Source organism: Serratia sp. CY76391, from assembly GCF_052166695.1.
Lineage (GTDB): Bacteria > Pseudomonadota > Gammaproteobacteria > Enterobacterales > Enterobacteriaceae > Serratia > Serratia nematodiphila.
The window spans coordinates 223553-279059 of record NZ_JBJNOJ010000006.1; the positions used below are offsets into that span (position 1 = coordinate 223553).

Annotated in this window: 56 protein-coding genes (2 of these 56 cut by a window edge); 41 read left to right on the forward strand and 15 right to left on the reverse strand. The window is 62.4% G+C overall.

The genetic code is table 11. The features are described 5' to 3' along the window. The 3 genes from ACJ8PN_RS11890 to ACJ8PN_RS11900 all read left to right on the forward strand — a co-directional run. Positions 1–277: the final stretch of a GntP family permease gene (locus tag ACJ8PN_RS11890; protein WP_085058506.1), read on the forward strand. Its footprint begins 1115 nt before the window's first position; 277 of the gene's 1392 nt are visible here — the last part of the coding sequence; its start codon lies beyond the left edge, outside the window; the stop codon is at positions 275–277. A 12-nt stretch (positions 278–289) separates the two neighbouring features. Next, positions 290–1060, forward strand: coding sequence for a 3-hydroxybutyrate dehydrogenase (locus ACJ8PN_RS11895; RefSeq protein ID WP_442534967.1), 771 nt, complete (start codon positions 290–292; stop codon positions 1058–1060). A 369-nt stretch (positions 1061–1429) separates the two neighbouring features. Next, positions 1430–2566 (forward strand): porin, encoded by a 1137-nt coding sequence (locus tag ACJ8PN_RS11900; RefSeq protein WP_033638822.1) that lies wholly within the window; start codon positions 1430–1432, stop codon positions 2564–2566. A 38-nt stretch (positions 2567–2604) separates the two neighbouring features. Here ACJ8PN_RS11900 and ACJ8PN_RS11905 read toward each other — a convergent pair whose 3' ends face one another. After that, positions 2605–3426, reverse strand: coding sequence for an AraC family transcriptional regulator (locus ACJ8PN_RS11905; protein ID WP_171453258.1), 822 nt, complete (start codon positions 3424–3426; stop codon positions 2605–2607). A 120-nt stretch (positions 3427–3546) separates the two neighbouring features. Here ACJ8PN_RS11905 and ACJ8PN_RS11910 point away from each other — a divergent pair, with 120 nt between their 5' ends. The 3 genes from ACJ8PN_RS11910 to ACJ8PN_RS11920 all read left to right on the forward strand — a co-directional run bounded on the left by ACJ8PN_RS11910 (position 3547) and on the right by ACJ8PN_RS11920 (position 5961). Beyond that, complete coding sequence (locus ACJ8PN_RS11910) at positions 3547–3924, forward strand: hypothetical protein (protein WP_171453259.1); 378 nt, start codon at positions 3547–3549, stop codon at positions 3922–3924. Between the two features lie 10 nt (positions 3925–3934). Beyond that, positions 3935–4810 (forward strand): helix-turn-helix domain-containing protein, encoded by an 876-nt coding sequence (locus ACJ8PN_RS11915; protein ID WP_033631697.1) that lies wholly within the window; start codon positions 3935–3937, stop codon positions 4808–4810. Between the two features lie 230 nt (positions 4811–5040). Next, entirely contained in the window at positions 5041–5961 is a 921-nt protein-coding gene (locus tag ACJ8PN_RS11920) for a L,D-transpeptidase family protein (RefSeq protein WP_033638819.1), read from the forward strand. 88 nt (positions 5962–6049) lie between these two features. On the opposite strand, the gene ACJ8PN_RS11925 is transcribed toward ACJ8PN_RS11920, so the two are convergent. Then, positions 6050–6466 (reverse strand): MarR family winged helix-turn-helix transcriptional regulator, encoded by a 417-nt coding sequence (locus ACJ8PN_RS11925; protein WP_004933256.1) that lies wholly within the window; start codon positions 6464–6466, stop codon positions 6050–6052. A 181-nt stretch (positions 6467–6647) separates the two neighbouring features. On the opposite strand from ACJ8PN_RS11925, the gene ACJ8PN_RS11930 reads away from it, so the two are divergent. The 4 genes from ACJ8PN_RS11930 to idi are packed head-to-tail and all read left to right on the forward strand — an operon-like array spanning position 6648 to position 9556. Continuing rightward, positions 6648–7247, forward strand: a complete 600-nt coding sequence (locus ACJ8PN_RS11930) for a non-oxidative hydroxyarylic acid decarboxylases subunit B (RefSeq protein WP_171453260.1) — start codon at positions 6648–6650, stop codon at positions 7245–7247. Positions 7248–7249: 2 nt separating this feature from the next. Further along, positions 7250–8677, forward strand: coding sequence for a non-oxidative hydroxyarylic acid decarboxylases subunit C (locus ACJ8PN_RS11935; protein ID WP_121976689.1), 1428 nt, complete (start codon positions 7250–7252; stop codon positions 8675–8677). Between the two features lie 9 nt (positions 8678–8686). Further along, positions 8687–8914 (forward strand): non-oxidative hydroxyarylic acid decarboxylases subunit D, encoded by a 228-nt coding sequence (locus ACJ8PN_RS11940; RefSeq protein WP_004933250.1) that lies wholly within the window; start codon positions 8687–8689, stop codon positions 8912–8914. A gap of 42 nt (positions 8915–8956) precedes the next feature. Then, complete coding sequence (idi, locus tag ACJ8PN_RS11945; RefSeq protein ID WP_004933248.1) at positions 8957–9556, forward strand: isopentenyl-diphosphate Delta-isomerase; 600 nt, start codon at positions 8957–8959, stop codon at positions 9554–9556. 37 nt (positions 9557–9593) lie between these two features. Here the strand turns inward: idi and ACJ8PN_RS11950 are convergent, their stop codons facing one another. Then, positions 9594–9896, reverse strand: coding sequence for a DUF5862 family protein (locus tag ACJ8PN_RS11950; RefSeq protein ID WP_171453261.1), 303 nt, complete (start codon positions 9894–9896; stop codon positions 9594–9596). A gap of 491 nt (positions 9897–10387) precedes the next feature. On the opposite strand from ACJ8PN_RS11950, the gene ACJ8PN_RS11955 reads away from it, so the two are divergent. From ACJ8PN_RS11955 to ACJ8PN_RS11975, 5 genes are read left to right on the forward strand one after another with little or no spacing between them, the layout of a single operon-like run. Beyond that, positions 10388–10795, forward strand: coding sequence for an ExbD/TolR family protein (locus tag ACJ8PN_RS11955; protein ID WP_021504179.1), 408 nt, complete (start codon positions 10388–10390; stop codon positions 10793–10795). 1 nt (position 10796) lies between these two features. Continuing rightward, positions 10797–11543 carry an energy transducer TonB family protein gene (locus ACJ8PN_RS11960; protein WP_033636946.1) on the forward strand — a complete coding sequence of 249 codons (747 nt, stop codon included), beginning with the start codon at positions 10797–10799 and terminating at the stop codon, positions 11541–11543. Positions 11544–11582: 39 nt separating this feature from the next. Then, entirely contained in the window at positions 11583–13826 is a 2244-nt protein-coding gene (locus ACJ8PN_RS11965) for a TonB-dependent receptor family protein (protein ID WP_131165174.1), read from the forward strand. Between the two features lie 46 nt (positions 13827–13872). Continuing rightward, positions 13873–14523, forward strand: a complete 651-nt coding sequence (locus ACJ8PN_RS11970; RefSeq protein WP_016929215.1) for a MotA/TolQ/ExbB proton channel family protein — start codon at positions 13873–13875, stop codon at positions 14521–14523. Beyond that, positions 14516–15766, forward strand: coding sequence for a phospholipase D-like domain-containing protein (locus ACJ8PN_RS11975; protein WP_442534968.1), 1251 nt, complete (start codon positions 14516–14518; stop codon positions 15764–15766). The genes ACJ8PN_RS11970 and ACJ8PN_RS11975 overlap by 8 nt, the downstream gene beginning before the upstream one ends. A 34-nt stretch (positions 15767–15800) precedes the next feature. On the opposite strand, the gene ACJ8PN_RS11980 is transcribed toward ACJ8PN_RS11975, so the two are convergent. The 4 genes from ACJ8PN_RS11980 to ACJ8PN_RS11995 form a co-directional block, all read right to left on the reverse strand. Further along, the gene (locus tag ACJ8PN_RS11980) at positions 15801–16910 is read right to left on the reverse strand and encodes a DmpA family aminopeptidase (protein WP_085337486.1); all 1110 of its coding nucleotides are present in this window, start codon (positions 16908–16910) and stop codon (positions 15801–15803) included. A 2-nt stretch (positions 16911–16912) separates the two neighbouring features. Continuing rightward, entirely contained in the window at positions 16913–18289 is a 1377-nt protein-coding gene (locus tag ACJ8PN_RS11985; protein WP_171453264.1) for an APC family permease, read from the reverse strand. A 125-nt stretch (positions 18290–18414) separates the two neighbouring features. After that, the gene (locus ACJ8PN_RS11990; RefSeq protein ID WP_442534969.1) at positions 18415–19923 is read right to left on the reverse strand and encodes a CoA-acylating methylmalonate-semialdehyde dehydrogenase; all 1509 of its coding nucleotides are present in this window, start codon (positions 19921–19923) and stop codon (positions 18415–18417) included. A 10-nt stretch (positions 19924–19933) separates the two neighbouring features. Beyond that, positions 19934–21274: an aspartate aminotransferase family protein gene (locus ACJ8PN_RS11995; RefSeq protein WP_033645668.1), complete on the reverse strand. Its 1341-nt coding sequence runs from the start codon at positions 21272–21274 to the stop codon at positions 19934–19936. A gap of 135 nt (positions 21275–21409) precedes the next feature. Between ACJ8PN_RS11995 and ACJ8PN_RS12000 the strand changes: the two genes are divergently transcribed. After that, positions 21410–22339: a LysR family transcriptional regulator gene (locus ACJ8PN_RS12000; RefSeq protein WP_004933224.1), complete on the forward strand. Its 930-nt coding sequence runs from the start codon at positions 21410–21412 to the stop codon at positions 22337–22339. Positions 22340–22597: 258 nt separating this feature from the next. Here ACJ8PN_RS12000 and ACJ8PN_RS12005 read toward each other — a convergent pair whose 3' ends face one another. After that, on the reverse strand, positions 22598–23725 hold the full coding sequence (locus ACJ8PN_RS12005) for an iron-containing alcohol dehydrogenase (RefSeq protein ID WP_129993823.1): 1128 nt from the start codon (positions 23723–23725) through the stop codon (positions 22598–22600). 229 nt (positions 23726–23954) lie between these two features. Here ACJ8PN_RS12005 and ACJ8PN_RS12010 point away from each other — a divergent pair, with 229 nt between their 5' ends. From ACJ8PN_RS12010 to ACJ8PN_RS12020, 3 genes are all read left to right on the forward strand, one after another. Continuing rightward, entirely contained in the window at positions 23955–24713 is a 759-nt protein-coding gene (locus ACJ8PN_RS12010; protein ID WP_171453267.1) for a helix-turn-helix transcriptional regulator, read from the forward strand. Between the two features lie 101 nt (positions 24714–24814). Next, on the forward strand, positions 24815–26116 hold the full coding sequence (locus ACJ8PN_RS12015) for an NAD(P)/FAD-dependent oxidoreductase (RefSeq protein WP_015376516.1): 1302 nt from the start codon (positions 24815–24817) through the stop codon (positions 26114–26116). Positions 26117–26134: 18 nt separating this feature from the next. Beyond that, positions 26135–26500 (forward strand): cupin domain-containing protein, encoded by a 366-nt coding sequence (locus tag ACJ8PN_RS12020; RefSeq protein ID WP_004933207.1) that lies wholly within the window; start codon positions 26135–26137, stop codon positions 26498–26500. 46 nt (positions 26501–26546) lie between these two features. Here the strand turns inward: ACJ8PN_RS12020 and ACJ8PN_RS12025 are convergent, their stop codons facing one another. The 4 genes from ACJ8PN_RS12025 to ACJ8PN_RS12040 all read right to left on the reverse strand — a co-directional run bounded on the left by ACJ8PN_RS12025 (position 26547) and on the right by ACJ8PN_RS12040 (position 30532). Beyond that, the gene (locus ACJ8PN_RS12025; RefSeq protein ID WP_351107482.1) at positions 26547–27353 is read right to left on the reverse strand and encodes an alpha/beta hydrolase; all 807 of its coding nucleotides are present in this window, start codon (positions 27351–27353) and stop codon (positions 26547–26549) included. 95 nt (positions 27354–27448) lie between these two features. Next, positions 27449–28561, reverse strand: a complete 1113-nt coding sequence (locus tag ACJ8PN_RS12030; protein ID WP_088381217.1) for a class II histone deacetylase — start codon at positions 28559–28561, stop codon at positions 27449–27451. After that, positions 28558–29745, reverse strand: coding sequence for an MFS transporter (locus tag ACJ8PN_RS12035; RefSeq protein ID WP_351107479.1), 1188 nt, complete (start codon positions 29743–29745; stop codon positions 28558–28560). Before ACJ8PN_RS12035 ends, ACJ8PN_RS12030 begins: the two co-directional genes overlap by 4 nt. Positions 29746–29884: 139 nt before the next feature. Continuing rightward, positions 29885–30532, reverse strand: a complete 648-nt coding sequence (locus ACJ8PN_RS12040) for a helix-turn-helix transcriptional regulator (protein ID WP_004933198.1) — start codon at positions 30530–30532, stop codon at positions 29885–29887. Positions 30533–31014: 482 nt separating this feature from the next. Between ACJ8PN_RS12040 and ACJ8PN_RS12045 the strand changes: the two genes are divergently transcribed. From ACJ8PN_RS12045 to ACJ8PN_RS12075, 7 genes are all read left to right on the forward strand, one after another. Then, entirely contained in the window at positions 31015–32727 is a 1713-nt protein-coding gene (locus ACJ8PN_RS12045; RefSeq protein ID WP_351107476.1) for an arylsulfatase, read from the forward strand. Continuing rightward, a complete protein-coding gene (locus ACJ8PN_RS12050; protein WP_351107473.1) occupies positions 32724–33908 on the forward strand; it encodes an anaerobic sulfatase maturase in 1185 nt (394 codons plus the stop codon). The genes ACJ8PN_RS12045 and ACJ8PN_RS12050 overlap by 4 nt, the downstream gene beginning before the upstream one ends. A gap of 129 nt (positions 33909–34037) precedes the next feature. Beyond that, entirely contained in the window at positions 34038–35531 is a 1494-nt protein-coding gene (locus ACJ8PN_RS12055; protein ID WP_004933191.1) for an APC family permease, read from the forward strand. Then, entirely contained in the window at positions 35506–36096 is a 591-nt protein-coding gene (locus ACJ8PN_RS12060; protein WP_021505405.1) for a DUF3156 family protein, read from the forward strand. The genes ACJ8PN_RS12055 and ACJ8PN_RS12060 overlap by 26 nt, the downstream gene beginning before the upstream one ends. Then, complete coding sequence (locus ACJ8PN_RS12065; RefSeq protein ID WP_015376525.1) at positions 36089–36871, forward strand: SDR family NAD(P)-dependent oxidoreductase; 783 nt, start codon at positions 36089–36091, stop codon at positions 36869–36871. The genes ACJ8PN_RS12060 and ACJ8PN_RS12065 overlap by 8 nt, the downstream gene beginning before the upstream one ends. 11 nt (positions 36872–36882) lie before the next feature. Next, positions 36883–37680: a MoaF C-terminal domain-containing protein gene (locus tag ACJ8PN_RS12070; protein ID WP_351107468.1), complete on the forward strand. Its 798-nt coding sequence runs from the start codon at positions 36883–36885 to the stop codon at positions 37678–37680. A gap of 4 nt (positions 37681–37684) precedes the next feature. Next, complete coding sequence (locus ACJ8PN_RS12075; RefSeq protein WP_351107465.1) at positions 37685–38476, forward strand: SDR family oxidoreductase; 792 nt, start codon at positions 37685–37687, stop codon at positions 38474–38476. 104 nt (positions 38477–38580) lie between these two features. Here ACJ8PN_RS12075 and hpaR read toward each other — a convergent pair whose 3' ends face one another. Further along, positions 38581–39033 carry a homoprotocatechuate degradation operon regulator HpaR gene (gene hpaR / locus ACJ8PN_RS12080; RefSeq protein WP_004933183.1) on the reverse strand — a complete coding sequence of 151 codons (453 nt, stop codon included), beginning with the start codon at positions 39031–39033 and terminating at the stop codon, positions 38581–38583. Between the two features lie 326 nt (positions 39034–39359). Here hpaR and ACJ8PN_RS12085 point away from each other — a divergent pair, with 326 nt between their 5' ends. The 11 genes from ACJ8PN_RS12085 to hpaC all read left to right on the forward strand — a co-directional run bounded on the left by ACJ8PN_RS12085 (position 39360) and on the right by hpaC (position 50018). Next, positions 39360–39992 carry a fumarylacetoacetate hydrolase family protein gene (locus ACJ8PN_RS12085; RefSeq protein ID WP_351107462.1) on the forward strand — a complete coding sequence of 211 codons (633 nt, stop codon included), beginning with the start codon at positions 39360–39362 and terminating at the stop codon, positions 39990–39992. Further along, positions 39989–40753: a fumarylacetoacetate hydrolase family protein gene (locus ACJ8PN_RS12090; RefSeq protein WP_160125723.1), complete on the forward strand. Its 765-nt coding sequence runs from the start codon at positions 39989–39991 to the stop codon at positions 40751–40753. The genes ACJ8PN_RS12085 and ACJ8PN_RS12090 overlap by 4 nt, the downstream gene beginning before the upstream one ends. After that, the gene (hpaE, locus tag ACJ8PN_RS12095; RefSeq protein WP_033631722.1) at positions 40750–42204 is read left to right on the forward strand and encodes a 5-carboxymethyl-2-hydroxymuconate semialdehyde dehydrogenase; all 1455 of its coding nucleotides are present in this window, start codon (positions 40750–40752) and stop codon (positions 42202–42204) included. The genes ACJ8PN_RS12090 and hpaE overlap by 4 nt, the downstream gene beginning before the upstream one ends. 37 nt (positions 42205–42241) lie before the next feature. Next, positions 42242–43315, forward strand: a complete 1074-nt coding sequence (gene hpaD, locus ACJ8PN_RS12100; RefSeq protein WP_004933173.1) for a 3,4-dihydroxyphenylacetate 2,3-dioxygenase — start codon at positions 42242–42244, stop codon at positions 43313–43315. Between the two features lie 50 nt (positions 43316–43365). Continuing rightward, entirely contained in the window at positions 43366–43752 is a 387-nt protein-coding gene (locus tag ACJ8PN_RS12105; RefSeq protein ID WP_004933172.1) for a 5-carboxymethyl-2-hydroxymuconate Delta-isomerase, read from the forward strand. A 14-nt stretch (positions 43753–43766) separates the two neighbouring features. Then, positions 43767–44570, forward strand: a complete 804-nt coding sequence (hpaH, locus tag ACJ8PN_RS12110; RefSeq protein WP_004933170.1) for a 2-oxo-hept-4-ene-1,7-dioate hydratase — start codon at positions 43767–43769, stop codon at positions 44568–44570. Between the two features lie 75 nt (positions 44571–44645). Beyond that, positions 44646–45440 carry a 4-hydroxy-2-oxoheptanedioate aldolase gene (gene hpaI, locus ACJ8PN_RS12115; protein ID WP_033631724.1) on the forward strand — a complete coding sequence of 265 codons (795 nt, stop codon included), beginning with the start codon at positions 44646–44648 and terminating at the stop codon, positions 45438–45440. 3 nt (positions 45441–45443) lie between these two features. After that, positions 45444–46814: a 4-hydroxyphenylacetate permease gene (gene hpaX / locus ACJ8PN_RS12120; RefSeq protein WP_043136113.1), complete on the forward strand. Its 1371-nt coding sequence runs from the start codon at positions 45444–45446 to the stop codon at positions 46812–46814. 34 nt (positions 46815–46848) lie between these two features. Beyond that, entirely contained in the window at positions 46849–47745 is an 897-nt protein-coding gene (gene hpaA / locus ACJ8PN_RS12125; RefSeq protein WP_038878427.1) for a 4-hydroxyphenylacetate catabolism regulatory protein HpaA, read from the forward strand. A 178-nt stretch (positions 47746–47923) separates the two neighbouring features. After that, on the forward strand, positions 47924–49486 hold the full coding sequence (hpaB, locus tag ACJ8PN_RS12130) for a 4-hydroxyphenylacetate 3-monooxygenase, oxygenase component (RefSeq protein WP_004933158.1): 1563 nt from the start codon (positions 47924–47926) through the stop codon (positions 49484–49486). Between the two features lie 16 nt (positions 49487–49502). Then, entirely contained in the window at positions 49503–50018 is a 516-nt protein-coding gene (gene hpaC / locus ACJ8PN_RS12135; protein ID WP_004933156.1) for a 4-hydroxyphenylacetate 3-monooxygenase, reductase component, read from the forward strand. A gap of 33 nt (positions 50019–50051) precedes the next feature. Here hpaC and ampH read toward each other — a convergent pair whose 3' ends face one another. Together ampH and ACJ8PN_RS12145 are read right to left on the reverse strand one after the other, a co-directional pair. Further along, complete coding sequence (gene ampH / locus ACJ8PN_RS12140) at positions 50052–51194, reverse strand: D-alanyl-D-alanine-carboxypeptidase/endopeptidase AmpH (RefSeq protein WP_015376541.1); 1143 nt, start codon at positions 51192–51194, stop codon at positions 50052–50054. A 126-nt stretch (positions 51195–51320) separates the two neighbouring features. Then, positions 51321–52079: a FadR/GntR family transcriptional regulator gene (locus ACJ8PN_RS12145; RefSeq protein ID WP_131165188.1), complete on the reverse strand. Its 759-nt coding sequence runs from the start codon at positions 52077–52079 to the stop codon at positions 51321–51323. 235 nt (positions 52080–52314) lie between these two features. Here ACJ8PN_RS12145 and ACJ8PN_RS12150 point away from each other — a divergent pair, with 235 nt between their 5' ends. The 4 genes in view from ACJ8PN_RS12150 to ACJ8PN_RS12165 are tightly spaced (at most 25 nt apart) and all read left to right on the forward strand, a layout consistent with a single transcriptional unit that may run on beyond the window. Further along, positions 52315–53055 (forward strand): SDR family oxidoreductase, encoded by a 741-nt coding sequence (locus ACJ8PN_RS12150; protein WP_442534970.1) that lies wholly within the window; start codon positions 52315–52317, stop codon positions 53053–53055. 25 nt (positions 53056–53080) lie between these two features. Next, positions 53081–53926 (forward strand): fumarylacetoacetate hydrolase family protein, encoded by an 846-nt coding sequence (locus ACJ8PN_RS12155; protein WP_171453278.1) that lies wholly within the window; start codon positions 53081–53083, stop codon positions 53924–53926. Between the two features lie 14 nt (positions 53927–53940). Next, a complete protein-coding gene (locus tag ACJ8PN_RS12160; RefSeq protein WP_442534971.1) occupies positions 53941–55218 on the forward strand; it encodes an L-fuconate dehydratase in 1278 nt (425 codons plus the stop codon). A gap of 14 nt (positions 55219–55232) precedes the next feature. Beyond that, a protein-coding gene (locus ACJ8PN_RS12165) for an amidohydrolase family protein (RefSeq protein WP_171453280.1) crosses the window boundary here: on the forward strand, positions 55233–55507 show its start. Its footprint extends 589 nt past the window's final position; the window shows 275 of its 864 coding nt (coding positions 1–275); the start codon lies at positions 55233–55235; its stop codon lies off the right edge, out of view.

A 55507-nucleotide genomic window follows, 5' to 3' on the forward strand; every position in this document is an offset into this window, starting at 1 on the left:
CTCCGGCGGCATGAGCATCGCGCTGGCGGCGATGGCCGATAACTTCGTGGCCGCCGCCCACGCCGCGCATATCCCGCTGGAAGTGCTGCACCGGGTGGCCTCGATGGCCAGCGGCGGCATGGACACCTTGCCGCACAACGGCGCGGTGATCACCCTGCTGGCGATCACCGGCCTCAGCCACCGGCAGGCCTATGGCGGCATCTTCGCCATCACCCTGATCAAGAGCGCCGCGGTGCTGTTCGTGATCGGCGTGTTCTACCTGACCGGCATTGTTTAAAGGAGCGATACCATGAGTGTACAAGGCAAAACCGCGCTGGTGACCGGCTCGACCAGCGGCATCGGCCTCGGAATAGCGTCCGTGCTGGCCGCCGCCGGTGCGCGCGTGATCCTCAACGGCTTCGGCGAGGTGGAACAGGCGCAAGCGCAGGTCGCCCGGCTGGGTGCCGCGCCGGGGTATCACGGCGCCGATCTCGGCGATGCGGCCCAGATAGCGGACATGATGCACTATGCAGAGTGCGAGTTCGGCGGCGTGGACATTCTGGTGAACAACGCCGGCATTCAGCACGTGGCGCCGCTGGATCAGTTCCCGGTGGAGAAATGGAACGCCATCCTCGCCATCAACCTGTCGGCGGTGTTCCACACCTGCCGGTTGGCGCTGCCGGGCATGCGCGAGCGCCACTGGGGGCGCATCATCAACGTGGCGTCGGTGCACGGGCTGGTGGCGTCGAAAGACAAGTCGGCCTATGTGGCGGCCAAGCACGGCGTGGTGGGGCTGACCAAGACGCTGGCGCTGGAAACCGCCCGCACGCCCGTCACCTGCAACGCCATCTGCCCCGGCTGGGTGCTGACGCCGCTGGTGCAGCAGCAGATCGACAAGCGCATCGCCGCCGGTACCGATCCGCAGCGGGCGCGCGATGAGCTGTTGGCGGAGAAGCAGCCTTCGCAAGAGTTCGTCACGCCGGAGCAACTCGGTGAGCTGGCGCTGTTCCTGTGCAGCGATGCGGCGGCGCAGGTGCGTGGCGCCGCCTGGAACATGGACGGCGGCTGGCTGGCGCAGTAGTGAGATCTTCCCCGGAGCGCGCAACGCGCTCCGTCGTTATTTCCCGCCTTTAATTAATTCCCTCGCGTGACGGTTTACCTGCGGCAATAATATTTATTTGTTATTTGCTATCTTTATTCCCAGATAATCACGAAGGGTTATTTTGGGTGAAACGTGCGGATTGGTTTATTTCGTGCTGCGGTTATTACATTGTTTTGCTCCGTGTTACAGGTGAACACGTTTTTGCTGAAATTAAATCCAACCTGAAATAATGGCAGGTTATGGCGTGAATTTTTATATCTTGCGTGCGCTGTTCACATCGGTTAATTATTTCTGTGTGGCTTAAGACCACCGCGTTTATAACAATAATTTTTTCGGGCAGGGGTAATAATGAGAAAAAATACAACGCCAATATTCATTGGCGGCGTCTTGCTATCGGCGTTATCCGCCGGCGCACAGGCCGAGATCACCATTCTGGATAAAAACCCGCAGAGCAATGTGTTGCTGGCGCCGCTGAGTTTAAAGGTGGGCGGCAGCATTCGCCCCGAGTGGATCTTCAATAACGGCCCGGAGCCGGGCTATGACAAAAACGGCCACGACGGCGGCACGCGTTTTCGCTTCAGCGGCGATTATGCGCTGACGCAGGACACTTCGATCATCGGCTATTACGAGTGGGGCGTCGATTTGGCGCACGCGCTCAGCTGGGACGGGCACTATAATGAAGACGGCAAACGCGACTATCAGCGCCAGCTGTACGCCGGTTTTAAAGACGATCGTTACGGCACCCTGACCTATGGCCATCAATACGGCATCTATTATTCGGTGGTCGGCATTAAAAGCGACGTCTGGGATAACGATGGCCATGCGGGCGGCACCGGCATCGGTATTTCCGGCGACTATGACGGCGGCAATAAACCGAAAAACAGCATCAAATACACCAATGATTTCGGGCCGGTCACGCTGTACGCCAACTATTTATTGCCGGAAGACGATCTGCACACCGCGGATAACCTGATTTACCGCCGCAAGGGCGGGGGCGGCCTGGGCTTCGATTACAAGGTGACGAAAGACTTCACCTTCAGCGCCGCCTACAGTTATACCGATGCGAAGATCAAAGACAATCTGTACCACGAACAGGATTATCACCAGCAGTTGTCCGGCACCGCGTTAACCTGGCAGCCGAACAACTGGTACATCGTCGGCACCGCCAGCTATTACAAAGACTATGTGCCGAGCACCCGCCAGCGCACGCTGTCGCACTTCTTCGCCGGCGACGGCTACGGGCTGGAAGGCTTCGTCGGTTACACCTTCAATATCGACAAGCCGTTCCTCAAATCCGTCCAGCCTTATGTGGCGGCGGACTCGCTGCGGCTGAAGGGAGACGAGGCGTATCACGCCAACCACGTCTATCTTGGCGCGGGCACCACCATCGGTTACGGTCTGTCGGTGTATGTGGAGCGCACGCTGGCCAACAGCAGCGACAACGAGCCGGACTCCACCTGGATTACGGTGTTCTACGACTTCTGATTTTCACCTGCTCCAAGCCGGCGCTTGCGCCGGCTTTTTCACATGGTAATTGCGCCGCCCAGGGTCTCGCCAGAGGCGTTGCGCTCCGCCAGGTAGCGCGCCGGCGGTTTGCCCACCGCCTTTCTGAACATGGTGACGAAGCCGCTGGCGCTCTCGTAGCCCAGATCCAGCGCCACCGTCTGTACGCTCTCGCCCTGCGTCAAGCGCTGCAGCGCCAGCATCACGTGCAGCTGGCGCCGCCAGTGGCCGAAGCTCATGCCCATCTGCTGTTGCAGCGTGCGGCTGAGGGAGCGCTCGCTCATGCCGATGCGCTGCGCCCACTGCCCGAGGGTGGATTTATCCGCCGGGCTGCTCAGCATGCCTTCGGTCAGCTGCCGGATGCGCGCGTCGTCGGACACCGGCAGATGCAGATTCTCGATCGGCGCGGCCGCCAACTGATCCAGCAATACCGCCGTCAGACGCCCTTCGGCGCCCTGTTCGTCGTAAAGCGGCTCGAAGGTGCTGGCCTGCAGCAGCAGCTCGCGCAGCAGCGGCGAGACCGACAGCGTGCAGCAGCTTTGCGGCAGGCCGGCGGCGGCATGTTGATCGACGAACAGGCAGTAGGCCTCGGTGGAGCCGGCGCCCTGGGCGTTGTGCAACACGTTGCCCGGCATCCACAGCGCGCACTGCGGCGGCACCAGCCACAGCCCGTTTTCCACTTCGCAGCGGATCATGCCGCGCACGGTGTAGATCAGTTGCGCCTTCCGGTGGCGGTGCGGCTCGACTTCCCAATCCTGCTCGAGGGTCGAACCTTGCAGGGCAAACAGCGGGCGCGGCACTTGATCGATATCCAGACAGCGGCGGGGGATCTGTACTTTCATGAGAATAGTTCTCAATTTGGCGGAATTGAAAAGTATTATGTCCTGATTGCGCAATGTGGTCTAGCGCCGGTGCCGATAAAGTAAGCGCCAGTCCTAAACCCTTTCGCGAGGAAACTGATTATGTCATTGGATACCGCCGATTTTCCGCTGGTGTGGATGCGCCGAAACGGGCGCGATACCCAGGCCGAGCTGGCAGAATTCAGCGCGCTGCTGGCGCGCGCCGAACCTTTTGTTCTGATCACCGACCGCAGCGTCGGCGATGAAGAACAAGAACATGACCGCGATGCTCGCACCCAGGTGGCGCTGTGGAAACGTGATAACCGCGAGGCGCTGAAGCGGTGGGTGAAAGGCATGATCATGCTGGAGCCGGACGACGCCAAACGCGCGGCGGCGGAAGAATTCGCCGAATACGGCGCCAAATTCTGGGGCTATCCGGTGCTGGTGGCCGCCGATGAAGCCGCAGGGCGGGTATTGGCGCAGACGTTATTGATCAAATAAGGGGGACACCATGCACCAGCAACAGGTGATTGAACAGCTGCTGGCCTGGATCGAGCAGAGCCTGGATCAGCCGCTGACGCTGGACGACATCGCCGCCAAGTCCGGCTACTCCAAATGGCATTTGCAGCGGATGTTCAAGCAGCATACCGGCCATATTCTCGGCACCTACGCGCGCCGCAGAAGGCTGACCGCCGCCGCGCGTGAACTGCGCCTGACCGGCACCAGCGTGGCCTGCATCGCCGATACTTACCAGTTCGATTCGCAGCAGACCTTCACCCGTTGCTTCCGCAAGCAGTTCGGTCTGCCGCCGGCCAGCTATCGTCGCAGCCAGGATTGGTCGAGCTATGGCCTGCAGCCGCCGCTGCGCCTGACCGAAGCGCCATTGCCGCAGGCCGATATCGTGACGCTGCCCGCCATGCAGTTGGTGGGCCATACCCAGCGCCGTAGTTTTACGCTGGGGCAATTGGCGGCCTCCAAGTGTGAGCTGCGCCGCCACGCCTGGCGGCAGTTGCTGCAGCCGCAGGCGCTGCCGGAGGTGGTATACGGCCTCACCAGCCTGGAAGTTGACCGGCGCCGCCGGGGCAGCCCGCGCATGGCCTACACCGCCGCTCTGCCGGACGAAGGGGCGCCGGGAGAGCGGGTGACTATCGAGCAGGGCGAGTATGCCCGTTTCACCTACCAGGGACAGGCGGAAGGGTTACAAAACTTTATTGTCCGGCTGTATGACACCGCCATGCCGCAGATGAACGCCATTCGCCGGCCAGGGCAGGATATCGAGCGTTTCTACCCGGCGCAGGAGGGCAGTTGCCCGCTCGGCGGCGCGGCGATCCGCTGTGAATATCTGATTCCGATACGGCGGGAGGAAGCGTTGGCCGCCGCCAGCTAGGCGGCGGTTCTCGCAAAAAATCGCCTTCGTGGCGCGTCAGGTTACAAAAAATTGCGATATTACATCGGTAATGGTTCACACTTTGATTGATGTGCACATATAATGCGCATCCGGTCCAATCCCCCCTGTTTTTCAGGCCGCAGCGCTTGGCTGCCGGCTGAAACTCATCGGGGTGAAGAGGCCGTAGAAACCGATATCCCTAATCGCCAGTGGCCTTGACCAACACGAAGATGAAAATGAGCATTCGCGCGTTATTAACCCTGTTTACGGCACTGGTTGCATTCAGCCAGGCTGCCTTCGCCGTCGTTTACCCGCTGCCGCCAAAAGACAGTCGTTTGGTGGGCGAGAATATCCAAATCACCGTACCGGAAGACAGCAAACTGCCGCTGGAGAGCTTCGCCGCCCAGTATCAGATGGGGCTGAGCAACATGCTGGAGGCCAACCCGGGCGTGGATCCGTTCCTGCCGAAGGCCGGCAGCACCCTGACTATCCCGCAGCAGCTGATCCTGCCGGACGCGCCGCGTGAAGGCATCATCATCAACAGCGCCGAAATGCGTCTGTACTATTACCCGAAAGGCTCCAACACCGTGGTAGTGCTGCCGATCGGCATCGGCCAGCTGGGTAAAGACACCCCGCTGAACTGGACCACCACCGTGCAGCGCAAGAAAGACGGCCCAACCTGGACGCCGACCGCCAAAATGCGCGCCGAATACGCGGCTGACGGCGAGATCCTGCCTGCGGTGTTCCCGGCCGGCCCGGACAACCCGATGGGGCTGTATGCGCTGTATGTCGGCCGCCTGTACGCTATCCACGGCACCAACGCCAACTTCGGCATCGGCCTGCGCGTGAGCCACGGCTGCGTGCGTCTGCGCGCCGACGACATCAAGTATCTGTTCGAAAACGTGCCGGTCGGCACCCGCGTGCAGTTCATCAACGAACCGATGAAAGCCTCCGTCGAACCGGACGGCTCGCGCTACGTGGAAGTGCACAACCCGCTGTCGGCCAACGAAGAGCAGCTGCAATCCAAGGATCCGGTGCCGTTGACCATTTCTGCGCCGGTCGGCAAAGTGCTGATGGACGCCGGCGTCAACCAGAGCGAAGTGGACGCGGCGATCAAGGCCCGTTCCGGCATGCCGGTGAAAGTGAACTGATTGCCCAGAGCTTCAGTGAACGCGATAAAAAAGACGCCTGCAGGCGTCTTTTTTTATGCTTTCAGCTTCCGCTGTTGGCGCAGTGAATTTATTGCTTCCCTATCATCGTCTTTAAAACGAAAAGCGCCGACTCATGTTGGTCTTTATTGACTCGTTCGAGATACATATTATCAATCGCGTCGGCGATGGGGCGGCTGGCTTCGAACAGCGCTTGCCCAGCAGGTGTCAGGTAAATAAATCGGCGGCGCTTATCATGCTCGCCGGCTTCCCGTTTTAATAAACCTTTTCCTTCCATGCGGCCTAGCAATTCGGCCAGCGCGGCTTTACTGCTGATCGCCGCTTCCATTAATTCGATTTGTTCAATGCCCGGCGTTTCTGAAACGGTGGCCAGAATGGAATATTGTTGTTTGCTGAGTTCAGGAAGCGATTTTTGCCATTGAGCACTATGATCCTGAAGCAGTTCGCGAATGAGGTGGAAAAAAGTATTGGCCAGCGTTCTGTTCATACATTATTCCCTGAAAGGAAAAAAGCTAACAATAATATCAATATAACAAAATAAGCCGATAAGGGATACCTGCCCGGAAAGTTGTTCGTTTACGAACGGTTACATATTGCCCACTTGTTTTATCGCTATCTCGGGACTAGATTTGACAAATCGTTCGTATGCGAACTTTGTGAGGTGTTGCATGAGATTAGTGATCGCGATGACGGGCGCGACCGGGGCGCCGCTGGGTACGGCGCTGCTTCAGGCGCTAAAAGACATGGAGGGCATAGAGACGCATTTGATCTTGAGTAAGTGGGCCAAAACGACCATTGAACTCGAAACAAATTTCACCGTGCATGACGTGATGGCGATGGCCGACGTGACGCACGGTTCTGCCGATCAGGCCGCCACGATCTCTTCAGGTTCTTTTCATACGGACGGCATGATCATTATTCCCTGCAGTATGAAAACGTTGGCGGGTATTCGAGCCGGTTATGCAGAAGGGCTTATTGGCAGAGCGGCGGATGTGATTATCAAAGAAGGGCGGAAGTTGGTGTTGGTTCCCAGAGAAACGCCGTTGAGCACTATTCACTTGGAAAATATGCTCGCGCTCTCGAAATTGGGGGTGTCATTGGTTCCCCCCATGCCCGCTTATTATAACCACCCCACTCATATTGATGACGTTACCGATCATATTGTCGCACGCGTGCTGGATCAATTTGGTCTTGATCATCGCCGGGCAAAGCGCTGGGCAGGACTAAAAGAAAATAGCAAAAGAACCACTGACACCGAGGAAGGTTAAATATGGCTTATGACGATCTGCGAAGTTATTTAGCGGCGCTGGATGAGGCCGGACAATTACTCGATATTACCGAGGAGGTTCAGGCGGAACCGGATATCGCCGCGGCAGCCAACGCCACAGGCAGAATTGGTGAGGGCGCCCCCGCCATTGCATTCAGGAACATTAAAGGCTTTGAACACGCGCATGTGGTCATGAACACCATCGGGTCATGGCAGAATCACGCCATAGCCCTGGGGCTCCCGCCGGCCACGCCGGTGAAGCAGCAAATCGATGAGTATATTCGCCGCTGGGATCATTTTCCCGTCTCTGTGGAACGTCGCGATAATCCGCCCTGGGCCGAGAACGAGGTCAACGGTGAGGAGATTAATCTGTTTGAGATCCTGCCGCTGTTTCGCTTAAACGATGGCGACGGTGGATTCTACCTGGATAAGGCCTGCGTGGTTTCCCGCGATCCTGAAGATCCGACCCACTTCGGCAAGCAAAACGTCGGCATTTATCGCATGGAGGTGAAGGGCAAGCGTAAGCTGGGCCTGCAGCCCGTGCCGATGCACGACATCGCGCTGCATCTGCATAAAGCGGAAGAGCGCGGCGAGGATCTGCCTATCGCCATTACGCTGGGCAATGACCCGATCATTACGCTGATGGGGGCGACGCCGCTCAAATACGATCAGTCGGAGTATGAAATGGCCGGCGCCCTGCGTGAAAGCCCGTACCCGATAGCGACAGCCCCCTTGACCGGCTTTGATGTGCCCTGGGGTTCCGAAGTCATCATTGAAGGGGTGATTGAAGGCCGCAAGCGCGAGATTGAAGGCCCGTTCGGCGAATTTACGGGGCACTATTCCGGCGGCCGTAACATGACGGTGGTGCGCATCGATAAGGTTTCTTACCGCTCGCGGCCGATTTTCGAATCCCTGTATCTGGGCATGCCCTGGACAGAAATCGACTACCTGATGGGGCCGGCCACCTGTGTGCCGCTGTATCAGCAGTTGAAAGCCGAGTTTCCGGAAGTGCAGGCGGTTAATGCGATGTATACCCACGGGTTGCTCGTCATCATTTCCACTAAAAAGCGTTACGGCGGTTTCGCGCGCGCGGTGGGGATGCGGGCGATGACCACGCCGCATGGGCTGGGCTATGTGAAAATGGTGATCATGGTCGATGAGGATGTCGATCCCTTCAACCTGCCGCAGGTTATGTGGGCGCTGTCCGCCAAGGTCAATCCGGCCGGCGATTTGGTGCAATTGCCGAATATGTCGGTGCTGGAGTTGGATCCCGGCTCCAGCCCGGCGGGGATCACGGACAAACTCATCATTGACGCGACCACGCCGGTGGCTCCGGATACGCGCGGCCACTACAGCCAGCCGGTCAAGGATTTACCCGAAACTGCCCTGTGGGTGGATAAATTAACCGCCATGCTGGCTAACCGTCATTAAGGAGTTCCTATGATTTGTCCTCGTTGTGCCGATAAACAGATAGACGTCATGGCGCATTCACCGGTCAAGGGCGTGTGGACGGTATACCAGTGTCAACACTGCCTTTATACCTGGCGTAATACCGAGCCTGCTCGCAGAACGGAACGGGAGCATTATCCGCCCGAGTTTCGCATGACTCAGCAGGATATCGATAATGCGCCGGAAGTGCCGACCATTCCTCCTCTTCTGAGGAAATGAAACCGCAGGCGGGGAAAGGCCCGCCTTTTCATGGAAATAACAATGATGAAAAATGAAGACGTCGTTCTGCTTGACGCCGCCTGGCAGCCCTGCGGGACGACGCCCAAAGATCAGGTTCACACGCGGCATACGCCGCTGCATCTGGCTTTTTCATGCTACCTGTTTACTGTCGAGGGTGCAGTGTTGGTCACCCGGCGCGCGTTGAGCAAAACCGCCTGGCCGGGGGTCTGGACCAATTCTTTTTGTGGGCATCCCCTGCCGCAAGAGGCGCTGGCGCAGGCCGTTATACGTCGCGCTCAGGTTGAATTGGGCACGGAAGTCGAGCAGATAACGCTGCTGAGCGACGCCTTCAGTTATCAGGCGACCGACGTGTCCGGCATCATGGAGAATGAGGTTTGCCCGGTATTTGCCGCGTATTGTAAAGGCGCTCTCTGCGCTAATCCGGATGAAGTGGCGGATTATGCGTGGGTCGATCTCAATAACTTAATGGCGGCGGTAAAATTAACGCCATTCGCTTTCAGCCCGTGGATGGTTTCTCAATTGAATACCGGTGCGATAACATCAGGTTTGAAAAAATACAGGGATGCCATAACCATAAAGAGCGCAGCGCGCGACATTAGGGACGGTGCTGTAATAAAATAAATAGCCACCGCAAGGGTGACTATTTATTCATTCATGTTTACAGGTTGCCGCCGACCGAGGTCGAGGTGGAGCCGATAGTCTCGCGGAAATGTTTCGCGTAGTCGGCCACTTCCTGCTGCGTATGCGTCAGGCCATAAAGACCCAGCCCCACACCGCCTGCAACGCCGCCGATGAGGGTGCCGACCAATTGGCCGACCGCACCGGCAATAAAGCCGCCTGCGCCTGCGGATTTACCTGCAATCAGCGCGCCGGTCATGGCGCCGTCCAACAGCCCATCCCAGGCCGCGTTCAGATCGCCACCGCTAACGTACTGTTCTTCATATTGACTAAGTACTTTCATATACAATCCTTATAAATAAAAGGGTGACTTAGTGGGTTTAATTAAATTCTAAAATAACGCCGTAGCGCCATTTCACTTTAAAAATATAACGACTGCCATTTGATTGGCAATATTCAATTCAATGAAGGGTGTTTTTTGGTTAAATATAGTCGCATTTATTTTTGGCGAGTGTTTTAAAGAGGGGGATTGGGAATTTTCTTGGGAAAAATAGCAGGTATCGCTGGGAGGTGAGAAGCAAAGCCGCCACCGGTTGGCGCAGCTTGTCACTATTTTCACATTTATTGTCTCGTCATTCGCATGGTGTTAGGCCCACATTGCAATTATTCCATTAAAAACTATCGCTAATTAATGAGTTATATCTCCGCATTTATTGCCCGCCATTGAAAAAATTCTCGCAAAAAATCTCCGCTGTGAAAATAAGATCACACAAGCGTAACAAAAGGTAAACAAACCCCTCCTATATTGGCTGCTTCGCTTTTGGAGGGAGTGTCATGCGTAACTGGAACGAACCGAAAAAGAACAAAGCGCACATCGAACTGATCCCGATGATCGACGTGATGATGTTTTTATTGGTGTTTTTCGTCTTGATCAGCCTGAACGTCATTCCGGCGCTCGGGCTGAAAACGCAGTTGCCGTCCGCCGGCAGCGCGCAACAGCTGAAACCGCAGAAGAAAGCGATCATCACGCTGGGGGCCGACGAACAGCTGCAGCTGGATGGCCAGCCGATCGCGCTCGACGCGTTGGTCACGACGCTCAAGCAACAGCAGCAGGCCAACCAGACCACCACCATCATCGTCAACAGCGATAAAGGCGTGGCGGTCGAGCGGCTGGTGGCGGTCATGGACAACCTGCGCCAGGGCGGTTTCTTCTCCGTCTCCATCGCGACACGGAAGCTGTGACATGTATCTGCTCTATCGCTCACGTCATCTTTTCAGCTGGTTGCCGGCGCTGATTGTCGCCGGTTGCCTGCTGTTCGCCAGCCAACAGGCGGCGCTGAAGATCCAGCCGCGCTACGACGAAACCGCCATTGAACTGGCGCTGGTGGAACCTGAACCGGCGCCGGAACCCCAACCGGAAACGCCGCCGGAGCCTCAGCCCGAACCGCCGCCGCCCGAGCCGGAGCCGATCCCCGAACCGGTGGTGCCGGCGCCGGAACCGATCGTGGAAGCCAAGCCGGTGCCGAAGCCACAGCCAAAGCCCAAACCCAAACCGGTGAAAGAGAAAGCCAAACCGGTAGAGAAACCTAAACCGACGCCGGCGCCCGCCGCACCGCGCGCGCTGGTCAGCAAACCGGCGGCGCAGCCCGCACCGGCCGCCCCCGCAGCGCCGAAGGTGAACGCGCAGGCGATAGAAAACGGCTATCTGCTGGCCTTGCGCCGTGAGCTGGAACAGCGCAAGCGCTACCCGAGCGGGCGGCAGGCCTCGCTCGAACGCCCGCAGGGCAACGTCGAGGTGTGGCTGGAGGTCGATCGCAGCGGGCGGGTGCTCTCTTCCGGCATCGCCAACAAGGCCGCCAGCATGCTGCTGAACCGCGCGGCGATGAGCAGCCTGCAAAGCATCAGTTCAGTAAAGCCGTTCCCGAGCGAGGCGTTCGCCGGGCAAACAACCAAAAGATTTACCGCGACGTTCAATTATCAGGCGCCTTAGCGCAAGGGTTAATCGTTTGATTTTTAAGGGATGCACACCATGAAATCGTTTAATCGTTCTGGGATCTATCTGGCGGTGATGTCGGCGATGCTGCCGGGCGCCGCGCTGGCGGCCGACGCCACCGATGTCGGCACCATCAGCGTCAAGGGGCAGTCGCTCGGCGGCGGCATGATGGTGCAGGACGACAGCGCCAAGGCGCGCTCCACCGTCACCAAAGAGGCGATGGACAAAATGCCGTCGGCGGCCAACGCCATCGATAAACTGAAATACACGCCGGGCCTGAACGTCAACAGCAACGACGCCAGCGGCCTGAGCGGCGTGGACTACACCATGCGCGGCATGAACTCGGATCAGATCGGCCTGTCGATGGACGGCATCCCGATCAACGACTCCGGCAACTACGCGGTCTACCCGAACCTGCTGGGCGACGCGGAAAACCTGGAGGAGGTGTTCGTCACCCAGGGGTCTTCCGAAGCGGACGGCCCGCACATCGGCTCCAGCGGCGGCAACATCGGCCTGGTGACGCGCCGCCCGGCGAAAGACTTCGGCGGTTTCGTCAAGCAGACGCTGGGCAGCAACAGCCTGAGCAAAACCTTCGCCCGCCTGGAGACCGGCGAGTACAACGGCTTCAGCAACTGGCTCTCCTATTCGCACACCGAGGCGAAGAAATGGCGCGGCGAGGGGCGGCTGTACTCCGACAAGTTCGAGATGAACTCGCTGTATGAAGACGGCAACGGCAACAGCAGCAATCTGGTGATGAAGTACAACCGCCAGAACAACACCAACTACAACACCCTGAGCAAGGCGCAGTTCCAAAACGACGGCCGTGACACCGATTATGTCACCTCGCCGGAGTACAACAGCAAAGGGCAGTTGAACAAGTATTACAAGATTGAACGCAACCCGTTCGAGAACTTTACGCTGTCGTTCACCCAGAAACTGCAGCTGCGCGACAACCTGTCGCTGACCCTGCAGCCGTATTACTACTGGGGCAACGGCGGCAGCTTCAACGGCCAGACGGCGTCGGTATTGTCCAGCACGTCGGACAGAGCCGGGCAGTATGACCTCAGCAACCTGCAGTCCAACACCTATTACCGCCCGTCGTGGACCCAAACCTGGCGGCCGGGCATCACCACCAAGCTGAAGTGGGACATTAACGATCAGCACAGCCTGGACGTCGGTTATTGGTACGAGCGCGCGCGCCAACTGCAGACTCAGCCGTTCATCAGCATCAAGGGCGACGGCAACCCGTCACAGATTTGGGGGAAACCCGGCGGTTCCGATCAGGTGAAGGACGCCAACGGCAACACCGTGCAGGGGCGCAACCAGTACACCATCACCCCGGCACAGAAAGTGTGGCTGCAGGACACCTGGTTTGCCACGCCGGACTGGACCTTCGTCGGCGGCCTGGCCTATCAGTACGTGGAGCGCAAAGGGGACAACCGCGGCAGCCTGTACAACGTGCCGGAGAAGCGCAAAGCCACCTATCACGAATTCCTGCCGAACTTCAGCGCCAGCTATAAGGTGAACCAGGAAAACCAGGTGTTCTACAACCTGACGCGCAACATGCGCACGCCGCCCAACTACGTGCTGTACAACGTCGGCGACTCGCTCAGCACCAAGCCGGAGCTGAGCTGGAACCACGAACTGGGCTGGCGTTTCCAGCAAGAGGACATGCTGCTGAGCGCCACGCTGTTCTACATGCGCTACAGCGATCGCCAAATCTCCACCACCAACGCGGCCGGCGACTACGAGATGATGAACATCGGCAACGTGGAGAACAAAGGGCTGGAGCTGGAGTGGAGCGGCCAACTGCCGCATAACTTCAATTACTACACCTCTTATACCTATACCCAATCGAAGCAGAAGAACGACATCGTCAGCAACGGCGGGCAGCCGCTGCCGACCTCCGGCAAAGAGGTGCCGAACGTGCCGAAAAACCTGCTGAACATGACGTTGGGTTATGACGATGGGCTGTATTACGGCAGCGTCAGCGGCAAGTACGTCAGCGCATTCTACGGCGATTTGACCAACGACGAGAAGATCGGCGGCCGCACGGTGTTCGATCTGGCGGCGGGGGTGCATCTGCCGGTGGACAAGAAAATCGTCAAAAGCGCCGCGCTGCGCTTTGGCATCAGCAACCTGTTTGACAAGGAATACCTGACCTCGGTGCGCACCACCACCTTCAACGCGGCGCCCTACGGCGGCGTGAAGGCCAGCACCCCGTATTACAACGTCGGCGAAGAACGCACCTTCAGCGTCTCGCTGGAAGCCACCTTTTAACTGAATGCCCCGCCGCCTGCCCGGCGGCGGGGAAGAGGAACCCTGTATGGACGCCAATCTGTTGCACGACATTATTTTCTACGTGATGTACGCCGCGCTGGCGATCGCGCTGGTGATCATCATCGAACGCACGCTGTACTTCGCCTATACCCAGCGCCAGGCGCGCCGGCTGGAGCAGGCGCTGACGCCGGAGGTGCGCCGCGCGGCCGATCTGCCGGACGCGCTGACCCAGCGCAACAGCCTGCCGATGGCGGTGATCGCGCCGGTGCTGGCGCAGAAACACCGCGCCGGCGATCGCGAGGCGATCGGCGATCTGATCGACGCCCAGTACTTGCTGAGCAAGCCGCCGATGGCGCGCGGCCTATGGCTGCTGGAAACCGTGGTCACCGCCGCGCCGTTGCTGGGGCTGCTCGGCACGGTGATGGGGATCATCGAAACCTTCAAGGCGCTGGCCGCCTCGGGCGTCTCCGAGCCGAGCCTGGTGTCGGCCGGGATGGGCACCGCGCTGTACGCCACTGGTCTCGGCATCGCCATCGCGCTGCTGTGCCTGGTGGCCAACAACTTCCTGCAGAGCCGCATGGAGCGCATCAACGAGCTGCTGAAGGTGCTGCTGATCCGCGCCGGTCAACCGGCCAGCCGCCCGGAGAGCGGCAGCGGCGAACAATGGGTTGACAGCGGGGCGCCGCGCTATGCCTAATGGCCATCCAACACGGCGGCCGTTCGGCCGCCTTTATACGGCATTGTGGAGCGGTTGTTTGTTGATGTTGAGCCAGAGCGCTGCGGCGCGTTTTGCGATTCCCGGTTACGAGCTGGTGTATACCGCGCCGGTGGAAACTGCGCTGCAGGCCGACGACCTGCGCAACACCGCCGAGGTGTGGCGCGAGATGTTCGATGCGGCGAAAACCCGCATCGACCTGGGGCAGTTTTACGTGGCGAATCAGGACGGTTCGCTGCTGGACGGCGTGCTGCAGCGCCTGAAGGCGGCCGGTGAGCGCGGGGTGAAAATCCGCTTCCTGCTGGAGGAGAAAGGCATCCGCAACTCCACCGCCGAGACGCTGGAACAGCTGAAGGCGATCCCCAATCTGGAGCTGCGCATCATTCCTTACCAGAAGCTGAGCGGCGGCATCCTGCACGCCAAGTATCTGCTGGTGGACGGCGAACAGGCGTTTGTCGGCAGCCAGAACTTCGACTGGCGAGCGTTGGAGCATATTCACGAAACCGGGCTGCGCATCAGCGACGCCAGGGTGGTGGGGCAGATCCAGGCGATCTTCGAACAGGACTGGCAGGCGCAGGCGCTGCTGGCGCAGGATAAGCCGGTGCCGGCGCTGCCCGATGCGCCGCCGACCGCGCCCCCGCAGGACAACTATCTGGTGGCCAGCCCGCGCGCCTACAATCCGGCGGGCGTGCTCGATTCGCAGGCCGAGCTGCCGCGCCTGCTGGCCAACGCCAAACGGCGGGTGCGGGTGCAGGTGATGGACTACGCGCCGCTGTCGTTCGGCCCGGAGCGCAGCCGCCCCTTCTATGCGGTGATCGACAACGCGCTGCGCAGCGCGGCGGCGCGCGGCGTGCAGATCGAGCTGATGGTGGCCAACTGGAACACCAAAAAGCCGGATATCGCCTGGCTGAAGAGCCTGGCGCTGGTGCCGAACGTGCAGATCAAGGTGGTGACCATTCCGCCGGCCAGCAGTGGCTTCATCCCGTTTGCCCGGGTGATCCACAGCAAGCTGATGACCATCGACGATGAGATTGCCTGGGTGGGCACCAGCAACTGGACCGGCGGCTATCTGGACAACTCGCGCAATCTGGAGCTGGTGCTGCGCAGCGCGGCGATGAGCGGGCGGTTGGACCAGCTGTACCAACAGCTGTGGAACAGCGTCTATGCCGAACCGTTGAAGCTGGATTACGACTATCCGACGCCCAAGCCAGGCGGCGAACCCTGATTATCAGGGCGTGGCTACCCCCGCGCCCTGTTTTTTACCGCCGCCAGCCGGCTTTCTCCAGTGCCGTCACCAGCTGCTCGGCGCTCAATCCTTCCGCCCGGTAGCCGTTGCCGCTGACGCTATTGGCCGCCAGCAGCGCATTGACGATCGCCTCTTCCACCGCTTCCGCCGCCGCGGCGAACAGCGCCGAAATATAGTCGTTGTTTACCATGCGCAGTGGCGTGGTGAAGGCGCCTTTATTGGCGTAGTCAGCGGGCGGCAGGCCGTCGTTGCCGGTGGCGAAGGCGATAAAGATATCGCCGCTCGAATCTTCGGTGCCGCCGCCGGTGCGGGCGATGCCGATGCTGGCGCGCTGCGCCAGGCGCGCGCACTGGTGCGGCAACAGCGGCGCGTCGGTCGCCAGCGCCACCACGATGGAGCCCATGCCGGGATGCGGCAGCTGCGGCGTGAACGGCGAGGGGATATGCCCCAGATGGCGGCCCACCGGGTAACCGCCCACCAGCAGCGACTCGCGCTTGCCGTGGTTGGCCTGCACGATGGCGCCCACCGTCCAGCCGCCCTGATCGGCGGGCAAGCGGCGCGATGCGGTGCCGCTGCCGCCTTTGAATTCATGGCAGATCATGCCGCTGCCACCGCCGACCGCGCCTTCCTGCGGCAAGCCGCCACGGGCCGCCTGCTGCGCCTGGCGCACGTGCTCGGCCTTGACGTGAAAGCCGTTGATGTCGTTGAGCAGGCCATCGAAGGTTTCCATCACCACCGGCATATTCCAGTACACCGCGTTGTCGCTCGCGGGCAGCGCTTCGCGTTCCAGCGCGATCAGCGCATCGCGCACCACGCCCACGCTGTGGGTGTTGGTGAAGGCGATCGGGCTGGTCAGCAGCCCCGCTTCACGCACCCATTCCAGGCCGGTGGCGTCGCCGTTGCCGTTCAGCACGTGCACGCCGGCGAAGCAGGGGGCGTGGCGGGCGGAGCCGGGGCGCGGTTCGATCACCGTCACGCCGGTGCGTACGCTGCGCCCGTCCGCCAAATCGGCATGAAGGCTGGCATGGCCGACGCGCACGCCGGGCACGTCGGTGATGGCGTTCAGCGGGCCGGGCGTGCCCTGGCCGATGATAATGCCCAGATCCTGAGCGCGCTGCGTCATGGTTATTCTCCTTCTATTGAGGGGGCGGCGAGGGGCGCCGTCTGGCGGCCGCGCAGATGGTTCAGCGCCAGCCCGAAGCCGATGATGCCGGCAATGATAATAAAGTCTTTCAGGCTGCTGGCGATCAAAATCGTCCACAGCACGTACAGGCAGCACAGCAGCGCCGCCACCACCGGCAGCGGCCACAGCGGCATCAGGTACGGGTGATGGAAGTGGCGGCGACGGCGGCTGATCAGCGCCGCCACCGCCATGATGGTGTACACCAGCAGCAGCAGGATCACGGTGAACGAGGTCAGCGATTCGAGATCGGAGCAAAACGCCAGCAGCGCCGAGGGCACGCCGAACAGCAGGGTGGCGATCCAGGGGGTGCCGAAGCGCGGGTGGATGATTTTCAGCGCCCGGTTGAACGCCGGCAGCCAGAAACCGTCGCGCCCGCTGGCGAACATCATGCGGCTGAACTGCGCCACGATGGCGATGATGGCGTTGAACACCGACAGATAAATCGCGCCGCTTACCACCCGCGCCAGCGTCGGGCCGCCGAGCTCGGTGACCACATAGCCGACCGGATCGGCCTGTTTGGCCATCTCCGCCAGCGACGGCGAGCCGATCAGCAGGGCGGTGAACGGCACCAGCTCCACCAGCACCACGATGACCAGCGTCAGCATGATCGCGATCGCCATCGGTTTGCCCTGTTCGCGCATGTCTTCCGCCATGTACACCGCCGCGCCGTAGCCGTTGTAGGAGAACAGCGCGACCCCGACCATGGCGACGATCAGCGGCAGCGACACCGGCGCCAGGCTGCCCTGCGCGTCCAGCATCACCGGCGCGGTGAGGATCTCCGCGCTTTGATGCGGATGGCTGAAACCGAGCCAGGCGATCAGCGCCAGCACCGCCACTTCCACCACCAGAAAGGCGCCGGTCAGCAGGGCGTTGGCCTTGATGTTGAAAATGGCGCAGGCGCCGCCGATCAGCACGGTGATCATGCCGGCGGTGGAGGCGTCGAATGAGGTGCCCAGCGCGGTATTCAGATAGGGCACGGCGCCGGTGGCCAGCACCGCCGGCACGAACAGCGCGGCGCTGAGAATAAACAGATAGGTCTGCAACCCGCACAGGGTGCCGAACAGGCGTTTGATAATGCTGTATTCGCCGCCGGCGCTGGGGTGCGCGGCGCCGAGCTCGGCATAGCACAGCGCGATGGTGGCGGCGACGCAGGCGGCGATCAGAAACGACAGAAAGGCGCCGCTGCCGGCGCTGGCGATCGCCAGCGGCGCGATGACGAAGATCGAGCTGGCCGGCGTCACGCCGGACGCGGTAATCATCACCACGTCGAGGACGCTGAGATTGCCTTTGAAAGTGTGTTCAGGGGCGGACTCTTGCATGGTTAACGACTCCATTAACGTGTGAGTGAGTAATTGTTTTGCTGCACAGGCTGTACGCAGAAATCAAATGGAGCGCGCGAAATGCCGGGGAGCTTTGCTCCCCGGAAGTTTATTGTTCTTATGTGTTACCCCTGCCCCGACGGGAAGCTGAAGCTGGCGCGCCGGGCGTCGCCGGAGGCCGGCCAGCGCTGGGTCACGGTTTTGCGTTTGGTGTAGAACCTGACCGCGTCCGGGCCGTAGGCGTGCAGATCGCCGAACAGCGAGCGCTTCCAGCCGCCGAACGAGTGGTAGGCCACAGGCACCGGCAGCGCCACGTTGATCCCCACCATGCCGACCTGAATGCGGCTGGAGAAGTAACGCGCCGCTTCGCCGTCGCGGGTGAACAGGCAGGTGCCGTTGCCGTATTCGTGGGCGTCGATCAAGGCCATCGCCTCTTGCAGCGACGCCGCGCGCACCACGCCGAGCACCGGGCCGAAGATCTCTTCCTGATAGATGCGCATGCCGGGCGTCACGCGATCGAACAGCGTCGGGCCGAGGAAATACCCCTGGCTGGGGCGGCCGTCGGCGCCGATCACGCGCAGTTCGCGGCCGTCCACCAGCAGCTCGGCGCCTTCGGCCACGCCTTGATCGATATAGCCTTTCACCTTCTGATAATGCTGTTGGGTCACCAGCGGCCCCATGTCGTTGCGGTTGTCGCTGCCGGGGCCGACGCGCATGGCGGCCATCTGTTGCCTCAGCCCGGCGATCAGCGCGTCGGCGGTGCCGTCGCCCACCGCCACTACCAGCGGGATGGCCATGCAGCGCTGGCCGCAGGAGCCGAAGGCTGCGCCCATCAGCGCGCCGACCGCGCCGGGGATATCGGCGTCCGGCAGCACCACCGCATGGTTCTTGGCGCCGCCCAGCGCCTGCACCCGTTTGTTCTGCGCGCAGCCGGTGTGATAAATGTGTTCCGCCACCGGCGTCGAACCGACGAAGCTGATTGCTTTGACGCGTTCGTCATGCAGCAGCGTCTCCACCGCTTCGCGATCGCCGTTGACCACGTTGAGCACCCCCGGCGGCAGCCCGGCTTCCGCTGCCAGCCGCGCGATATACAGCGCGGCGGAAGGGACGCGCTCGGAAGGCTTCAGCACGAAGGTGTTGCCGCAGGCGACCGCCATCGGCCACATCCACAGCGGCACCATCGCCGGGAAGTTGAACGGTGTGATGCCCGCCACCACTCCCAGCGGTTGAAACTCGCTCCAGCTGTCGATGCCTGGGCCGGCCTCTTTGCTGTGTTCGCCTTTCAGCAGTTCCGGCACATAGCCGGCGTATTCGATATTCTCGATGCCGCGCTGCAGTTCGCCCAGGGCGTCGCTGAGCACTTTGCCGTGCTCGGCGGTGATCAATTGGCAGACGGCGTCGGCATGCTGCTCCAGCAGATCCTTGAGCTTCATCATGATGCGCGCGCGTTTCAGCGGCGGGGTATCGCGCCAGGCGGGATAGGCCTGTTCGGCGGCGGCGATGGCGCGCTCCACCGTGGCGCGGTCGGCCAGCTGTACCTCCTGCGCCGATTGGCCGGTGGCCGGGTCGTAAACCGGCTGGCTGCGTTCGCCGCCGGCGGCGGGTTCGCCGTTGATCCAATGGGTAATGGCCATGGTTATCTCCTTATTCTGTGGCGTTGAGGGCGTCGCCGACGGCGTTGATCAGCGCGTCGATCTGCGCTTCGCTGCTGATGAACGGCGGCGCCAACTGCAGGGTGTCGCCGCCGTAGCGCACGTAAAATCCGCTTTCCCAGCAGCGCATCGCCGCCTCGAAGGGGCGCCGCGCCGGTTCGCCGGGCCGCGCCGCCAGCGTGATGCCGGCCGCCAGGCCGATATTGCGAATGTCGGCGACGTGTTTGGCCCCTTGCAGGCTGTGCACCGCGCGCTCGAAATAGGGTGCCAGCGCCTGCACGCGCTCCACCATCTGTTCACGCTGCAGGATGTCCAGCGTCGCCAGCGCGACCGCGCAGCTGACCGGATGGGCGGAGTAGGTGTAGCCGTGCGGGAATTCGAGCTGGTAGTCCGGCTCGCCGCCGTTCATGAAGGTGCGGTAGATCTCCGGCCGCACCACCACCGCGCCCATCGGCTGCGCGCCGTTGGTCACCTGTTTGGCGATGTTCATGATGTCCGGCGTGACGCCGAACGCCTCGGCGCCGGTCATCGCGCCGCAGCGGCCGAAGGCGGTGATCACTTCGTCGAAGATCAGCAGAATGTCATGCTGGGTGCAGATCTCGCGCAGGCGCTGCAGATAGCCGACCGGCGGCACGATCACCCCGGCGGAGCCTGAGAAAGGTTCGACGATCACCGCGGCGATCGTCGAGGCGTCGCGCAGCGCGATGATGCGGCTGAGCTCATCCGCCAGCTCCGCCCCCTGTTGCGGCATGCCGCGCGAAAAGGCGTTGCCGGCCAGCAGGGTGTGCGGCAGGTGATCCGCCTCGGCGCCGGCGCCGAACGTCTTGCGGTTGCCGGCGATGCCGCCGACTGAGATACCGCCGAAGTTAACGCCGTGGTAGCCCTTTTCCCGGCCTATAAAGCAGGTTTTGCCCGCCTGGCCTTTGGCGCGCCAGTAAGCGCGCGCCATTTTCAGCGAGGTGTCCGCCGCTTCCGAGCCGGAGCCGGTGAAGAACACGTAATCCAGCCCCGCCGGCGTCATCGCTTTGATTTTGTTGGCTAGCTCGAACGACAGCGGGTGGCCGAACTGAAACGCCGGCGAGTAATCCAGCGTCGCCAGTTGGCGCTGGGCGGCGTCGGTGATTTCCTGCCGGCCGTGCCCCAATCCGCAGCACCACAATCCGGACAGGCCGTCGAAAATCTTTCTGCCGTCGTGGCTGGTGTAATACGCCCCTGCGGCCTGAGTAATGATGCGCGGCTGCGCTTTAAAATTGCGGTTGCCGGTAAAAGGCATCCAATGGGCTTCTAACCCTGCGGCATCGAGACGATTAAGCGAATAATTTTCAGCGGCCATGTTTTCCTCCGGGCAGGAAAATAAGTGCGATTAATTAAATAAAATGAGTTGTTAACGAATTGTTGTGCGAAATTGACTATGTACCGCTTGTTCTCTACTGTGAATAATCATATGTCGAAACTTACTTAAGGTTTTATGCAAGTAAAAAAGCGCGCGTTGCTGGGACAATTGTCGGATATGGATCTGCGTTTGCTGCGGGTATTCAAGGCCGTGGTCGACTGCGGCGGCATGAGCGCCGCCGAACTGGAGCTGAACATCAGCCTGTCGACCATCAGCAAGCACATCAAGGATCTGGAGCAGCGGCTGGGCCTGACGCTGTGCCAGCGCGGGCGCGAGGGCTTTGCGGTCACCGACGAGGGGCTGATTATCTACCAGGAAACCGTCAACCTGCTGGCGGCCACCGAGGCGTTCCGGCGCGGGGTGGACGAGGTGCACCAGCGCATGGGCGGGCAGCTGCACGTGGCGATATTCGACCATACGGTCAGTAATCCGCAGGCGCAGATCGGCCGGGCCATCGCGTTATTCAGCGAGCGCGCGCCGGAGGTTTCTTTGCAAATGTATGTGGAGCCGATTAATACCATTGAACGCGGCGTTATTGACGGGCAATTTCAGGTTGGGGTTATTCCCATGCACCGCAGCGCGGAAAGTTTATCTTATCATTCGTTATTCAGTGAGAGGATGTTCTTATATTGCGGCGCACAGCATGAATTATTTTCCGGCCCCCATGAAACATTAAATTGGGATCTGCTGCACAATTATGCCTTCGCCGGATTAGGCTATCATTCGCCGAATATGGAACTGAGCCTGCAGCAACATTTGCATCGCAAGGCGACGGGGTTTGCGCAGGAGTCGATAGCGACGTTAATTCTGTCCGGCAAATACGTCGGCTTTCTGCCGGATCACTACGCGGCGTTTTTTGTGGCGCAGAACCTGATGCGGGCGATCAAACCGGCGCTGTTCCGCTATCACTGCGAATACTCCAGCGTGCTGCGCCGCTCGCCGGTGCCGCAGCGGGTGGTGAAGCTGTTCCATGAGTGCCTGCTGGCGGCTCACGGAACAGCGTGACGCTTACCGTTCTTTCTTCTTGCCGAAGATTCTGATCAGCGCGCCGACCAGGATGCCGACCGCGATGCCGGCGAAGATCCAGCCGATGATGCCCATTTCCTTACTCCTGCTAGTGCGTTGATCTGATTATACCCGTCATACTTGAAACTGCATCTGTGTTGGCTGCGAGTGCGTACGCCAGTCACTTACTTGAGTAAGCTCCTGGCGAGCCGCCTCTTGCCGCCGGGATGCAGCTCCAACTATTTAGGGTAGATATCATCATTCGACGCGAAACGCCTCTTCGATCATCCGTTGCCGCTGCGCCGGCGCATAGTCGATCCAGGAATTCTTGCTGTTGGATTTCTCCAGCGCCACCGCCAATTCCTGGCCGGAAATCGGCAAATCGTCCTGCCAGAACGGCGCGATGGCGTGACGGGTGATGAAATCGGTCAGGTAGCTCTCCGGGCTGCCCTGCCAGTGCGGGTACAGGCGCGCGGCCAGCTCGGCCATCAGCGCGCGCTGCTGCGGCTGTTCGCTGCTTTCCAGCAGGGCAAGGAACGGCAGCAGCAGGCGGCCGCAGACCTGGCCGTGATGGTAGTCGCGCAGCGCGCCGATCTCGCCGGCGATGCCGTGAATGACCCCCAGCCCGGCGGCGCTCAGCGTCAGCCCGCCGAGGTAGGAAGCCTGCATAATCGCTTCGCGCGCCGCGTCGCTGCGGTTGAGCGCCGGCCAGGCGGCGAGGAAGTGGCGGATGCCGCTCAGCGACATGTCGCGCGTCATGGCGCCGGCGGTTTTCGACAGATAGGCTTCGAACAGGTGGGTGAAGGCGTCGATGGCGCAGTAGGCCAGCACCTTGTCCGGGGCGCCCGCCAGCAGCTGCGGATCGAGAATGGCGGTGTGCGGCACGAAGTTATTGTGGCGCAGCGAGGCCTTCACTTTGCTGACCTGGGTGTCGGTGATCACTGCGTTCTGCGTCACCTCGCTGCCGGTGCCGGCGGTGGTGGGAATAGCGATCAGCGGCAGGGTGGCGCCGCTGATTTTGCTGTCGCCCACCTTTTCCATATAGCGCAGCGTTGGCAGCGGGTGCTCAACCAGCGCGGAGAACGCCTTGGCGGCGTCCAGCACGCTGCCGCCGCCGATGGCCACCACGCGCCGCGCCTGGCCGCGCCAGCGCGCCACCCAGGCATCGATTTCCTGCGGCGACGCCTCGTGGCTGACGATTTCGGTGCCGATGAACAGCGGTGCCAGCGCTTCGCGCAGGCCGGCGTACACCGGACCGTTGAGAAAAGAGCGGCAGCTGAACAGCAGCGTCGGCTGCGGATCGGCCAGCAGCAGCGGCGGCAGCTGCTGGATGCTGCCATGGCCGAACCAGGTCTGGCGGTTGGCGATGATATGGCTGACGGACATGAGGTCTCCTTGACGGCGTTGCGGGGCGCGATGCCACAGCATAAGCCAGCGGGCGCGGAGCGGCCACCGCTTTCCCCGCCGCGGCAACCTGTGAGTTGTTTAACATGTAAACGATCTCGTTCTTGCATTTCGGCGCGCCGGATGCTTTTTTTAACAGTACCGGCCGTCGTGCGGCCAACCCCATCCGAAATCGGTAGATTGTTAATGTGTTAATAATGGCGAGGCGGGTATGGAAATTCAGGTTGAACGCTTGTCTGCGGTGATCGATGCGGTGGCCAGCCCGCGTTTTTATCCCAGCCTGCTGAACTGGCTGGAAGGGTTTTTCGCCTTCGACAACGCCATCGTCTATGCCTTCGAACGCGGCCGGCCGCCGCGCTGCCTGATCAAAACCGAGCGGGAAAACAGCGACGCGGTCAACCAGATCTACCAGCAGGGCGCCTACCTGCAGGATCCGTTTTACCGCGCGCTGAACGACGGCGGCGAAGGCGAGGTGCTGACGCTGCGTCAGCTGGCACCCTGCGGGTTTTATCACAGCGACTATTACCGTAACTTTTATCGCAAGACCGGCTGGCACGACGAGGCCGGCGTGCTGCTGCAATTGACGCCGGAGCGCGGGCTGGGAGTGTTCTTTGGCTCGGCGCGCCGCACGGTGGCGGTGCGTTACCCGCAGCGGGCGGATCTGCGCAGCGCGCTGATGCTGGTGAAAAGCGTGGCACGGCTGCACGGCGAAGTGGTGGCAGCACCGGCCGAGGCCGACACGGAGAACCACGACGGCGCCCAGGCGCGCTATCTGCTGACGCCGCGCGAGCGCGAGATTGTCGATCTGATCCTCGCCGGCTGCGGTTCGCAGCAGATCGCCGACCGGCTGTTCATCAGCCTCGGCACGGTAAAAAATCACCGCAAGAACATCTACGGCAAGCTGAACATCGGCTCGCAGGCCGAACTGTTCAGCCTGCTGCTGACCGCCCCGCAGCGGCGCAGCGCGTGAATGTTAATTTTTTGTAGCGAATGTCCCTAAGGGGACATAGCGGACAATCCCACGGCTCCCGATAATCCGATGTCATGGCATAGGCAATCGGGAGTGCGGCAGTGAACAACGAAATCGAGTCCTTAACCTACTACGCGGCGACCAAAAAATACGATCTGCGCTTCCCGACGCTGGAAGAGGATCTGGACGTTGACGTGGTGATCATCGGCGGCGGCTTCTCCGGTATCAACACCGCGCTGGAGCTGGCAGAGAAGGGCATCACCAATATCGCCATCCTCGAAGGCCGCTATCTGGGCTACGGCGGCACCGGGCGCAACGGCGGCCAGGTGATGGCCGGCATCGGCCACGATCTGGAGAAGATCAAACGCCACGTCGGCCCGGCCGGGCTGGAAACCATCTTCAAGATCAGCAACCTCGGTGCCGGCATTATCCGCGAGCGCATCAAGAAATATGACATCGACGCCGACTTCTGCTTTGGCTACGGCTATCTCGGCAGCAACGCGCGCCAGGAGAAGACCCTGCGCGGTTGGCTGAAGGAGTTCAGGGCAGTGGCGCCGGAAGAGGAGATCGAGCTTTACACCGGTGCGGAGGTGAAGCAGGTGGTGGGTTCCGACGCCTACACCTGCGCGTTGAAACACATGGGCGGCGGCCACGTGCATTCGCTCAACCTGCTGCTGGGCGAGGCCAAGGCGCTGAGCGGCTACGGGGTGAAAATCTTCGAGAACAGCAGCGTGCTCAACGTGGAATACGGGCCGCGCATCACGGTGCGCACCGCCATGGGCTCGGTGCGCGCCAACAAGATGCTGTGGGCCTGCAACGGCTTCCTCAACGGCATGGAACCGCAGATCTACCGCAAGACCATCAACACCTACGCCTTCCAGCTGGCCACCGAGCCGCTGTCTGACGATCTGATCCGTCAGATCAGTCCGATCCGCGGCGCCTACAGCGACATTCGCCCGGTGATCGACTATTACCGGGTGACCAACGAAAACCGGCTGCTGTTCGGCAGCGCCACTCGCCTGATCGAATATTTCCCGTCGGATCTCAAGGCCTGGAACCGCAACCTGATGCTGAAGGTGTTCCCGTACCTGAAAGACGTGAAGATCGATCTGGCCTGGGGCGGCCCGCTGTGCTGCAGCGCCAACCTGTTCCCGCAGATCGGCACGCTGCCGGATCGCGACAACGTGTTTTACGTGCAGGGCTACTCCGGCTTCGGCGTGACGCCGAGCCACATCGTGTGCAAGGTGCTGGCGGAGGGCATGAGCGAAGGATCCGATCGCTACGATCTGATGAGCTCGATCCCGCACGTCAACATCTTCGGCAAAGACAAGCTGCGGCGGGTGATGACCACCGCCGGTAAGGTTTGGCACCAGACATCCGGCTACTGGAAAGGCCGCCGTTAACCCTCAGAGGAGAATGACATGAAACCGTTACTGCTTAAACAACCGCTGCCGGAACTGCTGGAGATCGGCAGCGTCAGCAACCTGGGCGCCACGGTGATCGCCGGCACGCCAAACGTCGGCGTGGCCAGCATCTTCGGCGAACCGACCGATAACCTGAACTGCGGCGTGTTCAGCTGCACCCGCGGCAGCTTCGTGATGGAGTACCCGTTCGCCGAGCACGCCACGGTGTGGGAAGGCAGCGCCACCCTGACCAACGAACGCACCGGCGAGTCGGTGCACTATCAGGCCGGCGATTCCTGGTTCGTCGAGAAAGGCACTCCGGTGCGTTGGGACATCACCTCGGATCGCTTCGTCAAACACTACCTCGCCATCGTCGAGGGCTGACGCCGTCATGCCCCCCTCAGCAGGCTGAATGCCGAGGGGGAGCGCCTTAACCTAACGCCCGCGCAATAAAGTCGGTTACCCGCTTGAGGATCTGATCCTTATTGGTTTCGTTAAAGCTCTCGTGCCGCCCGCCCGTGTTGATCATCCGTTCGAAATCGTCGCCCCGCAGGCGATCGAGCGCGGTTTGCGTTTCGCTCATCAGTACCAGCCGATCGTCGTCGCCGTGGATCCACAGCGTAGGCAGAGCGCCGAACCCCGGCCCGGCGTTGATGGTGGCGAGGATCCGTTGCATGGCGCGCAGAGTGGGGCGTTTGAACGGCCCGTGCCACACCAGCGGATCTTCCTGATAGGCCACGCCAACCGCCGGATCGCGCGCCAGGGTGGCGGTATCCAGCGGCGCGTCGGGGATCGTCGGCAACTCGGCCAGATCGGAGATCGCCGTTCTGTCGCCGAGCAGCGGGCCGGACAGCACCAATGCGCGCACCTCCTCACCATAACGCTGCACGTAGCGGGTGGCGATCATGCCGCCCATCGAATGGCCGATCACCACCAGCGGCAGCGTCGGATACTGTTGGCGAAGATGCTCGACCACGCGCTGAACGTCGTCGACGACGGCGTCATAATCCTCGATCAGCACGCGCTCGCCCTGCGACAGGCCGTGGCCCAGATGATCGGGGCCGAACACCCGCGCGCCCTGCGCCTGCAGCGTGCGCGCCACGTATTGATAGCGGCCGAGATGCTCGCCGTAGCCGTGTACCAGCAGCGCCAGATAGCGCGGCTTGTCGTTTCCCCAGTCGTGCACGGCGATGTCGCCGTGACGGCCTTTGATAAAGCTGACGGTTTGTTCGGACATGTTATTGTTCTCATGGTGGTAGGGTTGCCCTTCAGCGTAGCGGCTGGCGGCGAGCTTGTCAGGGGCGCCGGATGCGGCGCCCGCTCGAGAGGGGATTACAGGCCGAACTGGCGCGCCAGTTCGTCGAGCGCTTCGCGCTGGAAGCGATTGAAGGCGTCGCGCGGCTGCTGTTGCTGGATGAACTCTAGCAACGGATCCTGCACTTCCGTGCGCACGCCGCTCAGCTGCTCCATCACCGCCAGCCCGCAGAACGGCACGTAGGATTCGGCGTAGCCGCCTTCATGCACCATCACCAGTTTGCCGCCGCACAGCCGGTCGGCGGCGTCTTGCACCAGCGCGGTCATGGCGCGGAAGCTGTCGCTGTGCAGCTGCATGCGCGCCAGCGGATCGAGCGCGTTGGCATCGTAGCCGCAGGCGACGATGATCAGCTCCGGCTCGAATTTTTCCAGCGCCGGGATAATGATGCGCCGCATCGCGTGCAGGTAGCCGTCGTCGCCGGCGCCGGCCAGCATCGGCACGTTGACATTGCAGCCTGCCCCGGCGCCTTCACCGCGATCCTGTTCGCCGGAATAGCCCGCCGGGAAGCAGCCGTCCTGATGCAGCGACAGCGTCAGCACGTCGCCGCGCTGCCAATAGATATGCTGGGTGCCGTTGCCGTGGTGCACGTCCCAGTCGAGCACCGCCACCTTGCCCAGGCCGTAGCGGGCCTTGGCGCGCTCGATGGCGATGGGAATATTGGCCAGGAAACAGAAGCCCATCGATTGATCCGGCAGGCAGTGGTGGCCCGGCGGGCGCGACAGCGCATAGGCGTTATCCAGCTCGCCCTGCAGCACCGCCTCCACCGCCGCGCAGGCCAGCCCGGCGGAGAGTTTGGCGATTTCATAGCTGCCCGGCCCCAGCGGCGCTTCCTCCCCCAGCAGGCCGCCGCCGCTGTCGCTCACCTGTTTGAAGCGCTGCAGGTAGTGGGCGGGGTGGATGCGCAGCAGGTCTTCTTCCGTCGCCGGTTCGGCGCTCAGCAGGGTGAGTTGGCGCGACAGGCCGGACACGTCCATCAGGTTCTTCATGCGTCGTTTGGTTTCCGGCGATTCGGCGTGGCCGGCGCCGGAAGGCGGTTGCACCCAGCCGCCGACCGGCAGGGTGGTGGCGTGCAGGCCGGTGCTGTGCCAGAAACAGCGTTCATCAAACAAGAAACCGGTTGTTCTTTTCACCTTTCTCCTCCTGTTATACGGCGCGGTGCGCGCGGTGAAGCCAGCGAAATCAACAGCAGCGACAGCAGCGCGCAGCCCAGCGCGCCGAACAGCAAGGCGTTGAAACCGCCGGAATATTCGATTAAAGAGCCGGCCAGCGTCGGGCCGATGGCCATGCCGCCGCCGATCACCAGGTTGATGCCGTTCATCAGCTTGCCGTCGTTATCCAACCCGGCGACCCGCGCCAGAATGAATGGCAGCACGAAGGTCCAGGTGAATTTGAACAGCAGGGCCGCCAGGGCGAAGCGCAGCAGCAGGGGTTGGCCTGTCAGCAGCGCCACGCTGGCCAGCAGCAGGGCATACCCCAGCACGATCAGGCGCCCGCCGCTGAAGCGCGCGCCGATCAGCGCCGCGGCGCCGGCGCCGACGATGCCGAGCAAGGTGGCGACGGCCAGCACCTGGCCGCTGTGGGCCGGCGACAGCCCGGCGCCGGCGGCGATGCCGCCGATAAAGGTCCAGACCGCGCTCAGGCTGATGTAAAAGGTCAGCACCGCCAGCACGGCGCACAGCTTGCGCGCCAGCGAGGCGGCGGAGCCGCTGCGTGCGGCGCGGGCGGCGGTAAAACCGCTGGGAAACGCCGGGATGAGCGGCAGGCAGCACAGCATGATGGCCGCCAAAATCAGGTAGACCGCCATCAGACCGAAGTGCGCGAACAGCGGCGGCAGCACCAGCAGCCCGACCGCGCCCAGCACCAGCTGGCCGAGCACCCAGAAGGCATACACCCGGCTGGGATTGGCGGTGCCGGCGGCGCAGGTGATGCACAGGATCATCAGGGTGCCGCCCGCCAGCGAGGCGATAAAGCGCAGCGGCAGCAGCAGGGTGAAATCCTGCACCAGCGCCGAAGCCAGGTTGCCGGCGATAAACACCAGCGCCGACAGCGTAGCGACCCGCCGCCAGTTGATGCGCCCGATCCACCACCACGCCGGCAGCGTGGCCAGGCTCATGGCGCCGAGTTCGGTGGAGAACAGGTGGCCGATCTGCGCCGGGCCGAGCTGCCACTGAGTCGCGAGCTGGGCGGCCACGGCGGGGGCGGTCATCAGAATGCCCGGCGCGATGGCGGCGAAGACGATAATGGCGGTCAGCAGCCGCGGCGGGCAGGGGAGCGCCGCGCCGACGGCGGGCGCGGAAACCGAATCACTGGACATAAACCTTTTCCCCAAGCGTTGAGTGACGATGAAATATCCCGCCCGGCCCGATTGCGGGCAGGGGGAAGCCGCGCCATAAATGGCGAATATGTTCTGGCGTTATTTTCCGGCCGTCGGCAGCGGCGGCCGTTATCGGGCGTTAACCGTGAGCGAGAAAACCGCCGGCGACCAGTTCGGTGCGGTTCACCACGTCGGTTTTGGCGAAAATATTGCGCATATGGGTTTTCACCGTAGACAGCGAAATGCCCAGCTTCAGGGCGATGCGCTTATTGCTGGCGCCTTCGCGCACCATGTTGACGATCTCTTGCTCTTTGGCGGTCAGCAGCTGCGCCTCGCTGTCGGGCAGCAGATCGCGCGTCGCCAGCTCGATCAGCGGCAGCACCGCGCGCAGGCGGCCGCGCTCCACTTCGGTAAACGGCGTATCGCGGATCAGCGACACCCCGGCGACGATGCGCTTACGCTGGCGAATAAAAATCTCCGTCATGTCGCGCATGTCGTTAGGCAGCATAAAGTCGTGGTAATAGCGGCGGTTGCCGGCGATCGCCGCCGGGCTCATGCCGACCATGGTGATGTCTTGCCGGTGGAAATTGGCCGGCTGCAGCGGGTCAATTTGCTGGAAGTGGTTCAGGTACTGCTGATGCGTTTTATCGGGCATGCCGTGCAGGATGTAGTGATCCGGCCGCAGGTCGCGATCGACCAGATAAAACACCCCGGCAGACACCGGGATCAGGTGCGTAATGGTCGCCAAACAGCTGTTGATAAAGGCATCGGATGCGGTGCTGTGCATGATTCGTGTTCCTCCCTTTATCGTTCAATCTGGAGAATGTTGGCGGTCAATATATGAACGATACAAGCATAGTTGTAGCAATTTGGCAACACAATAAAAACATATTAACAACGTGAGGCCGATTGCAATAAAATACATAAATAACAAGATGACACTGCGTTAATCAGGGCTTTTTCGTTCGGATTTATCGCGATTTTCATTAATAGGTTAATGAAATAATTCACCGCTTTTCCCGCTGAATTTACAGCGCTTTTCAATGCTTGCTCGGGTGAAGCTTTCGCCGCCCTGCGCGTGCTACAGCCGCCGCTGTCGTCGCCGTCCCTCGTTCTTAAGAACGATAGCCAGGCTTTTCCGCCGCTTTCTACACTGCGAATTGAAGATAGCGCCAGGCGGCGCCAAACGTATAAGACGAAAAAATGATGACCTTTCTCGGGCTGAGGCGTCGGGTTGTTCAGTCCGCATGACCATACAGGGGACGGACGATGCAGAAAAAAACGTTGGCGGTGGCGTTGAGCGGCGCCTTATCGGGCCTGGCTCAGGGGGCGGACGCCGATCGCCCCAATGTGCTGATCATTCTGGTGGACGACATGGGCTACTCCGACATCAGCCCGTTCGGCGGCGAGATACCGACGCCCAACCTGCAGGCGCTGGCCGAACGGGGCGTGCGCATGAGCCAGTACTACACCTCGCCGATGTCGGCGCCGGCGCGTTCGATGTTGATGACCGGCAACACCAATCAGCAGGCCGGCATGGGCGGCATGTGGTGGTATGAGAGCACCGCCGCGCAGCCGGGGTATGAAATGCGCCTGACCGACCGCGTGACCACGCTGCCGGAGCGTTTTCGCGACGCGGGTTACGCCACCATGATGGCGGGCAAATGGCACCTGGGCTATGTCGATGGCGCCAAACCGACCGATCGCGGCTTTGAGCGCGCCTTCGCCTTTATGGGCGGCGGCACCAGCCATTTCGATGATGCAAAACCGCTGGGCACCGTGGAGGCGTTCCACACGTTTTACACCTTGAACGGCAAACGCGTGTCGTTGCCCAAAGATTTCTATTCCAGCAAGGCCTATGCCGATCAGCTGGAACAGTGGATCCGCGAGACGCCGCAGAGCAAGCCCGTCTTCGCCTATCTGGCGTTTACCGCGCCGCACGATCCGCTGCAGGCGCCGGATGACTGGATCGCCAAATTCGACGGCAAATACGACGCCGGCTATCAGCAGGCCTATCAGCAGCGCATTCAGCGCCTGAAGGCGCTGGGGTTGATTTCCGATCGCACGCCGATGCCGATGCTGGCGCTGGATAAGGCCTGGAACGCGCTGACGCCGGAACAGCAAAAATATGAAGCCAAGACCATGCAGGTATACGCGGCGATGATCGCTTATATGGACGATCAGGTCGGCGCGGTGCTGAATACCCTGAAGCAGACCGGCCGTGACCAAAATACGGTGATCGTGTTCGCCACCGACAACGGCGCCAACCCGGCCAGCGGTTTCTACTACGGCTCGAAGCCGGAGTATTGGCGGCAGTTCGACAACAGCTACGCCAACCTCGGCCGCAAGGGATCGTTCATCTCCTACGGGCCGCACTGGGCCAACGTCAGCAACGCGCCATACGCCAACTACCACAAAACCACCAGCGCACAGGGCGGAATCAACACCGATTTCATCATCTCCGCGCCGGGGTTGAAGGGCCGCGGCGGTATCGATCGCACGCCGATGGCGGTGTATGACATCGCGCCGACGCTGTATGACTATGCCGGCATCGACGCCAGCAAACCGCTGAAGGCCAAACCGACGCTGCCGATGGTCGGCGTCAGCTTCAAGCGCTATTTCAGCGGCGAGGCCGACGGCGTGCCGCGCGCGACCTACGGCGTGGAGCTGCATAACCAGGCCGCCTACGTGGATGGCGTCTGGAAGCTGCGGCGGTTGGTGAAGGCCGGGCCGACGGCGCAGATGGCGCCGTGGGGGCTGTTCAACCTGCATGACGATCCGCTGGAGACGCGCGATCTGGCCGCCGCCGACCCGGAACGGGTCAAACGGCTGAGCGAGGCGTATCGCCGCTTTGCGCAGCAGAGCATGGTTATTGAAGCCAAAGGCGCAGCGATCGACTATCTCGGCGTCGACGCCAACACCGGCGACTATATCGGCCTGGATCCCCAGACCCACAAACCGTTGCCGCAGGCGGCGCCATGAACCTGGCCCAGCTGCACGCGCAGCAGATCCCGGTAGAGATCGAACCGCGCGCGGCGGCGCCTTTTCACCTTCTGGTGAAACCGATCGGTGCCGGCTGCAACCTGGGCTGCCGCTATTGCTACTATCCGCAGCGCCAGCAAGAGCGGACGCGCAAGATGGACGACGATCTGCTGGTGGAGTTTATCCGCGGCTACATCGCCGCTCAGCCGCGCTACAGCCGCGAGATCAACTTCGTCTGGCAGGGTGGAGAGCCGCTGTTGGCGGGGATCGGTTTTTACAAGCGGGCGCTGGCGTTGCAGCGCCGCTTTGCGCCGCCGGGCGTGCGGATCAGCAACAGCCTGCAGACCAACGGCACCCTGCTGAACGATGCCTGGTGCCGGCTGTTCCGGCAGCATCAATTCATCATCGGCGTCAGCCTGGACGGCGATCGCGAGGTGCAGGACGCCCATCGGCCGGACAAGCGCGGCGGCGCCAGCTATGACGCCGCGCTGCGCGGCATCGCGCTGCTGCAGCGCCATCAGATCGACTTCAACCTGCTGATGGTGGTGCACGACGGCGTCGCGGATCGCGCCGAGGCGATCTACGATCATGCGGTGGCGATCGGGGCGCGCTGTCTGCAGTTTCAGCCGCTGATGCTGGAAGGGGATGCGCCCGCCGCCGGCTATGGGCTGAGCGCCGCCAACTGGGGGCGTTTCATGCTGGCGGTGTACCGCCGCTGGCGCAGCCGCGGGCACGTCGGCCAGGTGTTTGTGATGAACATCGAACAGGTCTACGCGCAGTATTTCACTCACGTCAGCCCCAGCTGCGTGCACGCCGAACGCTGCGGCGGCAATCTGGTGATGGAGCCGGACGGGCGGCTTTACGCCTGCGATCATCTGATCAACGCGCAGCACCTGCTCGGCCATGCCGATCGGCAGACGCCGCTCGCCACCCTGGCGGCAAGGGCGGCGGAGATGCCGTTCGGCAAGAACAAAAGCCTGCGCCGCGAGTGCCAACGCTGCAGCGTGAAAAGCGTCTGTCAGGGCGGCTGCCCGGCGCATGTGGGCGAAGATCGCTACAACCGGTTGTGCGCCGGCTATTACGCCTTCTTTTCCGCGCTGTTGGCGCCGCTGCTCGCCTACCCGCGCAGCCCGCAGGGGGCGATGCAGTGGCGCGCCGCCGTGAGCGCTGCCGCAGGTTGAAAGCGTCTCGTCCTTAAGGACGATAGTCAGCATTTTCCTTTCCTCTCTATAGTGAGATGACCGCCGCTGGCGGTGAAAAACCTGCAAGCACCTGCATGCATCAGGCCAAAACTATAAGAGGAAATAACCATGAACCTGTCGTCGCGGTTGCACGCCCACCTGGCTCGAGGCAAGGTCGGCTTTCCCACCACCCTGGCCAGTTCGGTCGGGGTGATCATGGCCAGCCCGGTGATCCTGACGGTCACCAGCGGCTTCGGCATCGGCGGCGACACCTTCGCGCTGGCGATGCTGATCGCCTTCATCATGATGCAGGCGCAGCTCACCACCTTCTCCGAAGCGGCGGCGCTGTTGCCGACCTCCGGTTCGGTTTACGACTACATCTCCTGCGGCATGGGGCGCTTTTTCGCCATCACCGGCGCGCTGTCGGCCTACCTGATCGTGCACATCTTCGCCGGCACCGCCGAGACCATTCTCTCCGGCATCATGGCGCTGGTGAACTTCGAACACCTCAACACCCTGATGGAAAGCCACAACGCCTCCTGGATGGTCGGCGTCGGGCTGGTCGTCGTGTTCGGCCTGCTCAACGCGTTCGGCATCGAGGCCTTCGGCAAGGCGGAGATCGTGCTGACCTTCGCCATGTGGAGCACGCTGGTGATCTTCGGCATCGTCGGGCTGCTGTCGCCGCATGCGGTGCCGCTCGAGGGCTGGTTCGGCAGCACGCTCGATCTGAACGATCCCTTCGCGGTATTCAGCCTGATCGGCATGGCGATGTTCATGTTCGTCGGCTGCGAGCTGGTGACGCCGATGGCGCCGGAGATCAAACGCTGCGATCGGGTGATCCCGCGGGCGATGGCGCTCGGGCTGTGCGGCGTGGCGGTGTGCATGGCGCTGTACGGCGCAGCGCTCAGCCACCAGGTGGAAAACGTGGTAATCGACGCCGCCAGCGGCACGCGCCTGCTGGAAACACCGATGGCCATCCCGGCCTTCGCCGGCCAGGTGATGGGCCAGTTCGGCAAATACTGGCTGGGCGTCGGCCTGCTGCTGGCGGGCGCGGCGACCATCAATACGCTGATGGCGGCGGTGCCGCGCATTCTGTACGGCATGGCGCTGGACGGCGCGTTACCGCGCATGTTCGCCTATCTGCACCCGCGCTTTAAGACGCCGGTGGTCGGCATTCTGGTGGCGGTCCTGATCCCCTGCGTACATGCCTTCGCCATTCAGGGCAACCTCGACAGGATCATTCCGCTGGTGCTGGCGGCGGTGTGCGCCTGGGGCGTGGCCTACCTGCTGGTGACCTGCTCGGTGGTGCTGCTGCGCCTGCGCCGCCCCGATCTGCCGCGCGCCTATAAATCGCCGTGGTTCCCGCTGCCGCAGATCGTCTCCAGCGTCGGCATCGTGCTGGCCATCGTCTACATCACGCCGCCGGGGATGAACCCGCGCGACGTCTACATTCCCTTCGGCTGGATGATCGGCCTGACCGCCGCCTATGCGCTGTTCTGGACGCTGTGCGTGCAGAAAGTGAATCCGTTCAAGCCGGTGCCGGTCGAGCAGGTGCTGGAGAACGCGTTCGCCAAGGGCGAAAACGAGGAGGCGCAGTTTGATCGGCTTACTTCCCTCACTTAATCGCGCCTGGCGGCGAGCGCCGTCGGGCTATCGGCCGGGCGCCGCGCTGGATCGTCTGGCGCGCAACCTGGAACCCTACGCGTGCGAACGCCTGGCGCCGGGCCTGCTGCGGCTGACGCTGCCGCAGGGGCCGCAGATCGAGGTCAGCGAGCAGGTGCAGGGGCTGTTTATGGCGCATATCGTCAGCCACCGCTTTCGGTTACAGGGCGCGTGCGCGGCGCAGCCCCCGTTGACGCTGGACGTGGTGACCGGCGGTTGGCTGCGGCGGCGCGGCGTGCGCTATCTGCTGCGCCAGCGCCATGCGGCCGCGCAGCGGGTGCTGGCCGGCCTGCTGCGCTACCCGCAGATCGGCGAGACGCTGGCGCAGCTGGATTTTCGCCGCGTGCGGCTGACGGTGAACGACGGACGCTGGCAGGTGGATATCGAGCATTTCGCCGCGTCGGAGGTGGTCAGCCGTTTGCCGGCCGGCCGCCGCTATCTGCGGCTGGACGCCGAACAGCGGCGGCTGCTGTTGAGCAGCCTGCTGATGATCGGCCAACTGATGGAGAAGCTGAATCATGAATAGAGTGGTTGTGATTACCGGCGGCGGCACCGGCGTCGGCGCCGCCTGCGCCCGTCTGCTGGCGGCGCAGGGCGATCGGGTGTTCATCATCGGCCGCCGCCCGGAACCGCTGGCGGCGCTGGCGCATGAGATCGGCGCGCAGGCGCTGGTGGGCGACGCCGCCAGCGGCGAGAGCTGGGCCCACACGTTGCTGCCGGCCATTCTGCGCGACGCCGGGCGCATCGACTGCCTGATTGGCAGCGCCGGCGGCATGGGCTTCAAGCGCATTACCGAGATGACCGACGCGCAGTGGCAAGGGGCGATGGACAGCAACCTCAACAGCGCTTTCGCCAGCGCGCGCGCCTGCCTGCCGGAGCTGATCAAGAGCGGCGGCAACCTGCTGTTTGTCGCTTCGATCGCCTCGCTGGCCGCCGGGCCGGAGGTCTGCGGTTACGTCACCGCCAAGCACGCGCTGATCGGGCTGATGCGCTCCATCGCCCGCGACTATGGCCCGCTGGGCGTGCGCGCCAACGCGGTGTGCCCCGGCTGGGTGACCACGCCGATGGCGGACGAAGAGATGCAGCTGCTGATGGACGCCCATCAGATCTCGCTGGAGCAGGCCTACCAGATGGTCTGCCGTGACGTGCCGCTGCGCCGGCCGGCCAGCGCCGAGGAGATCGCCCGCGTCTGCCGTTTCCTCTGTTCCAGCGAGGCTTCAATCATTACCGGCGCGGCGCTGGTGGCCGACGGCGGCTCTACCATCGTCGATGTGCCGACATTGGCTTTCACTTCCCTGTAAGGAGCATTTCCATGAGTTCAGAAGCGGTATTCATTCAGGTTGGCGCGCTGGCGGAAGGCTTTGCGCCACACAGCAACACGCTGGAACACCAGCACGGGCTGGCGGGCACCACGCTGACGCTGCGTTTCAGCGACGGCGCGACGCAACGTTGCCGGTTCAGCGACGCGCAGACGCTGGAGTGGGGGGAGCGGCGCGGTATCGCCTATCGCGCCACCAGCATTCGCCCCGGCGTGCTATTCATCGATTTTCTCGATCCCGCCCGTGCCAACGCCAGCATTACGCTGGTATGCGACCGCAATCAGGGCAACTTCACCGCGGTGTACGGCCAACTGCCGGATGAAGCGCAGGCGCGGCTCGACGCCTTTAGCCGGGTGGAGCAGGGGCTGCCGCTGACCGCGGTCGAGGCTGAATTCCGCTTCGGCACGCTGGATGACGCCGACGTGGCGCCGCCGGGCTTTACCGATGAGCTGATCGGCATGCGCAACATGTACACCTACAGCCCGACCGAACGGTACGAGCACATCTACCTGAACGATAACTTCTATGCCTGGCAGTGTCTGGACGGGGTGGAGAAAGGGCTGGCGGACGTGGATCGCTGCCACTACGTGAAGGTGGCGGAGCAGCTTTATCTGTTTGTCTGGCGCGAGAAGATCATTCCGACGCTGGGCGTGGTGATGATCGATCTGCAGGGCATGCGCACCGACGGCAAGATCCTCGGTTATCAGGGCAGCGATTTCAGCGCGCTGAGCAACTTTGCGGTGGGCGCCCACGCGCAGGTGCTCAACACCACGCGCCACCCGCGAGGATAGGCCGATGAGCGCAACCTATGCGGCCGACGCGTTCGCCGGGCAGGCGGTGCTGGTGACCGGCGGCGCGCAGGGCATTGGGCTGGCGATCGTCAGTGCCTTCGCCCGGCTGGGCGCCGAGGTGACGATCGCGGACGTGCAGCTGCCGCAGGCGCAGGCGGCGGCGCAAATGCTGCGGGACACAGGGCTGAGCGTGCAGGCGCTGGCTTGCGATCTGGCCGAGCCGGGGCAGGTCGCCGAGCTGGTGGCGGCGGTGGGCGAGCGGCACCAACGGCTGGACGTGGTGATCCACAACGCCGCCTATTTTCCGCTGACGCCGTTCGCCGCCATCGACGCGGCCCTGCTGCAACGCACGCTGAGCGTCAATCTGATGGCGCCGTTCTTTCTGGCGCAGGCGGCGCTGCCATGGATGCGCCGCGCCGGCGGCGGCAGCCTGCTGGTGACCTCGTCGGTGACCGGCCCGCGGGTGGCCTACCCGGGGCTGGCGCACTACGCCGCTTCCAAGGCCGGGGTGAACGGGTTTATTCGCGCGGCGGCGCTGGAGCTGGCGGCGGAGAACATTCGCGTCAACGGCGTGGAGCCGGGGATGATCCGCACGCCGGCGATGGCCAACCTGGGCGACGCGCAGGTGAATCAGGCGATCGCCGCCGCGGTGCCGCTCGGGCGGCTGGGGGAACCGGAAGACATCGCCGCGGCGATGGTGTTTCTCGCCTCGCCGGCGGCGGCCTATATCACCGGCCAGACGCTGGTGGTGGACGGCGGCGCGCTGTTGCCGGAAACGAATGCTCCGCTTGCTTGACGCAGCCACGCACCCCAGTCGCTTACTTGAGTAAGCGACTGGGGATTTACGCCTTGGCCGCCTGGCTGCAACGCCAATTAATGTGAGAATTCCGCTGGGTTAAATCACTGCTTGGCGGGATGCGCGGTGACGTTGGCGGGCAGGCTGTCGCCCAGGGTGATCAGCTCGTCCAGCAACGTCATCAGCTGGTCCATTTTCTGCCGCGAGAAAGCGGCTTCAATCTCGGCGTAGCCCTGTTCCACCTGGTGGCGCGCCACTTCATACAGATCCTGACCCTGCTGGGTCAGCGACACGTACAGCTTGCGCTGATCGTTGACCGGCTTGAGGCGGAAGATCAGCTTATCACGCTCCATGCGCGACAGAATGCCGGTCAGGCTGGGGCGCAGGATACAGGTTTCCGCCGCCAGCTCGTGGAATTCGATCGAGCGGCTGTTGGCCAGCACGCGGATGATGCGCCACTGCTGTTCGGTCAGGTTGTGGCTCTTCAGGATCGGGCGGAAGAACCCCATGGCGGTTTCACGCGCCTGCAGCAGAGCGATGGTTAACGATTCATGCATAAGTTTGGCCTTAGCTATCAAGGTGTTCGCTGTTACGGCGCTCGTTATGGGGGCGCCTGCCCCGCAAAGCCCGATTTGTTAATAACTTAATAGTAGCCAAAGTTACCCGCAGGGATAAAGCAAAAATGCGTGGCGCAGCGAAAAATGGCGAGAAAAATGATTAATGCGTTGAATAATCACGCCAATGTTTGTTGTTTGTGAATATTTTGTTATCACGATCACAAATCATTCCAAGCGCGTTGCGTAAAAGCTGCACAGCGTATAAAAGTAATCATTAATATATTAATGAATGCCGGTTGTCATGTTTTGCCATTGGAGGAGTTCGCATGAAAGGCACCGTATTTTCCGTTGCGCTGAACCACCGCAGCCAACTGGACGCCTGGGATCAGGCGTTTCACCAGCCGCCGTACCAGACCCCGCCCAAAACCCCGGTGTGGTTTATCAAACCGCGCAATACCCACCTCGCCAACGGCGGGGCGATCCCGTTTCCGGCCGGTGAAACCGTGCAGAGCGGCGGCACGCTGGCGGTGATCATCGGCGACACCGCGCGCAAGGTGCCGGCGGCGCAGGTGAGCCGTTATCTGGCCGGTTACGCGTTGGCCAACGACGTCAGCCTGCCGGAGAGCAGCTTCTATCGCCCGGCGATCAAGGCCAAATGCCGCGACGGCTTCTGCCCGCTGGGAGAGATAGGCCAACTGGAGAATGCCGATCGGCTGGAGATCGTCACCGAGATCAACGGCGTGGAGCAGGATCGTTGGTCCACCGCCGAGCTGGTGCGCTCGGTGCCGGAGCTGATCGCCGCCATCAGCGATTTCATCACCCTGCAGCCGGGCGATGCGGTGCTGATCGGCACCCCGCACCAGCGGGTAGAGATCAAACCGGGGGATGAGGTGACGGTGCGCGCCGCCGGCCTGCCCACTTTGAGCAACCGCGTCACCCAGGCAGGAGCCGCATCATGAAACATGCCCGTATTCGCCATCATGGCCAGATCGTCAACGTTCAGGTGGACGACCAGCTGCGCGTCACGTTGCCGAACGGCGAGGTGCTGCAGGAGCGCGAAGTGGAATGGCTGCCGCCGGCGCAGGGCACGGTGTTCGCCCTGGGGCTGAACTATGCCGACCACGCCAGCGAGCTGGAATTCAAGGCGCCGGAAGAGCCGCTGGTGTTCCTCAAGGCGCCGAACACTCTGACCGGCCATCGTCAGGTATCGGTGCGTCCGGCCGACGTGGAGTACATGCATTACGAAGCCGAGCTGGTGGCGGTGATCGGCAAGACCGCACGCAACGTCAGCCGCGAGCACGCCATGGAGTATGTGGCGGGTTACACCCTGTGCAACGACTACGCCATCCGCGACTACCTGGAAAACTACTACCGGCCGAATCTGCGGGTGAAGAGCCGAGATACCCTGACGCCGATCGGGCCGTACATCGTCGATCGCGACGACGTCGCCGATCCGCACCGGCTGGCGCTCAGCACCTACGTCAACGGCGAGCTGCGCCAGCGCGGCAGTACCGCCGACATGATTTTCGACATTCCGTTCCTGATCGCCTACCTGAGCGAATTCATGACGCTGCAGCCGGGCGACATGATCGCCACCGGCACGCCGAAAGGGCTGGCCGACGTGCGGCCGGGCGACGAAGTGGTGGTGGAGATCGAAGGCATCGGCCGTTTGGTTAACCACATTATCAGTGAAAAAGATTACGAGGAGAGCCTGCGATGAAAACCATCAACCACTGGATCAACGGCAAGAACGTCGCCAGCAAAGAGTATTTCACCACCACCAACCCGGCGAACGGCGAGGTGCTGGCGGAAGTGGCCTCCGGCGGCCAGCTGGAGATCGACCAGGCGGTGGCGGCCGCGAAAGAGGCGTTCCCCAAGTGGGCGAATACGCCGATGAAAGAGCGCGCGCGCCTGATGCGCCGTTTGGGTGAACTGATCGACCAGAACGTGCCGCAGATCGCCGAAATGGAAACCGCCGACACAGGTCTGCCGATCCATCAGACCAAAAACGTGCTGATCCCGCGCGCCTCGCACAACTTCGAATTCTTCGCCGAGGTGTGCCAGCAGATGAACGGCAAGACCTACCCGGTGGACGACAAGATGCTCAACTACACGCTGGTGCAGCCGGTGGGGGTCTGCGCGCTGGTGTCGCCGTGGAACGTGCCGTTCATGACCGCCACCTGGAAAACTGCGCCTTGCCTGGCGCTGGGTAACACCGCGGTGCTGAAAATGTCCGAACTGTCGCCGCTGAGCGCCGATCGCCTGGGCGAGCTGGCGCTGGAGGCCGGTATTCCGGCCGGGGTGCTGAACGTGGTGCAGGGCTACGGCGCCACCGCCGGCGACGCATTGGTGCGCCATAAAGACGTGCGTGCGGTTTCGTTCACCGGCGGCACCGCCACCGGCCGCCGCATCATCGAAAGCGCCGGGCTGAAGAAATTCTCCATGGAACTGGGCGGCAAGTCGCCGGTGCTGATCTTTGAAGACGCCGACATCGAGCGGGCGCTCGACGCCGCGCTGTTCACCATCTTCTCGATCAACGGCGAACGCTGCACCGCCGGTTCGCGCATCTTCATTCAGGAGAGCATCTACCCGGAATTCGTCAAACGTTTCGCAGAGCGTGCCAACCGTCTGCGCGTCGGCGATCCGCAAGATCCCAACACCCAGGTGGGGGCGCTGATCAGCCCGCAGCACTGGGAAAAAGTTTCCGGCTATATCCGCCTCGGGGTGGAGGAAGGGGCGACCCTGCTGGCCGGCGGTCCGGATAAACCGGCCGGTTTGAGCCACGGCAACTTCCTGCGCCCGACGGTGCTGGCGGATGTCGACAACCGGATGCGCGTGGCGCAGGAGGAGATCTTCGGGCCGGTGGCCTGCCTGCTGCCGTTCAAATCAGAAGAAGACGGCCTGCGCATGGCCAACGACGTGGAGTACGGCCTGGCGTCGTACATCTGGACGCAGGATGTGAGCAAGGTTCTGCGCCTGGCCCGCGGCATCGAAGCGGGCATGGTTTTCGTCAACACCCAAAACGTGCGCGATCTGCGCCAACCGTTCGGCGGCGTGAAAGCCTCCGGCACCGGCCGCGAAGGCGGCGAATACAGCTTCGAAGTGTTCGCTGAAATGAAGAACGTGTGCATTTCCATGGGCGACCACCCGATCCCGAAATGGGGCGTCTGAGCCTCAGGCCACAATAATAACGAAAGAGATGAGAACAATGACGACAAAACTGACCACTAATGCTGTCCCTGCTCCCGACGTCGTGCGCTGTGCCTACATGGAGATTCAGGTCACGAACCTTAAAGCCGCACGCGAATTTTACGTCGATATCCTCGGCCTGGTCGTAACCGCCGAAGATGACAAAACCCTCTACCTGCGTTCGATGGAGGAGTTCATTCATCATAACCTGGTGCTGCGCGAAGGCCCGGTCGCCGCCGTGGCGGCGTTTGCTTTCCGCGTGCGCACGCCGGAAGACGTCGATCGCGCCGAAGCGTATTTCAAGGCGCTTGGCTGCCGCACCGAGCGGCGGGTGAACGGGTTCGCCAAAGGCATCGGCGATGCGGTGCGGGTAGAAGATCCGCTCGGTTTCCCGTATGAGTTTTTCTACGATGTGCAGCACGTCGAGCGTCTGGCCTGGCGTTACGATCTGTATACGCCGGGCGCGTTGGTGCGCCTCGACCACTTTAACCAAATCACCCCTGATGTGCCGCGCGCCGTGGAATATATCCAGGGGCTGGGTTTCCGCGTGACGGAAGACATCCGCGATGAAGACGGCGTGGTTTACGCCGCCTGGATGCGCCGCAAGGCGACGGTGCACGATACCGCGATGACCGGCGGCGCCGGGCCGCGCATGCACCACATCGCCTTCGCCACCCATGAAAAACACAACATTTTGGCCATCTGCGACAAGCTCGGCGCGCTGCGCAAATCCGATTTGATCGAACGCGGCCCTGGCCGTCACGGCGTCTCCAACGCGTTCTATCTCTACCTGCGCGATCCCGATGGCCACCGCGTGGAAATCTACACGCAGGATTACTACACCGGCGATCCGGACAACCCGACCGTGACCTGGGACGTGCATGACAACCAGCGCCGCGACTGGTGGGGCAATCCGGTGGTGCCGAGCTGGTACACCGAAGGATCGCTGGTGTTGGATCTCGATGGGCAGCCGCAGCCGGTCATCGAACGCAGCGCGCCCAGCGAAATGGCCGTCACCATCGGCGCAGACGGTTTTTCCTATACCCGCGAGGGCGATACGGAAAAAGGTTTCAAACTTGGCAATACGCTGTAAATGCCGCTGCGCGGGCCTCGCCCGCGCCTATGCGCCGTCTGGAGAACGCTATGCCCCATTTTTACGCTGAATGTACCGACAACATCCGCCGCGAGGCGGATTTGCCCACCCTGTTCGCCAAGGTCAACGAGGCGCTGGCGGCGACCGGCATCTTCCCGCTGGCCGGCGTGCGCAGCCGCGCCATCTGGCTCGATACCTGGCAAATGGCCGACGGCAAGCAGGATTACGCCTTCGTGCACATGACGCTGAAGATCGGCCACGGCCGCAGTCTGGAAAGCCGTCAGCAGGTGGGCGAGATGCTGTTTGCGCTGATCAAGGAACACTTCGCCGCGCTGATGGCGCAGCGTTACCTGGCGCTCTCTTTCACCATGGAAGAGCTGGATCCGGTGCTGAATTACAAACAGAACAATGTCCACGCGCTGTTCAATAAGGCGTGAATAAGGGGTCGTAAATGCTGGATAAAGAGCAGGTTAACCGCGCCGTGCAGCGTCTGCATCAGGCGGAAAAGAGCCGTGAGCAGATCCGCGCGCTGTCGCTCGATCATCCCGAGATCACCATTGAAGACGCCTATGCCATTCAGCGGCAGTGGGTAGAACTGAAGATCGCCGAGGGGCGCACGCTCAAAGGCCACAAGATCGGCCTGACCTCGCGCGCCATGCAGGTGAGCTCGCAGATCACCGAGCCGGATTACGGCGCGCTGCTGGACGACATGTTCTTCAACGACGGCAGCGACATTCCGATCGATCGCTTTATCGTGCCGCGGGTGGAAGTGGAGCTGGCGTTCGTGCTGGCCAAGCCGCTGCGCGGGCCGAACTGCACGCTGTTCGACGTCTACAACGCCACCGACTACGTCATTCCGGCGCTGGAGATCATCGACGCGCGCAGCCACAACGTCGATCCCGAGACGCAGCGGCCGCGCAAGGTGTTCGACACCATCTCCGACAACGCCGCCAACGCTGGGGTGGTGATGGGCGGGCGGCCGATCAAGCCGGATGCGCTGGATCTGCGCTGGATCTCTGCGCTGCTGTACCGCAACGGCGTGATTGAAGAGTCCGGCGTGGCGGCGGCGGTGCTCAACCACCCGGCCAACGGCGTGGCCTGGCTGGCCAACAAGCTGGCGCCGTATGAGGTGGAGCTGGAAGCGGGGCAGGTGATCCTCGGCGGTTCCTTCACCCGGCCGGTGCCGGCGCGGCGCGGCGATACTTTCCACGTCGATTACGGCCCGATGGGCTGCATCAGCTGCCGCTTCGTCTAATAAGCAGGCTCGGCGAACCGAGCCGCAATAACCGGGCGGGGCCAAGCGCCGCGTCCGCTTGTCAGGGAGAATGCGATGTTAACCAACCACTTCAAGCGAGCGCTGCAGGAAAAACGCCCGCAGATCGGGCTGTGGCTCGGGCTGTGCAGCAGCTACAGCGCCGAGCTGCTGGCCGGCGCCGGTTTCGACTGGCTGCTGATCGACGGCGAACATGCGCCCAACAACGTGCAGACGGTGCTGGGGCAGCTGCAGGCGGTCGCCCCTTACCCCAGCCAGCCGGTGGTGCGGCCGCCGTGGAACGACGCGGTGATCATCAAGCAACTGCTGGACGTCGGCGCGCAAACCTTATTGATCCCGATGATTCAGAATGCCGAACAGGCGCGCGACGCGGTGCGCGCCACGCGCTATCCGCCGCATGGCGTGCGCGGCGTCGGCAGCGCCCTGGCGCGCGCTTCGCGCTGGAACCGGGTGCCCGATTACCTGCAGCAGGCCGACGAGCAGATGTGCGTGCTGGTGCAGATTGAAACCCGCGAGGCGGTGAAAAACCTGGATGCGATCCTGCAGGTGGAGGGAGTGGACGGCGTGTTCATTGGCCCGGCGGATCTCAGCGCCGACATGGGCTTCGCCGGCAATCCGCAGCACCCGGAGGTGCAGCGCACCATCGACGACGCCATCGCGCGCATCCGCGCCGCCGGCAAGGCGCCGGGCATTCTGATGGCCAACAAGGCGCTGGCGCAGCGCTATCTGGAAGCCGGCGCGCTGTTCGTCGCGGTAGGAGTGGATACCACCCTGCTGGCGCGGGCGGCGGAAGCCTTGGCGGACGAGTTCAAACAGGGCGGGGCGCAAGCGCCTTCATCGGGAGTCTATTGAACCATGAACCACGTCGATTCGCTGCCGCCGGCCAACCCGGCGCAGCAACATAAAGCGTTAACCGCCGCCGAGCAATCGGTGATTAAAAAGTTGTTTCGGCGCCTGATTATTTTCCTGTTCGTGCTGTTTGTTTTCTCTTTCCTCGATCGCATCAACATCGGCTTCGCCGGGTTGACGATGGGCAAAGATCTCGGCCTCAGCTCGACCATGTTCGGGCTGGCGGCGACGTTGTTCTATGTCACCTACGTGATCTTCGGCATTCCCAGCAACATGATGCTGAGCCGGGTCGGCGCGCGGCGCTGGATCGCCACCATCATGGTGCTGTGGGGCATCGCCTCCACCTGCACCATGTTCGCCACCGGGCCGACCAGCCTGTACGTGCTGCGCATGATCGTCGGCATCACCGAGGCCGGCTTCCTGCCGGGCATTCTGGTGTACCTCACCTACTGGTTCCCGGCGTTCTACCGCGCCCGCGCCAACGCCTTGTTCATGATCGCCATGCCGGTGACCATGGCGATCGGCTCGTTGGTCTCCGGCTATATCCTGGCGCTGGACGGGGTGATGAACCTGAAGGGCTGGCAGTGGCTGTTCCTGCTGGAAGGCATTCCGTCGGTGCTGCTGGGCGTGGTGGTGTGGTTCTACCTCGACGACACCCCGGCCAAGGCCAAGTGGCTGACCGACGAGGAGAAAGCCAGCCTGAAGGCGATGATGGAGGCCGACAAGCTGCAGCTGGTGCAACCCAACGGGCCGAGCAGCCACCGCGCGCTGCAGCAGCGCAGCCTGTGGCGCGAGATCTGCACGCCGATCGTGCTGATGTACACGCTGGCCTATTTCTGCCTGACCAACACCCTGAGCGCGATCAATATCTGGACACCGCAGATCCTGCAGAGCTTTAACCAGGGCAGCAGCAACGTGACGATCGGCATCCTGGCGGCGATCCCGCAGATCTGCACCATCGCCGGCATGGTGTGGTGGAGCAAACGATCCGACCGGCTGCAGGAGCGCAAGCATCACACCGCGCTGCCGTACCTGTTCGCCGCCGCCGGCTGGCTGCTGGCGTCCGCCACCGATCACAGCCTGATCCAGCTGCTGGGGATCGTGATGGCGTCGGTCGGTTCCTTTACCGCCATGGCGATCTTCTGGACCACGCCGGATCAGTCGATCAGCCTGGAAGCGCGGGCGGTAGGGATCGCGGTGATCAATGCCACCGGCAATATCGGATCGGCGCTCAGCCCGCTGCTGATCGGCTGGTTCAAGGATCTGACCGGCAGCTTCAACTCCGGGCTGTATTTCGTTTCGGCGCTGTTGATCGTCGGCGCCGTGCTGGTGTGGCGCATCCCGATGAAGGATTCGCGCCCGAGAGCGACGCCTTGATACGCAGACAGGCAGGATTGCAGGAGGTAATGAGGTGCGGAAAAGTACCGGTTTTATCGCCAACATCGATATTTGCAAAGAGTATGACGCGCGCTACGCCGCCGACGAGGTGCACTACGAAACCTTCGCCGGGCTGGCGGCATTCTTTGGCCGCGACATGCAGGTGCACTGGCACGACTGCTTCTTCCAGGTGCATTTTCTGGAGACCGGCAAGATAGAGCTGCAGCTCGACGATCAGCACTATTCGGTGCAGGCGCCGCTGTTCATCCTCACGCCGCCGTCGGTGCCGCATGCGTTCTTCACCGAACCGGACAGCGACGGCCACGTGCTGACGGTGCGTCAGGAGTTGATTTGGCCGCTGCTGGAGCGCCTGTACCCCGGCAGCAACCTGGCGCTCGACATGCCGGGCATTTGCCTGTCGCTGGCCGACGCGCCGCAGGAGCTGACGGCGCTCAGCCACTATTGGGCGCTGATCCGCCGCGAGTTCGGGCAGAACCTGGCCGGGCGCGAACAGACGCTGGCGCTGCTGGCGCAGGCGGTGTTCACGTTGCTGTTGCGCAATACCGCGCTGGAAGACAGCGCCAACAGCGGCGTGCGCGGCGAACTGCAGCTGTTCCAGCGCTTCAACAAGATGGTGGACGAGCGTTTTCGCGAGCACCTGCCGGTGCCGGAGTATGCGCAGGCGTTGGGGGTGACCGAATCGCGGCTCAACGACCTGTGTCGGCGCTTCGCCAACCGGCCGCCCAAACGGCTGATCTTCGATCGGCTGCTGCGCGAGGCCAAACGCATGCTGCTGTTCAGCGCCTGTACGGTGCATGAAACCGCCTACAGCCTCGGCTTCAAGGATCCGGCCTATTTCGCCCGGTTTTTCAATCGGCTGGAAGGTTGTTCCCCCTCGACCTACCGCGCGGCGCAACACGCCCTTTCGTAACCGCGATCACAGTTTGCCGCGAAAGCGGCAAACTGACCTGAAAAGTACCGGCGATTGCCGCAAAAGTCTCTTCTCGAAACCGGCTTCGGCAGCTTCAATTAAGCAACCAAAATAAAACATTATTTTAACAAATGGCCGACTCCACGGCCTGAAAAATGCCGATGACGAGGAAGACCCGATGAAACCAGAAGACTTTCGTGCCGACAGCAAACGCCCGTTCACCGGCGCCGAATACCTGAAAAGTTTGCAGGACAGCCGCGAAATCTACATTTACGGCGAGCGCGTGAAAGACGTCACCACCCACCCGGCGTTCCGCAATGCGGCGGCCTCGGTCGGCCAGCTGTACGACGCGCTGCACGATCCGGCCAGCCAGGATCGCCTGTGCTGGAACACCGACACCGGCAACGGTGGCTACACCCACAAATTCTTCCGCTATGCCCGCAGCCCGGAAGAGATGCGCCAGCAGCGCGACGCCATCGCCGACTGGTCGCGCCAAAGCTACGGCTGGATGGGGCGCACGCCGGACTACAAGGCGGCCTTCGGCTGCGCGCTGGGCGCTTACCCGGAGTTCTACGGCCAGTTCGCCGACAACGCGCGCCACTGGTACAAACGCATTCAGGAAACCGGGCTCTATTTCAACCACGCCATCGTCAACCCGCCGATCGATCGCCACAAGCCGGTCAACGAGGTGAAGGACGTTTACATTCAGGTGGAGAAAGAAACTGACGCCGGCATCATCGTCAGCGGCGCCAAAGTGGTGGCCACCAACTCGGCGTTGACCCACTACAACTTCATCGGCTTCGGTTCGGCGCAGGTAATGGGCGATAACCCGGACTTCGCGCTGATGTTCGTGGCGCCGATGGACGCCGAAGGGGTGAAGCTGATTTCGCGCGCCTCCTACGAGCTGGTGGCCGGCGCGACCGGTTCGCCGTTCGACTACCCGCTGACCAGCCGCTTCGACGAGAACGACGCGATCCTGATCATGGATCATGTGCTGATCCCGTGGGAAAACGTGCTGATCTACCGCGATTTCGACCGCTGTCGCCGCTGGAGCACCCAGGGCGGTTTCGCCCGGCTGTTCCCGCTGCAGGCCTGCGTGCGCCTGGCGGTGAAGATGGACTTCATCACCGCGCTGCTGCAAAAGAGCCTCTCGTGCACCGGCGTGCTGGAGTTCCGCGGCGTGCAGGCCGATCTGGGCGAAGTGGTGGCCTGGCGCAACCTGTTCTGGTCGCTGAGCGACGCGATGTGCGCCGAAGCCACGCAATGGGAAAACGGCGCCTACCTGCCGGATTCCGCCGCGCTGCAAACCTACCGCGTGATGGCGCCGATGGCCTATACCAAGGTGAAACACATCATCGAGAAGAACGTCACCAGCGGCCTGATCTACCTGCCGTCCAGCGTGCGCGACATGAACAATCCGGAGATCGACAAGTACCTGGCGCGCTACGTGCGCGGATCGGACGGCATGGATCACGTCGAGCGCATCAAGATCCTCAAACTGATGTGGGATGCGATCGGCAGCGAGTTCGGCGGGCGCCACGAGCTGTATGAGATCAACTACGCCGGCAGCCAGGATGAGATCCGCCTGCAGTGCCTGCGCCACGCGCAGGGATCCGGCAACATGGATCGCATGATGCAGATGGTCGACAAGTGCCTGGCCGATTACGATCAGCACGGCTGGAAGGTGCCGCACCTGCGGAACAATGACGATATTAATCAGTTGGATAATCTGCTGAAGTAATTCAGGAGGAGGTTGTATGTCTCAGGAAAATGAACAGCGGTTGCGCTTTCGTGATGCCATGGCCAGCCTGTCGGCGGCGGTGAATATCGTCACCACCGACGGCCCGGCGGGGCGCTGCGGCATCACTGCCACGGCGGTGTGCTCGGTGACCGATACGCCGCCGACGCTGCTGGTGTGCATCAACCGCAACAGCGCGATGAACCCGGTGTTTCAGGAAAACCGCAGGCTGTGCGTCAACGTGCTCAACCACGAACAGGAACTGATGGCGCGCCACTTCGCCGGCATGACCGGCGTCAGCATGGAAGATCGTTTCCGGCTGGAAGAGTGGCAGCTCGGCGCGTTGGGGCAGCCTGTATTGCGCAATACCCTGGCCAGCCTGGAAGGGGAGATCGAGCAGATCCAGAGCATCGGCACCCACCAGATGTACCTGGTGCAGATCAAGCAGATCGCGCTGAGCGAAGCCGGCAACGGCCTGATCTACTTCAAGCGCAACTTCCATTCGGTGATCCACCAGATGGCGGTGCCGGCCTGAGGCGTGGGGGCGCAGCAGGCTGCGCCCCTCATCTCAACTCTTGTTGGCCGCCAGATCGCTCACCAGGCGGTTGACCGGATCGCTCATGTTGGTGAACTTGCTCAGCTCCGAGCGGGTCACCACCACGAACACCCCGACGTTTTTCGCCGGGATCATCGCCATATAGGTAATGAATCCACCGCCGCCGCCGGTCTTCTGAATGATGCCCGGCAGCCCGTCCTTCGGCGCCATATACACCCAGCCCAATCCCAATGCATCCGCTTGCCCCGGCACGTCCATGCCCTTCAGCGACACCAGATCGTGGCGCTGGAAGTACATGGTTTGCTCGCTGGCGGCGGTGGCTTTGCGCGGGCCGCTGGCGCTGGAGGAGAGGAACTGCTGCATCCAGCGCTGCATGTCGCGCGGGGTGGAGTAGACGCCGCCGCTGCCGGCTGCGGCGGTGGTGTCGCGACAGGCGCTCGGGCCGGCCGCCGCCACCATCAGGCGCGAGCACTGTTCGGGGCTCGGCGTCAACGTGGTGTCGACCATGCCGAGCGGTGCGGTGATTTTCTCTTTCAGCAGCGCGCTGTAAGGTTTGCCCGCGGCGCGCGACAGCGCGTCGGCCAGCAGATCGTACGCCAGGTTGGAATACGCGGCGCGCACGCCCGGCGGCACCGTGACGTTGGCATGCGCCAGCCATTGCCAGCGCTGAGCCTTGGTCGGCCAGGTGAACACCGGCGTTTTCGGCGGCTTTTTGCCCGGCTGCTCGCGCGGCAGCGCGCTGGTGTGGGTCGCCAGGTTTAATAACGTGATCGGCTGGCCGGCGTTGTAAGACGGCACATAGGCGCCCTTGGGAGCGTACTTGCGCAGCGGGTCGGTCAGCTTGACCTGGCCTGCCGCCGCCATTTTCACCATCACTTCGCTGGTCATCAGCTTGGTGATCGAGGCGATGCGGATCAGCGAATCCGGGCGCGGGCGCAGGTTGTTGCCGGGCTTGGTGTCGCCGAAGCTGCGGTTAACCACCTGATTGCCGTCGATCACCACCAGCGCCATGCCGGTGGCGCCGCTGTTGTAGAAAATATGTTCGGCATACTGGTCGACGATTTGCGAAGCCAGCTGCGGGGGCGCGGCCTGCACGGCCAGCGGCGCGGCGCACAGGCCCAGCGCCAGCAATAAAGCGGAGACAGAGTTCTTCAACGGTCGTTATCCATTTAACAATGCAGCGGGAAAGGGCGTAATCCATCGCCCAGTGTAATGCGCCCGCCCCCCCGCTGCATGTAGAAAAAAGAGCGGTGGCGATAAAATTTTTTAACCGCCGGCGGCTTACTGCGCGCGGGCGAAAATGGCGATCACTTCATCCAGGTGCGCCTTCATCGCTTTGCGGGCGCCGCGCACATCGCGCGCTTCGATCGCCGCCAGGATCGCCCGGTGTTCCAGCTCGGAGCGGTGCGGCATGTCGTCCGGCGTATAGTGGCGCTGCAGCACGCGGAACATGCTGCCGTAGCGGTGGCCGAGCAGATGGCCGATGATGAACGCGTAAGCCGGGTTGCCGCTGGCCTGGGCGATGCGGATGTGGAACAGCCGATCGCCGGGGTGGGTGGCGGAGCCGGCGCGGTTATCGCGGCAGTTCTGCTCATAGGCGGCGCGGATGCCCGCCAGCTCCTCGTCGGTGGCGTGGCGCGCGGCCAGCGCGGCGGTCTCCGGTTCAATCAGCAGGCGGGTTTGCAGCAGTGAAAACGGCGGCAGCTCGGCGTTGAAATCCAGCTCGATATTCAGTTCGTCGTCGATCTCCGCCCACTGGTTGCGGCCGGCCTGGGCCATCACCGATTCCTGCGACGCCGCCGGCGGCGTTGGCGAACGCACGATCACCCCGTTGCCCACCTTGACGTCCACCAGGCCGATCACTTCCAGCGCGATTAGCGCCTCGCGTACCGACGCGCGGCTGACCTGCAACTGCTGGGCAAGATCGCGCTCCGAGGGCAGGCGGCTGCCAGGCGGAAATTCGTTATTCTCGATAAGACGTTTGAGCTGGTCGGCTATCTGTCTGTAAATCCTTGGGTTTTCCAGTCGGGTAATCGGCATTTTTGACCTTTGACGATTCGGCGTTCAGTGATTTGGCGCACAATTATGCGACAAGGCGCTTGAGTAATCGTTATTCAAGTGTAAAAAAATGGTTAATTGAAATGTGATTTCAAGGCTGTTTTATTAACTTCTTCCCCCAACGATAACGCGTAAAGCGTCTTTTGTCATGTTAGAGGCCTGACCTTTAATCGCCCTTAGTGGCCTGACCATTAGACCTTTAGGCCGAGGAGTCAAGATGGATTTAACCGGGAAACGTGTACTGATCACCGCCGCCGGGCAAGGGATCGGTTTTACCACCGCCAGGCTGTTCGCCGCCGCCGGTGCCGAGGTGATCGCCAGCGACATCAACCTCGAGCGCCTGCAAGGCTGCGCCGGGATCCGCGCGCTGGCGCTGAACGTCACCGATCCGGCCGCCATCGCGGCGGCGGCGGAAGCGATCGGCCCGATCGACGTGTTGTTCAACTGTGCCGGCGTGGTGCACAGCGGATCGATCCTCGATTGCAGTGAGGATCAGTGGGCGTTCGCGCTCGATCTCAACGTGACCGCGATGTTTCGCATGATCCGCGCCTTCCTGCCGGGCATGTTGGCGCGTGGCAAAGGCTCGATCATCAACATGTCTTCGGTGGCCTCGAGCGTGAAAGGGGTGCCGAACCGCTTCGCCTACGGCGCCAGCAAGGCGGCGGTGGTCGGCCTGACGCGCTCGGTGGCGGCGGATTACGTCACCCGGGGCATCCGCTGCAACGCCATTTGCCCCGGCACGGTGGAATCGCCGTCGCTGCGCCAGCGCATCAATGAGCAGGCGCGCGAACAGGGGCGCAGCGAGCAAGAGGTGTATCAGGCGTTCGTCGCCCGCCAGCCGATCGGGCGCATCGGCACCACCGAGGAGATCGCCCAGTTGGCGCTGTATCTGGCCTCCGACGCCAGTTCGTACACCACCGGCACGGTACAGATCATCGACGGCGGCTGGAGCAACTGAGCCGCCATTTTTGAGAGAGGAACGCATGAAACTTTTACGTTACGGGCAACCAGGGCAAGAGCGCCCCGGCATGTTGGATGCGCAAGGTCGCCTGCGCGATCTGTCGCAGCATATCGCCGACGTGGGCGGCACCGCGTTATCGCCGGCATCGCTCGCCAAACTGCGCGCGCTGGATAGCGCCGCGCTGCCGCTGGTCGAGGGGCAGCCGCGCCTCGGCGCCTGCGTCGGCGGCATCGGCAAGTTCATCTGCATCGGCCTGAACTACGCCGATCATGCGGCGGAAACCGGCGCGGCCATTCCTGAAGAACCGGTGGTGTTCAACAAATGGACCAGCGCGGTGGTCGGCCCCTACGACCGGGTGGAGATCCCGCGCGGCTCGCAGAAAACCGACTGGGAAGTGGAGCTGGGCGTGGTGATCGGCCTGGGCGGGCGCTACATCAGCGAAACGGACGCGATGCGCCACGTCGCCGGCTATTGCGTGATCAACGACGTCTCAGAACGCGAATATCAAATTGAGCGCGGCGGCACCTGGGACAAGGGCAAAGGCTGCGACACCTTCGGGCCGATCGGGCCCTGGCTGGTGACCGCCGACGAGATCGCCGATCCGCACAGCCTGAACCTGTGGCTGGAGGTGGACGGCAAGCGCTATCAGGACGGCAACACCAGCACCATGATCTTCCGCATTCCGCAGATCGTCAGTTACCTCAGCCGCTTCATGAGCCTGCAGCCGGGCGACGTGATCTCCACCGGCACGCCGCCGGGCGTCGGCATGGGGCAGAAACCGCAGCCCATCTACCTGCGGGCGGGCCAGACGATGCGTCTGGGTATTGAAGGGCTGGGCGAACAGCGCCAGCAAACCGTACAGGCTTAACCGGGAGCGTCGCCATGACCACCATTACCGCACTGCGGGTTGAAGACATTCGTTTCCCCACGTCGCTGGGGCTGGACGGATCCGACGCCATGAATCCGGATCCCGACTATTCCGCCGCCTACGTGATCCTGGAGACCGATCGCGCGGATCTCAGCGGCCACGGGCTGACGTTCACCATCGGCCGCGGCAACGAGATCTGCTGCGCGGCGATCCGCGCGCTGGAGCATCAGATCGTCGGCGAGCGGCTGGAGGATATCGCCGCTGACATGGGCGCCTTCTGGCGGCGCTTCACCAGCGACAGCCAGCTGCGCTGGATCGGGCCGGACAAGGGCGCCATTCACCTGGCGACCGGCGCGGTGGTCAACGCGGTGTGGGATCTGTGGGCCAAATCGGTCGGCAAGCCGGTATGGCGGCTGGTGGCGGAGATGACGCCGGAGGAGCTGGTGCGCTGCATCGACTTCCGTTACATCACCGACTGCATCACGCCGCACGAAGCGCTGGCGCTGCTCAAGCAGCGGGCCGAGGGCAAAGAACGCCGCCTGGAGCGGCTGCTGCAGGAAGGGTATCCCTGCTACACCACCTCGGCAGGGTGGCTGGGTTATCCGGACGACAAGCTGCGCCGCCTGTGCCAGGAGGCGGTCGACGCCGGTTTCTCCTACCTGAAGCTGAAGGTTGGGCGCGATCTGGAAGACGACATTCGCCGGGTGCGCATCGCCCGTGAGGTGATCGGCCCGGATCGCCGGCTGATGATCGACGCCAACCAGGTGTGGGAAGTCGATGAAGCCATTCCGTGGGTGAAGCATCTGGCGTTCGCCAAACCCTGGTTTATCGAAGAGCCGACCAGCCCGGACGACGTGGAAGGGCATCGCCGCATCCGCGAAGGGGTGGCGCCGGTCAAGGTGGCTACCGGCGAGATGTGCCAGAACCGCATCATGTTCAAACAGTTCATCATGCGCGGCGCGGTGGACGTGGTGCAGATCGACGCCTGTCGCCTCGGCGGCGTCAACGAAGTGTTGGCGGTGATGCTGATGGCGGCCAAATACCAGTTGCCGGTCTGCCCGCACGCCGGCGGCGTCGGGCTGTGCGAATACGTGCAGCACCTGTCGATGATCGACTTCCTGTGCATTGCCGGCACCCACGAAGGCCGGGTGATCGAGTACGTCGATCATTTGCATGAACACTTTGTCGATCCCTGCGTGATCAACGGCGCGGCCTATATGCCGCCGAGCCGGCCCGGTTACTCGATCGAGATGCATCCGGCGTCGATCGAGCAATACCGGTTCCGCGGGTGAAGCGGGAGGATCGCATGCCGCGCATCGACGCTCACCAGCACTACTGGCGCTACCACCCGCAGCAGTACCCGTGGATCGACGAGCGGATGCGCGTGCTGCGGCAGGATTTCGATCCGCCCCGGCTGCGGCCGCTGTTGCAGGAACACGGTTTCGACAGCGCGCTGGCGGTGCAAGCGCGCCCCAGCGAGGAAGAGACGCTGGCCCTGCTGGCGCTGGCTGAGCAGAGCGAGGGCGTATGCGGCGTGGTGGGGTGGCTGGATATCGCTTCGCCACAGCTGGCGCAGCGTCT

Coding starts and splice junctions, on each gene's coding strand:
- ACJ8PN_RS11895 (WP_442534967.1), top strand. CDS start 290: ATGAGTGTACAAGGCAAAACCGCGCTGGTGACCGGCTCGACCAGCGGC.
- ACJ8PN_RS11900 (WP_033638822.1), top strand. CDS start 1,430: ATGAGAAAAAATACAACGCCAATATTCATTGGCGGCGTCTTGCTATCG.
- ACJ8PN_RS11905 (WP_171453258.1), bottom strand. CDS start 3,426: ATGAAAGTACAGATCCCCCGCCGCTGTCTGGATATCGATCAAGTGCCG.
- ACJ8PN_RS11910 (WP_171453259.1), top strand. CDS start 3,547: ATGTCATTGGATACCGCCGATTTTCCGCTGGTGTGGATGCGCCGAAAC.
- ACJ8PN_RS11915 (WP_033631697.1), top strand. CDS start 3,935: ATGCACCAGCAACAGGTGATTGAACAGCTGCTGGCCTGGATCGAGCAG.
- ACJ8PN_RS11920 (WP_033638819.1), top strand. CDS start 5,041: ATGAAAATGAGCATTCGCGCGTTATTAACCCTGTTTACGGCACTGGTT.
- ACJ8PN_RS11925 (WP_004933256.1), bottom strand. CDS start 6,466: ATGAACAGAACGCTGGCCAATACTTTTTTCCACCTCATTCGCGAACTG.
- ACJ8PN_RS11930 (WP_171453260.1), top strand. CDS start 6,648: ATGAGATTAGTGATCGCGATGACGGGCGCGACCGGGGCGCCGCTGGGT.
- ACJ8PN_RS11935 (WP_121976689.1), top strand. CDS start 7,250: ATGGCTTATGACGATCTGCGAAGTTATTTAGCGGCGCTGGATGAGGCC.
- ACJ8PN_RS11940 (WP_004933250.1), top strand. CDS start 8,687: ATGATTTGTCCTCGTTGTGCCGATAAACAGATAGACGTCATGGCGCAT.
- idi (WP_004933248.1), top strand. CDS start 8,957: ATGATGAAAAATGAAGACGTCGTTCTGCTTGACGCCGCCTGGCAGCCC.
- ACJ8PN_RS11950 (WP_171453261.1), bottom strand. CDS start 9,896: ATGAAAGTACTTAGTCAATATGAAGAACAGTACGTTAGCGGTGGCGAT.
- ACJ8PN_RS11955 (WP_021504179.1), top strand. CDS start 10,388: ATGCGTAACTGGAACGAACCGAAAAAGAACAAAGCGCACATCGAACTG.
- ACJ8PN_RS11960 (WP_033636946.1), top strand. CDS start 10,797: ATGTATCTGCTCTATCGCTCACGTCATCTTTTCAGCTGGTTGCCGGCG.
- ACJ8PN_RS11965 (WP_131165174.1), top strand. CDS start 11,583: ATGAAATCGTTTAATCGTTCTGGGATCTATCTGGCGGTGATGTCGGCG.
- ACJ8PN_RS11970 (WP_016929215.1), top strand. CDS start 13,873: ATGGACGCCAATCTGTTGCACGACATTATTTTCTACGTGATGTACGCC.
- ACJ8PN_RS11975 (WP_442534968.1), top strand. CDS start 14,516: ATGCCTAATGGCCATCCAACACGGCGGCCGTTCGGCCGCCTTTATACG.
- ACJ8PN_RS11980 (WP_085337486.1), bottom strand. CDS start 16,910: ATGACGCAGCGCGCTCAGGATCTGGGCATTATCATCGGCCAGGGCACG.
- ACJ8PN_RS11985 (WP_171453264.1), bottom strand. CDS start 18,289: ATGCAAGAGTCCGCCCCTGAACACACTTTCAAAGGCAATCTCAGCGTC.
- ACJ8PN_RS11990 (WP_442534969.1), bottom strand. CDS start 19,923: ATGGCCATTACCCATTGGATCAACGGCGAACCCGCCGCCGGCGGCGAA.
- ACJ8PN_RS11995 (WP_033645668.1), bottom strand. CDS start 21,274: ATGGCCGCTGAAAATTATTCGCTTAATCGTCTCGATGCCGCAGGGTTA.
- ACJ8PN_RS12000 (WP_004933224.1), top strand. CDS start 21,410: ATGCAAGTAAAAAAGCGCGCGTTGCTGGGACAATTGTCGGATATGGAT.
- ACJ8PN_RS12005 (WP_129993823.1), bottom strand. CDS start 23,725: ATGTCCGTCAGCCATATCATCGCCAACCGCCAGACCTGGTTCGGCCAT.
- ACJ8PN_RS12010 (WP_171453267.1), top strand. CDS start 23,955: ATGGAAATTCAGGTTGAACGCTTGTCTGCGGTGATCGATGCGGTGGCC.
- ACJ8PN_RS12020 (WP_004933207.1), top strand. CDS start 26,135: ATGAAACCGTTACTGCTTAAACAACCGCTGCCGGAACTGCTGGAGATC.
- ACJ8PN_RS12025 (WP_351107482.1), bottom strand. CDS start 27,353: ATGTCCGAACAAACCGTCAGCTTTATCAAAGGCCGTCACGGCGACATC.
- ACJ8PN_RS12035 (WP_351107479.1), bottom strand. CDS start 29,745: ATGTCCAGTGATTCGGTTTCCGCGCCCGCCGTCGGCGCGGCGCTCCCC.
- ACJ8PN_RS12040 (WP_004933198.1), bottom strand. CDS start 30,532: ATGCACAGCACCGCATCCGATGCCTTTATCAACAGCTGTTTGGCGACC.
- ACJ8PN_RS12045 (WP_351107476.1), top strand. CDS start 31,015: ATGCAGAAAAAAACGTTGGCGGTGGCGTTGAGCGGCGCCTTATCGGGC.
- ACJ8PN_RS12050 (WP_351107473.1), top strand. CDS start 32,724: ATGAACCTGGCCCAGCTGCACGCGCAGCAGATCCCGGTAGAGATCGAA.
- ACJ8PN_RS12055 (WP_004933191.1), top strand. CDS start 34,038: ATGAACCTGTCGTCGCGGTTGCACGCCCACCTGGCTCGAGGCAAGGTC.
- ACJ8PN_RS12065 (WP_015376525.1), top strand. CDS start 36,089: ATGAATAGAGTGGTTGTGATTACCGGCGGCGGCACCGGCGTCGGCGCC.
- ACJ8PN_RS12070 (WP_351107468.1), top strand. CDS start 36,883: ATGAGTTCAGAAGCGGTATTCATTCAGGTTGGCGCGCTGGCGGAAGGC.
- ACJ8PN_RS12075 (WP_351107465.1), top strand. CDS start 37,685: ATGAGCGCAACCTATGCGGCCGACGCGTTCGCCGGGCAGGCGGTGCTG.
- hpaR (WP_004933183.1), bottom strand. CDS start 39,033: ATGCATGAATCGTTAACCATCGCTCTGCTGCAGGCGCGTGAAACCGCC.
- ACJ8PN_RS12085 (WP_351107462.1), top strand. CDS start 39,360: ATGAAAGGCACCGTATTTTCCGTTGCGCTGAACCACCGCAGCCAACTG.
- ACJ8PN_RS12090 (WP_160125723.1), top strand. CDS start 39,989: ATGAAACATGCCCGTATTCGCCATCATGGCCAGATCGTCAACGTTCAG.
- hpaE (WP_033631722.1), top strand. CDS start 40,750: ATGAAAACCATCAACCACTGGATCAACGGCAAGAACGTCGCCAGCAAA.
- hpaD (WP_004933173.1), top strand. CDS start 42,242: ATGACGACAAAACTGACCACTAATGCTGTCCCTGCTCCCGACGTCGTG.
- ACJ8PN_RS12105 (WP_004933172.1), top strand. CDS start 43,366: ATGCCCCATTTTTACGCTGAATGTACCGACAACATCCGCCGCGAGGCG.
- hpaH (WP_004933170.1), top strand. CDS start 43,767: ATGCTGGATAAAGAGCAGGTTAACCGCGCCGTGCAGCGTCTGCATCAG.
- hpaI (WP_033631724.1), top strand. CDS start 44,646: ATGTTAACCAACCACTTCAAGCGAGCGCTGCAGGAAAAACGCCCGCAG.
- hpaX (WP_043136113.1), top strand. CDS start 45,444: ATGAACCACGTCGATTCGCTGCCGCCGGCCAACCCGGCGCAGCAACAT.
- hpaB (WP_004933158.1), top strand. CDS start 47,924: ATGAAACCAGAAGACTTTCGTGCCGACAGCAAACGCCCGTTCACCGGC.
- hpaC (WP_004933156.1), top strand. CDS start 49,503: ATGTCTCAGGAAAATGAACAGCGGTTGCGCTTTCGTGATGCCATGGCC.
- ACJ8PN_RS12145 (WP_131165188.1), bottom strand. CDS start 52,079: ATGCCGATTACCCGACTGGAAAACCCAAGGATTTACAGACAGATAGCC.
- ACJ8PN_RS12150 (WP_442534970.1), top strand. CDS start 52,315: ATGGATTTAACCGGGAAACGTGTACTGATCACCGCCGCCGGGCAAGGG.
- ACJ8PN_RS12155 (WP_171453278.1), top strand. CDS start 53,081: ATGAAACTTTTACGTTACGGGCAACCAGGGCAAGAGCGCCCCGGCATG.
- ACJ8PN_RS12160 (WP_442534971.1), top strand. CDS start 53,941: ATGACCACCATTACCGCACTGCGGGTTGAAGACATTCGTTTCCCCACG.